This window comes from Streptomyces sp. NPDC048664 (assembly GCF_040650555.1).
GTDB lineage: Bacteria > Actinomycetota > Actinomycetes > Streptomycetales > Streptomycetaceae > Streptomyces.
This window is the reverse complement of sequence record NZ_JBEZHK010000041.1, coordinates 1-57,671: the sequence shown is the minus strand read 5'-3', so window position 1 is coordinate 57,671 and position 57,671 is coordinate 1. Positions and strand designations below refer to the sequence as shown.

Here is a 57,671-nt window from a genome sequence, read left to right as displayed (position 1 = left end):
GCGGCTGGACCATCACGCTGAACATCGACAAGAAGAAGCAGTCCCAGCTGGAGCAGGCCGTCAAGGAGCAGCTGACCAGCAAGCTGGACGCGAAGAAGCGTTCCGTCGACGGAAACGTCCAGCCCGGCGCGGTGTCCGTGGAACCGAAGACGGGCCGGGTGCTCGCCCTGTACGGCGGCGCCGACTACTTCAAGCACTACACGAACAACGCGACCCGCCGCGACTACCAGCCGGCCTCCACCTTCAAACCGCTGATCCTCGCCGCGGCGCTGGACGAGCAGGCCAAGACGCAGGACGGCCGCCCGATCGACGCCAACACGATCTACGACGGCACCAGCCGCCGCCCGGTCAAGGGCAGCTCGATCGGCTTCGCACCGCCGAACGAGGACAACACGAACTACGGGCCCATCACCGTCCAGAAGGCGATGAACCAGTCCGTCAACTCGGTCTTCGCGCAGATGGGCGTCGACGTCGGCATGGACAACGTGCTGAAGGTCGCGAACTCCCTCGGCCTGGACACCAAGGGCCTGGCGGTCGTGCCCGCCCAGACCCTGGGCACCATGGGCGCGAGCCCGCTGGAGATGGCCGGCGTCTACGCGACCCTGGACAACCACGGCCGGAAGGTCACTCCGGCGGTCATCAAGTCGGCGGTGCACCAGGGCAACCCCTTCACCCTGCCGGACCCGGTCGGTAGCCAGGTGGTCAGCCCCCAGGCCGCCGACACGGTGACCTCGGTCCTGACCGGTGTGGTCGACGACGGCACCGCCTCGCGGTCGGTGGCGGCCAACGAGGCGCGCGACGGACAGCAGGTGGCGGGCAAGACCGGTACCTCCGACAACAACAAGTCGGCCTGGTTCACCGGCTACACGCCGAACCTGGTCACCTCGGTCGGCCTGTTCGGTGAGGACGCCAAGAAGCACACGCAGGTCCCGCTCACGGGCGCCACGGGCCTCATCGCCACCAGCGGCGGCCGTATCAACGGCGGTGGCTACCCCGCGCAGATCTGGGCCCAGTACACCTTCTCGGCGATGGGCTCGGTCAGCGAGTTCGACCTGGACACCACGCAGGGCGCGGCCGTCCAGCCGCCCCCGTCGCCGAGCCTGAGCCAGGCGCCGAGCAGCTCGCCCCCGTCCTCGCCGAGCAGCAGCCCGCCGCCGAGCAGCAGCAAGCCGGCGACGAGCAAGCCGCCGACGGCCTCGACCGGGCCCACGGGCAGCAGCAAGCCGCCGACCAGCCCGCCCCCGTCGACACCGGCCACCTCGGGGTCGCCGCCGGCGGACCCGCTCGACCCGAACGCCCCCGGCCAGCAGAACTAGAACTGACGGGGAAGGGCGCCCGGCGGACATCCGCCGGGCGCCCTTCGCGCGTTCCGCCTCGCGTGGGCCGTACGTCAGCCGCCGTCGACCTCGTGCGCGATACGGTCTCCACGGGGATGCCGGCGTTACTGGTCGTGTACGGGACCTGCTGGGGTGCCTGAGACACGAGCGTCCTCCCGTCGTGCCGAGGGTGTCCGTCAGGTCGCTTCGCTCCTTTTGCTCCTCAGCAGAAGTCAACCCCGCGAACCGGACCCCGGCAACCCTGGACCGGCGCCGCTCCCGGACCGGGCCCCCGGCGGACCGGGGGCCGGCGTCACCCCCGGTTCAGCTCGAACCAGACCACCTTCCCGGTGCTCAGCCGGGTCGCACCCCAGCGCCGCGCCAGCCGGTTCACCAGGTAGAGCCCCCGGCCGCCCTCGTCCGTGGCGCGCGCCTGCCGCAGCCGTGGCAGCTGGGGCACGTCGTCCCCGACCTCGCAGCGCAGCACGTCCGTACGCAGCAGGCGCAGCGTGATGGGCCGTGACGCGTAGCGCACCGCGTTGGTGACGACCTCGCTGACCAGCAGCTCCACCGAGTCCGTCAGCTCCTCCATGCCCCAGCGGGCGAGCGCTCTGCGGGCCAGGCGGCGCGCCCGGCCCGGCGCGGCGTCCTCGGGCTCCAGGAACCAGTACGCGACATCGCTCGGCGCGATCCCGTCGAAGCGGGCGGCGAGCAGCGCGATGTCGTCGTCCCGGTCGCCGGGGCCCAGCATGTCGAGGACCTCGTCGCACAGCGCCTCCAGCGGCGGCGGATGGTCCGCGCCGGTGAGCTGGGCGGTCGCGGCCAGCTTCTCCCTCAGCTGCTCTATCCCGGTCCACACGTCCCGCAGCCGCGACTCCACCAGGCCGTCCGTGTACAGCAGGAGGGTGGCGCCGGCCGGAGCGTCCAGCTCGACCGCCTCGAAGTCCACCCCGCCCACACCGATGGGCGCGCCCGCGGGCACCCGCAGCACCTCGGCCCGGCCGCCCAGATGCAGCAGGACCGGCGGGGGATGGCCGGCGTTGGCCACGGTGATCCGGTGCGCGACCGGGTCGTAGACCGCGTACAGGCAGGTCGCCATGCGATCCGTGCCGAGCCGCTGGGCCTGCTCGTCCAGGTGGTGCAGCACCTCCTGCGGGGGCAGATCGAGCCCGGCGAGTGTCTGGGCCGTCGTCCGCAGCTGCCCCATGATCGCCGCGGAGGTCATGGAGTGGCCCATGACGTCGCCCACGACCAGGGCCACCCGGCTGCCGGGCAGCGGAATGGCGTCGTACCAGTCCCCGCCCACCCGGGCGGTCTCGGCGGCGGGCAGGTAGCGGGAGGCGAGGCGCACGCCCGTCGGGTTCGGCAGCGTCTCCGGCAGCATGGTGCGCTGCAGCTCGTCGGCGATGTACGCCTCACGCCCGTACAGCACCGCCTTGTCGATGCCGAGGGCGCTGTGCGTGGCGAGCTGCGCCGCGACCAGGAGGTCGTCGGCCTCGAACGCGAGGCGCTCGGGCCGGCGCAGGAACAGCACCGCGCCGATCACCCGGCGGCGCCCGCGCAGCGGCGCGAGGATCGCGCGCTGCCCCGCGGGCATGGCGAGGTCCTCGCCGAGGAGTTCCACGAGGGCGGCCCGGGCGCCGGGCGCGTCGGCGAAGACCGGCCGCACCCCGCGCAGCACCTCGGCGAGCGCGCCCCCCGGACGCACCTCGCAGATCTCGTTGCTCAGCGCCGTGGCACCGGTGTTCTCGGTCACGGGGACCGCGAGGCCGCCGTCCTCCGGATCCCGCTCCTGCGGAATGCGGTCGGTGCGCCGCAGCCGGAGCACCAGCGGCCCTGTCGGCCGCTCGTCGCCGACGGGCAGCGGGTCGCGCAGATAGACGAGGATCGCGTCGGAGAAGGTCGGCACGGTGGCCCGGCACAGGCCCATCACGATCTCTTCGAGGTCGATGCCGCGCGCGATCCGCCGGGTCGCGGCGCCCACGAAGCGCAGCCGGTCCCCGTCGCGCCGCATCGGCATCGGGCCGTGCGGCGGGGCCTGGCCGGTGCGCCGGTCCGTGCCCGCGGGCGGGGCCGGGACCCGTTCCCCCTCCGCGCCCGGCTGGACCGGAATGCCCTCCGGGGCGGGCCGCGGACGGTGCGTGCCGGGCTCGTCGGCCACGGGCTGGGAGTGCTCGCCGCCCAGGGCCGGGAGCGGGGCGGACGCGCCGGGCGTGCCGCCCGACGGGCCGTGCTGGGCGCAGGAGAACGGCGCGTCGGGGGTGGCCGTGCCACCCGGCCCGGTCTGTGCCGGTAAGGCGCTGGGCGGCGGCGGGGGCAGCGGCTCCGGGGCACGCAGGAGCGCCCCGCGGCCGTCCGCGGGGCCGACGCCCGGCTGCGGGCGCTCGTGGGAGGTCGGGTGCTCCGTCACGCGTGTCGAGTCCATCCGTCCGGGGCTGCGCGCCGTGCGTGCAGTGGGTCCCGCAGAAGTTCCGATACCCGGAATACGTGTCCCGGGAACGGGATTCCGGCGCGGTCCCCCACCCTCCATGGCCCACGGGCCGGGCCGACCGCCCTGGTGTGGCCCTCGTACCCCTCGCTCACGTCCTGCCGCCCCTCGGTGACGTTAGGTCAAGCCCAGTGAATATTGCGGGAGTTGCTGTTGCATGCCCTCGCGGAGGACGATCCTACGGTTGCACCGCCGGGGCGCAACAAGGGTCTCATGAGGTCACATCCGCGGGCGTGCGGTCCCAGTCTTCGGGGAGAGGGGGCACTGACCAGGCGGGATCCGGCCGCCAGTGCTGCCAGTCGCCCGAGAACGGTGCTCCCCAGGCGCGGATGACCTCCACCGCCGAGCGCCCAGCCTCCCGCACCCGCTCGGCGAGCGGGGCGCCCATCAGCCCGTCGCGCTGTGCCTGTGCGAACTCGTCCTCGTCGCGCCAGTCCCAACTGTGGTCGGGGTACACGCAGATGTCCAGGAAGTGATCCTCGGAGTCGACCCCGCCGTCCCATCTGACCAGCGGCTTCTCCAGGTTCACATACCAGTTCTTGAACTCCCAGCCCGGATCCCAGAACAGCCAGACCGACCACGGCTCACCCGGACGGGCGAGCTTGAGCACCCCGGTGCCGGCCCAGCGGTCGAGCCGTATGGTGCGCGGCGTGGTGTACCGCGACTCCAGCGGTTCGGTGTGCACGGGCCGGCCGTCGGCCAGCACGGGCTTGACGCACTCGGTACCGGGCGCCATCCACACGGCCAGCAGTTCGTCGTCGTCCCGCACCACGGTGACCGGGCGGGCGATGTGGAAGTGCGCCTTGCCGTTCTCCCGGTAGCGCCACAGGATCTGGTCTCCCGGCGCCCAGTGTCCGCTCGACCCGCCCGCTTCCATCCGTCTCACCGCTCCGTCGTCTGCCATGCACAGATATTAGGTGCCTCAGGCATCAGACGCGGCAGTGCCTTTCACGGTTCGTCCACAGGCGGGTCGTCCGGGGGAAGCGGCTACGGGCGCGTCATCCGCAGCACGTCGAGCGCCTCGTCCAACTGCTCCAGGGTGAGGTCGCCGCGCTCCACGTACCCCGAGTCCAGGACGACCTCGCGGATGGTCCTGCGCTCGGCGAGCGCCTTCTTGGCGACCTTCGCCGCCTCCTCGTACCCGATGTACTTGTTGAGGGGGGTGACGACGGAGGGCGAGGACTCGGCGTACTCGCGGGCGCGTTCGCGGTGCGCGACGATCCCGTCCACCGTCCGGTCGGCGAGCAGCCGCGACACCTGGGTGAGGAGCCGGACGGACTCCAGCACGTTCTTCGCCATCACCGGCATCATGACGTTGAGCTCGAAGGCTCCGGAGGCGCCCGCGAAGGTGATCGCGGTGTCGTTGCCGATGACCTGCGCGGCGACCATGAGGACGGCCTCCGGGATCACCGGGTTGACCTTGCCGGGCATGATCGAGGACCCCGGCTGGAGGTCGGGGAGCGCGATCTCGGAGAGACCGGTGCGCGGCCCCGAGGCCATCCACCGCAGATCGTTGGAGATCTTGGTCAGCCCGACGGCGATCGTCCTGAGCTGTCCGCTCGTCTCCACGACGCCGTCCCGGGCGCCCTGGGCCTCGAAGTGGTCGCGGGCCTCGGTCAGCGGCAGTCCGGTGGCCCGGGCGACCTCGGCGATGACGGCGGCGGAGAAGCCGGGCGGGGTGTTGATCCCGGTGCCGACCGCAGTGCCGCCCAGCGGCAGTTCCGCGAGCCGGGGCAGCGAGGCGTTCAGCCGCTCGACGCCGTGGCGCACCTGGGCCGCGTAGCCGCCGAACTCCTGGCCGAGCGTCACGGGGGTGGCGTCCATGAGGTGGGTGCGCCCGGCCTTCACGACATCCGCGAACTCGTCGGCCTTGCGTTCGAGAGAGGCCGCCAGGTGTTCGAGGGCCGGGACGAGGTCGCGGGTGATGGCGGCGGTGGCGGCGATGTGGAGGGAGGAGGGGAAGACGTCGTTGGACGACTGGGAGGCGTTCACATGGTCGTTGGGGTGGACCTCCCTGCCGAGCCGCTCGGCGGCGAGCGTGGCGATGACCTCGTTGGCGTTCATGTTGGACGAGGTCCCGGAGCCGGTCTGGAAGACGTCCACGGGGAACTGCTCGTCCCAGCGCCCCTCGGCCACCTCGGCGGCCGCGTCCTGGATGGCCTCGGCCATGTCCTTGTCGAGCACGCCCAGCTCCGCGTTGACCTTGGCGGCGGCGGCCTTGACGCGGGCCAGGGCCTCGATGTGCGCACGCTCGATCCGCTGCCCGGAGACGGGGAAGTTCTCCACGGCCCGCTGGGTCTGCGCCCGCCACTTGGCCTGCGCGGGAACCCGTACCTCACCCATGGAGTCGTGCTCGATGCGGTATTCGCTCATGGTGGGTACAGCGTGGGAAGCCCGGAGGATGTTCCGGACCGGACCCCGGATTAGCCCGTCCGGACCGCACACCCGGCGGGGCGAGGCGGCGGGGGCGGAACCCGTCCCCGCCGCGCTCCGACGGCGCTACGCCAGCCCGGGCCCCCGCACCGGAATCGAGGTGAACGTCGGCGCGGGCGCGGGGTCCTGGAAGAAGTCGTTCCCCTTGTCGTCCACCACGACGAACGCCGGGAAGTCCTCGACCTCGATCCTCCACACCGCTTCCATGCCGAGCTCCTCGTACTCGACGACCTCGACCTTCTTGATGCAGTCCTGCGCGAGCCGCGCGGCCGGCCCCCCGATCGAGCCCAGGTAGAAGCCGCCGTGCGAGGCGCACGCGTCCGTGACCTGCCTGCTCCGGTTCCCCTTCGCGAGCATCACCTTGGAACCGCCCGCCGCCTGGAACTGCTCGACGTAGGAGTCCATGCGCCCGGCCGTGGTCGGACCGAACGACCCCGACGCGTACCCCTCGGGCGTCTTGGCCGGACCGGCGTAGTACACCGGGTGGTCCTTCAGGTACTGCGGCATCTCCTCACCCGCGTCCAGCCGCTCCTTGATCTTGGCGTGCGCGATGTCGCGCGCCACGACCAGCGGCCCGGACAGCGACAGCCGCGTCTTGACGGGGTGCTTGGACAGCTCGGCGAGGATGTCGTCCATGGGCTGGTTCAGGTCGACGCGCACCACGTCGCCCTCCTGCTCCAGGTGCTCGTCGGTCGTCTCCGGCAGGAACCGCGCCGGGTCCGTCTCCAGCTGCTCCAGGAACACGCCCTCGGCCGTGATCTTCGCGACCGCCTGGCGGTCGGCCGAGCAGGAGACCGCGATGGCGACCGGACAGGAGGCGCCGTGCCGCGGCAGCCGCACCACGCGCACGTCGTGGCAGAAGTACTTGCCGCCGAACTGCGCCCCGATGCCGATCCTCTGGGTCAGTTCGAAGACCTTCTCCTCCAGCTCCTGGTCCCGGAAGCCGTGACCGAGCGGGGACCCCTCGGACGGCAGCTCGTCCAGGTAGTGCGCGGAGGCGTACTTGGCGGTCTTGAGGGCGTACTCGGCGCTGGTGCCGCCGACGACGATCGCCAGGTGGTAGGGCGGGCACGCGGCCGTCCCCAGCGAACGGATCTTCTCCTCCAGGAACTTCATCATGGAGGCCTCGTTCAGGACGGCCTTGGTCTCCTGGTAGAGGAAGCTCTTGTTGGCGCTGCCGCCGCCCTTGGCCATGAACAGGAACTTGTAGGCGCCGCCGTCCGTCGCGTACAGCTCGATCTGCGCCGGCAGGTTGGAGCCGGTGTTCCTCTCCTCCCACATGGTGACCGGGGCCATCTGCGAGTACCGCAGGTTCAGCCGGGTGTAGGCGTCGTAGATGCCGCGGGAGAGGGCCTTCTCGTCCTCGCCCCCGGTGAGGACGTTCTGCCCGCGCTTGCCCATGACGATCGCCGTGCCGGTGTCCTGGCACATCGGGAGCACGCCCGCCGCCGCGATGTTCGCGTTCTTCAGCAGGTCCAGCGCGACGAACTTGTCGTTCCCCGAGGCCTCGGGGTCGTCGATGATGCGGCGCAGCTGGGCCAGGTGCGCCGGGCGCAGATAGTGCTGGATGTCGTGGATGGCCTCTTCGGCGAGCTTGCGCAGCGCCTCCGGCTCGACCTTGAGGAACGTACGCCCGTCGGCCTCGACGGTGGAGACGCCCTCGGAGGTCACCAGCCGGTAGGGCGTGGTGTCCTCTCCTGTCGGCAGCAGATCGGTGTACGCGAACTCAGGCATCTCGCCCATTCCTCACTAGACAGACAGCGGCTGGCCTCCGTTGGCAGCGTCCACCAGCGTAGAACCTGCCGTCGGCGGCCGACTTGTGAGGTAAGGCTCAGTCGGGCTCGGCGGTGGACTCTCCGCAGGTGCGGACCGAGGGGTAGTCGCGATCTATCGCGTTTGGGTACGCTGCTTCCGTGGACCTTCACAAGAGCCCCGCTCCCGTGGCCGCCCGGCCCGTGCCCCCGGCCGACCTGCGCTGCTCCGACGCCGACCGCGACCGCGTCGCAGACCTTCTGCGCGACGCGCTCGCCGAGGGCCGCCTCACGGCCGAGGAGCACGCCGAGCGGGTGGAAGGCGTGCTGAGTGCCAGGACGGCCGGCGAGCTGGACCGGTTCGTCCAGGACCTGCCCGCGGCCCACCCGCACCACCCCGCCGCGGGGGCGTACGCCCCGCCCCCGAACCGCCCGGCCCCCGCTCCGATACCCGTCGAGCCCGACGACCACGTGGTGGCGGTCTTCAGCAGCGCCGTGCGCAGGGGCCGCTGGCGCCCCGGCCGCCGTATGCACGCCTACGCGATCTTCGGCAGCGTCGAGATCGACCTCAGCGAGGCGATGTTCGAGTACCGGCAGGTCGTGATCAGGGCGATCTCGGTCTTCGGCAGCGTCGACATCCGCGTCCCGGAGAACGTCTCCCTGCGCGGCACCGGCGGGGGCGTCCTCGGCAGCTTCGAGGTCAGTCCGCTGGACTCCGCCGACCAGGACGCGCCGGTCGTCCACGTGGACGGTCTCGCCCTGCTCGGGAGCGTCGATGCGCGGCCGAAGCGGGGCAAGCTCGTCGCGGACATCCTCGACCGGGTCTCGGACAAGGTGTCGGGCAAGGTCGACAAGGCTTTGCGCAGGCATCTGGACCGTTGACGGGTGTGAATCCGGACACCTCGAAGCAGGGTGGTCCGGCACCCGGAGGGGCGCGAACACCCTCTGGGGGACCAGCGGTTGGGAACTCAGTGCATAGGCGCGCGCACAGCGGGTAGGCCTTGTTGCATCGTCTCTCGCTCGCGAAGCCGTCGTCAGGAGTGGACCGTGCTGCAACCGCCGCTTTCGTCCCTGCAGGTCGCCGACGTCCCGCAACAGCGGGTGCCGGTGCACGACAGGGACCAGGACGCCCCATGGCACACGGAGGCGGTGTGCCGGCGCGACGAGGCCGGCCTGTTCTTCGCCCCCTCCAAGGAGCCCACCGCGGCCCGGCTGTCGCGCGAGGAGGCGGCCAAGCGGGTCTGCGGGCGCTGCCCGGTGATGGTCGAGTGCCGGGAGCACGCGCTGCTCCAGCCCGAGCCCTACGGGGTGTGGGGCGGTCTGACGGCCGCCGAGCGCCGTGTGGTGCTCGCCCGGCGCCGCCGCCGCGACATGGAGCTGAAGAAGGCCGCGCGGGGAACGATAGCCGCGGCCGGCTGACGGCAGGCCATCGCGCGCTCGCACCGTCCATATGAGGGCGCCCTTTCCGCACCGAGGGCGCCCCACGGCACGGGGTGGGCCGCCGGACCGGGGTCCGGCGGCCCGTGCCCGGCTACTTCGCCCGGTCGAAGTCGATGTCGCTGTAGGCGCGCAGCTTGCTCAGCCGGTGCACCGAGTCGATCCGGCGGACGGTGCCGGACTTCGAGCGCATCACGATCGAGTCGGTGGTGGCGGTCTCGGAGCGGTAGCGCACCCCGCGCAGCAGTTCGCCGTCGGTGATGCCGGTCGCGACGAAGAACACGTTGTCACCGGAGACGAGGTCGTCCGTGGTCAGCACGCGGTCCAGGTCGTGGCCGGCGTCGATGGCCCGCTGGCGCTCCTCGTCGTCCTTGGGCCACAGCTTGCCCTGGATGGTGCCGCCCAGGCACTTCACCGCGCACGCGGAGATGATGCCCTCGGGCGTCCCCCCGATGCCCAGCAGCAGGTCGATGCCCGTGCCCTCGCGCAGCGCGAGGATCGAACCGGCGACATCGCCGTCCGAGATCAGCTTGATACGGGCACCGGTCTCCCGCACCTCCTTGATGAGGCCCTCATGGCGCGGCCGGTCCAGGATGACGACCGTGACGTCCTCGGGGGCGGACCGCTTCGCCTTCGCGACCCGGCGGATGTTCACCGACGCGGGCGCGTCGATGTCCACGTAGTCGGCCGCCTCGGGCCCGGTGACCAGCTTGTCCATGTAGAAGACGGCGGACGGGTCGAACATCGTGCCGCGGTCGGCGGCGGCGAGCACGGCGATGGCGTTGGGCATGCCCTTGGCCGTGAGCGTGGTCCCGTCGATCGGGTCCACGGCGATGTCGCACTCCGGACCGGTGCCGTCACCGATCCGCTCCCCGTTGAAGAGCATCGGGGCCTCGTCCTTCTCGCCCTCACCGATGACGACGACGCCGTTCATCGAGACGGTGTGGACGAGGTTCCGCATGGCGCGCACGGCCGCGCCGTCCGCCCCGTTCTTGTCGCCGCGGCCGACCCAGCGGCCCGCGGCCATGGCGGCGGCCTCGGTGACCCGGACGAGTTCGAGGGCGAGGTTGCGGTCCGGTGCCTCGGAAGGAACTTCGAGCTCGGACGGCAGGTGGTGATGATTCTCGGTCATCGGAGCGCACCTTTCTGACTGATACGACGACGGCCGGATGAGGGTGTGCCCCAGACTCTATCGTTAGGCAGACAAAATGAGCAGGGGGCCCCACGGATGAGCAGACCCCTGCACCTGCGACGATGGGGGCGTGGCAGGCACGAATGGCAAGCAGAAGACGGTCCGGGACATGATTCTCTCCCTGGGCCTGATCGGGCTGATGGCAGGCGTCATCTACCTCTTCTTCATTCCCCACGACGAGCGCGCCCCCGACGCCAAGCGGGTCGACTACCGCGTCGAACTGCTCACGGCCCGCCGGTCGGCGCCCTACCCGGTGGCGGCGCCCGAGGGCCTGCCCGCCACCTGGAAGGCCACCTCGGTGACCTACCAGGGCGCGCGCTTCGATGCCTGGCACCTCGGCTTCCAGGACCCCACCGGTCAGTACGTGGCGATTGAGCAGTCGACTCAGCGGCCCGCCGACTTCATCGACGACGCGAGCCAGGGCGGCAAGGAGTCGACGACCAGGCAGACCATCGACGGCCAGGTCTGGCAGCGCTACACCGGGGGCCGCTACGACGCGCTCGTGCTCCGCGACAAGGGCTCCACGACCGCCGTCGTCGGCACGGCGTCCTTCGAACAGCTGACGAAGATGGCGCAGGCGCTCACGGCGAAGTGACGCCGCCGTCGGTCGCCGCCGCGTCCTCGCCCTCCTCCTCGGCGAGCGCGGCGTCCAGGCGCCTGCGCGCGCCTTCGAGCCAGGTCCGGCACACCTTGGCCAGCGCCTCGCCCCGCTCCCACAGCGCCAGGGACTCCTCAAGCGTCGTGCCCCCGGCCTCCAGGCGCCGTACGACCTCGATCAGCTCGTCCCGCGCCTGCTCGTACCCGAGTGTCTCGTCCGTCTCGCTGGTCATACGCCCACCCTAGATGTCGCCCTCGTCCAGGCCCGACCCGGTCGAAGGGCCCCCGCTCTCGACCCGGACCGTGAACTCGCCCTCGGCCACCCGTGCGCGCAGGGTCTCGCCGGACGAGACCTCCCGGGCGCCCCGCACGACCTGCCCCTGCGGCTTCTGCAGCACCGCGTAGCCGCGCCGCAGCGTCGCGGCCGGCGACAGCGCGACCACGCGCGCGTGCGTGTGCGTGAGCTCCGACTCGGCCCGGTCCAGCAGATGCCGCAGGGTGCGGCGGCCCCGGTCGGCCAGGGAGGTGATCTGCTCGGCCCGCTCGTCGACCATGCGGTGCGGGTCCTCCATCGAGGGCCGCGCCAGCGCGTGCGCGAGCCCCCGCTCCTCCCGCTCCACCAGCCCCCGCACACAGCGCCGCGCCCGGTCCCGCAGCCCCTGTACGCGCACGAGCTCCTCACCCACGTCCGGCACGACCTTCTTGGCGGCGTCGGTCGGGGTGGAGGCCCGCAGGTCGGCGACATGGTCGAGCAGCGGATTGTCCGGCTCGTGGCCGATGGCCGACACCACCGGCGTACGGCAGCCCGCCACCGTACGGACGAGCTGCTCGTCGGAGAAGGGCAGCAGATCCTCCACGCTGCCGCCGCCCCGCGCCACGATGATCACGTCCACCGCCTCCAGCGCGTCCAGCTCCCGCACGGCCCGCACGACCTGGGGCACCGCGTGCACACCCTGCACGGCGACGTTGCGGACCTCGAAGCGGACGGCGGGCCAGCGGTGCCGCGCGTTCTCCAGCACATCGCGTTCCGCCGCCGAGGCGCGGCCGCAGACGAGACCGACGAGCTGCGGCAGAAAGGGCAGCGGCTTCTTGCGCTCGACGGCGAACAGCCCCTCGGCCGCCAGGGCCTTCTTCAGCTGTTCGAGCCGGGCGAGCAGCTCCCCGACGCCCACGGGCCGTATCTCGGCCGCGCGCAGCGACAGCTGCCCGCGCGGGGCGTACCACTCCGGCTTCGCGTGGACGATCACGCGGGCGCCCTCGCTCACCACGTCGGCGACCGCGTCGAACACCTGTCGGTAGCAGGTGACGGAGATCGAGATGTCGTGCGACGGATCGCGCAGCGTCAGGAAGACGACACCGGCCCCGGGCCGCCGCGACAGCTGGGTGATCTGCCCCTCGACCCACACGGCCCCGAGCCGGTCGATCCATCCACCGATGAGCCGCGACACCTCGCCGACGGGCAGCGGCGCCTGCGCGGACGTGTTGAGAGCCATGCGCCGAGCGTAGCCGCCGCCACTGACGACACCGGGCCGTCACCCGGCCTTTCCCGGCCCTCCACACCCCCCGCCCACCTGCCGCCCGCCGCCCCGGGAGGCGATCCGCACCCGGCCGGACACGGCCTTACGATGGTCCGCATGACCGCTTCGCCTGGCCGCCGTGTCCTGCTCGCCGCCCCCCGGGGCTACTGCGCGGGCGTCGACCGTGCCGTGATCGCCGTCGAGAAGGCCCTGGAGCAGTACGGGGCCCCGATCTACGTCCGCCACGAAATCGTCCACAACAAGTACGTCGTGCAGACCCTGGAGAAGAAGGGCGCGATCTTCGTCGAGCAGACGGAGGAGGTGCCGGCGGGGAACATCGTGATGTTCTCCGCGCACGGCGTCGCCCCCGCGGTCCACGAGGAGGCCGAGCGGGGCCGGCTCGCCACCATCGACGCCACCTGCCCGCTGGTCACGAAGGTCCACAAGGAGGCCGTCCGGTTCGCCGACGACGACTTCGACATCCTCCTGATCGGGCACGAGGGCCACGAGGAGGTCATCGGCACCTCCGGCGAGGCCCCCGAGCACATCCAGCTCGTGGACGGCCCCGGGGACGTCGCGAAGGTCGAGGTGCGCGACCCGTCCAGGGTCGTCTGGCTGTCCCAGACCACCCTGTCCGTGGACGAGACCATGGAGACGGTCGACGCCCTCAAGGAGAAGTTCCCGCAGCTGATCTCCCCGCCCAGCGACGACATCTGCTACGCCACGCAGAACCGCCAGCTCGCGGTGAAGCAGATGGGCGCCGAGGCGGACCTGGTCATCGTCGTCGGCTCCCGCAACTCCTCGAACTCCAAGCGGCTGGTCGAGGTCGCCAAGCTCGCGGGCGCGCGCGAGGCGTACCTGGTGGACTTCGCCGACGAGATCGACGAGGCCTGGCTCGAGGGCGTGTCGACGGTCGGCGTGACCTCGGGCGCCTCCGTGCCGGAGGTCCTGGTCGAGCAGGTGCTGGAGTGGCTCGCGCCGCACGGCTTCGAGGACGTCGAGCTCGTCAAGGCGGCGGAGGAGTCCATCACCTTCTCGCTGCCGAAGGAACTGCGCCGTGACCTGCGTGCGGAGGCCGCGCGGCGACTCGCGGGCGGCACGGCACAGGACTGAGCGCCAGGAGCGCGTCCGCCCCACGACGTACCGTGGTGCCCATGCAGATCTTCGGTGTGGACATCGGCGGTTCCGGAATCAAGGGCGCACCCGTGGACCTGGAAAGGGGCGAGCTGGCGCAGGAGCGCCACAAAGTGCTCACCCCCCACCCGGCGACACCCGACGGCGTGGCCGACGCTGTGAAGGAGGTCGTCGGCCACTTCGGCTGGACCGGGCCGGTCGGCATCACCTTCCCCGGCGTCGTCACGGGCGGATCCATGATCCGCACGGCGGCGAACGTCGACAAGAGCTGGATCGACACGGACGCCCGTACGCTCTTCGGCAGCCGTCTGAACGGGCTGCCGGTGACCGTGCTGAACGACGCGGACGCGGCGGGCGTGGCGGAGATGAAGTTCGGCGCCGGCCGTGACCGCAAGGGCACGGTCATCGTGCTCACCCTCGGCACCGGCATCGGCAGCGCCCTGTTCGTGGACGGCGCGCTGGTGCCGAACACGGAGCTGGGCCATCTGGAGCTCGGCGGCCACGAGGCCGAGAAGCGCGCCTCCACCAAGGCCAAGGAGGACCACGACCTGACGTGGGAGCACTGGGCCCGCCGGGTGCGGAAGTACCTGGCCCACGTGGAGATGCTGTTCTCGCCCGAGCTGTTCGTCATCGGCGGCGGCGTCAGCCGCAAGTCCGAGAAGTTCCTGCCGCTGATCGAGGGCGTCACGGCGGAGATCGTGCCGGCGCAGCTGCAGAACAACGCGGGCATCGTGGGGGCGGCGATGCGGGCCGCCACGACGGCGTAGCGCACCCGGGCACCGCCGTACGTGCTGCTCAGGCCCTACGGCGCCACCGTGCGGGTCAGGCCGGGCGGCGGCGCTGCGCCGCCCGCCGCCGCACGTCCCGCACCCGGCGCACGGTCGCGATGACACCCGCCACGAGCGTGCCGCCGTACAGCCAGCCCGCCTGGGTGGCGAGAGCCGTCACCAGCCCCACCGTGAGCTCCCCGAGCCCGCTGTCACCGTCGGCCACCGTCAGCAGCCCCGCGGCGAAGGCGATCGGCACCACCACGGGCGCCGCCACCAGGTCGCCGGGCCGCACCCACAGCGCGGTCAGCACGCACACGGGCAGGAACAGCGCGCCGTAGACGGTGAGCGACGAATCGAACACCAGTTGGTCGAAGCAGCCGATCACGAGCATCACGGCGGCGCAGAACAGGCCGCCGCCGAGGCCGGTGAGTCGCGGGCCCGGCAGGCGTCGTACCGCCTGCTCATGCGGCGCGGCGTCCCGTCGGAGGACAGGTCGCCGCGTCGGCGGGCGCCGCTGGGCGCCGCCGCCGGATTCGGGCCGGCCTGCGGAGGGGGGCCGCAGGGCCGTGCCGGACCGTGCGCCGACGGCTGCCGACCTCCGGCCCTGCGGGGGGAGGGGGGCGCCACGTCGCGGTCCGGAGTGCGGGGGTCGTGTCCTGTGTTGCTCCACTGCACCAACTTAGGTCGGTTTATGTGTGGAATGGCCTCTGGGACACGCCGTTGACACGACCTTGTCCAAGCGTTCGATACGTCGCCGGGGTGGTACCGGGCACCCCGTAGACTGGTGGACTGGCCCGCTCACTCTCCTGACGGACCCGGGCCCACCGCCCCAGTCCTCCACCCCCACCTCACGTACGGGAAGTCGCAACGTGTCGCTCACGATCGGAATCGTCGGCCTGCCCAATGTCGGCAAGTCGACCCTGTTCAACGCCCTGACCAAGAACGACGTGCTGGCGGCCAACTACCCGTTCGCCACGATCGAGCCGAACGTCGGCGTCGTGGGTGTCCCCGACGCCCGTCTGGGCAAGCTGGCGGAGATCTTCAAGTCGGAGCGGGTGCTGCCGGCCACCGTCGACTTCGTCGACATCGCCGGAATCGTGCGCGGCGCCAGCGAGGGCGAGGGCCTGGGCAACAAGTTCCTCGCGAACATCCGCGAGTCGGACGCCATCTGCCAGGTCATCCGCGCCTTCAAGGACGAGAACGTCGTGCACGTCGACGGCAAGGTCTCGCCGAAGGACGACATCGAGACGATCAACACCGAGCTGATCCTCGCGGACCTCCAGACGATCGAGAAGGTCCTGCCGCGCCTCCAGAAGGAGTCGCGCATCAAGAAGGACATCGCCCCGAAGGTGAAGGCCGTCGAGGAGGCGAAGGAGATCCTGGAGAAGGGCGACACGCTCTTCGCGCACGGCATCCTGCAGGGCAGCGAGCGTGCCGAGCTGCTCCACGACCTGCATCTGCTCACCACAAAGCCGTTCCTCTACGTCTTCAACGTCGACGAGGACGAGCTGACGGACGACACCTTCAAGGACGCCCAGCGCTCCCTGGTCGCCCCCGCCGAGGCGATCTTCCTGAACGCCAAGCTGGAGGCGGACCTCGCCGAGCTGGACGAGGACGAGGCCCTGGAGCTGCTCCAGTCCGTGGGCCAGGACGAGCCGGGACTCGCGACCCTGGCCCGCGTCGGCTTCAACACCCTGGGCCTGCAGACCTACCTCACGGCGGGCCCGAAGGAGTCCCGCGCCTGGACGATCAAGAAGGGCGCCACGGCCCCCGAGGCGGCCGGCGTGATCCACACCGACTTCCAGAAGGGCTTCATCAAGGCGGAGGTCGTCTCCTTCGACGCCCTGGTCGAAACCGGCTCGGTCACCGAGGCCCGCGCGAAGGGCAAGGCCCGCATGGAGGGCAAGGACTACGTGATGCAGGACGGGGACGTGGTGGAGTTCCGGTTCAACGTTTAGTTGAAATTTGAACCACTCTCGTTCTCGGGAACGAGAGCATGAAGGGCCCGCCTATAGAGGCGGGCCCTTCTGCGTGGCTCTCAATCTGTGCAAGCAATGAGGTCAGATGGCTCCGCGCCACAGACTCGGCTCTGCTTTTGCGAACTGGCGCTCCAGAGTGTCAAGGTCCTCAAGCGTCATACGCATTCTGCGCCGGAATGCGGCACCGTGAGCAGGTACTTTCAGGTGTGTGAGCTCATGGACGAGAACCAGATCCACAAGGCTCGGCGGTAGCTGCATGAGTGCCCAGTGCAGCCTGATGGAGCCGTCAGGCTCGCAGGCTCCCCAGCGTTCTCCAAGTTCTTGGACCGTCACGCTCCGTGGAGTGACACCCGTGCGCTCAGCCAGAGGTGCAGCGCGGGCGGATGCCCATCGTGTACCTCGCGCTGTGTACCACTGGGCAATCAGGCGAGCACCTTGTTGCGGCGACTCAGTCTCTGGAAGCTCCAGCCAGCCCTGGTTCAGTCGCACCCGCTTATCCGAACCGGCCTGCACTACTTTCAGCCGGTGGCGGCGCCCGAGGTACGCGAAGCTCGTCCCGCCCACCAGCTCCTTGACGGGTTCCCCTCCGCCATGCCTGCGTCGCTCTACCTCGCCGGCAAGCCGGGGCAGCCGAGAGCGTACAGCTTCGGCGACGGCCTGTGGATCGGCGTCCGCCGGCACAGCGAAGAGCACACCGCCGTCCTCCCGGATCTCAATCCCCAGCGTCCGGCGCCGTGGCCGCACGACGACCTGCCACGTCCACTCCCTTGGCATGGGGAGTGACGCGAGAGCGGACTGGACGGTGAGGCTCACCAGTCATTCGTACCATCTGGCGCTGAGAGGGGCCGTGAGCGCCGCCGACGCTGCATCTGTTAACGGGACCGTCTCCCGTAGCGCAGGAAGTCGTCACGGCGCTCCACGGCGAGCTCCAAGAGCCCGGCCGCCAGGTCAGCGGTCGCCTCCCACTCGATGTGGAGGTGGTCTGCCACTCTGAACCGGAGTTCCCTGCGTACATCGTCACGCGCATCGGGCTGTGCCGGAAAGTGTGGTTGTCTTACCAGCACGGCTATGTCCACGGAGATGCCGCACGCTGCCTCGTAGAGATCTACGTCTCCAGGAACGGACACAGAGTCGACCTGCTCCAGCTCCCTAGCCAGCGCTCGGTACACCGGCCCTTCAGTCAGCGGATCGAGGCTCGGACCCGTCTCCTCGACGTCCTCCGTGACATCTCCGACGAGCCGGGTGAGGTCGGCGGCGGCCTGCTCGAAGTCCTGACGCATCCGCTGGACGATCTCCTCCAGGCGACTGCTGAAGAGCTCGTAGCGCGCACGGTCTGTGCCGATATTCGCTGTGATGTGCGTACGCAGTCGACTGATCATGTAGCGGGTCCTGGCACGTACGTCTTGATTTGCTTCGACACGTTCCATGAAGTCGGGCGCGGTCAGCTCGACGGGAGGAATCCGCAACTCGACACCGGTGACCCGAATGTGGTTGGCGATGAGCTTGCGCACCTTGGCGCCGTATCGGCGCGGGCTGAACTCGTCGCGACCGTCCAGGTAGCTCTGCCTCGCCAGGTACTGGACCTCGCCGAGGTGGCCGGCCAGCCGCTCATAGGTGAGTGCGTACGGACGGGGAAGGACAGCGCCGAGGGCGGTAAGGAAGGCGCGCACCAGCTCGTCGAACTCACCACGTGCCAGCGGGTCGGCGAGCTCTTCCAGGAGCGCCTCACGGCGCTGCTCGTCGGCCAGAGAAATGGTTCCGTAGACGTCGTACGAGGCTAGGTTTCGTGCTTCTAGGAAGCGGGAGACAGAGCCGTGCAGGTCCTTCAGGAGCTTATCGGCAGCAGCGTCTGCCTGAAGGAGCAGTCCGTCCCCGGTGGGCTGATCTCCCGCAAAGTCCCGTGCGAGGTGGTCTACGCTCACGTTCTGGTAGCCGTAGACCTGGCGCAGGTGATGCTGTTCGTAGTCGCGCAACGAGCGGGCCAATTCGTCCCCGATGCCCACGAAGTCGACGACCAATCCCCACTTCTTGCGCGGGTATGGGCGGTTAGTGCGCGCTACGGCTTGGAGAAGTCCCACACCGGAGAGGGCACAGTCCAAGTAGAGGACTTGCTCAACGGGTGCGTCGAAGCCTGTCAGGAGCATCGACTGGACGACGAGGAAGGCCAGCGGCTCGGCGGCTTCCTGATCGTCGTCCGTGGTATCCCAACGATCCTCGTCCGTCACTTCGCTGGATTCTTCCCCAGCTGTCCAGACATCGGTCACAGGTGCCTCGGGTGAGAACAGTCCCTGGCCTGGCATGCCGTGCGGATCAACATCCCAAGACGGGTCGACCGCGGAACCGAGCGGATCGCCAAGTCCCGCTTTGAAACGCTCGATGTGCGAGTCTTGGCGGGACTTCAATGTCCAGTCCCGCCAATCCGCGGGATCCTTCTGCCGATCACCGTGGATCACCACTGCGGCGTCGATGGAAGCGAGGACGTCCCGGTGAGGGAGCATGGCCAGGAGCTCTCGTGTCTCCCTGCTGGCGCCGAGCACTGCTGCCGGATCGTGGCGTAGGGCTGGGTCCAGTTCATCGAGTTGCCGGACCAGTCGGTCACGGGCGATGAGCAGAGCACTCCGGTACCGGACAGCCGCACGCCGGGACACTGCGACCAACTGGGCACCGAATCGGTCGGGCAGAGCAAAGACCGCCCAGTGCCGCAGCATGTAGTCGGCCTTGTCAGCAATCACGGACGGGGCTTCGAGCACCTCTTTCCGACGTGCAAACTTCCGCAGCACGCGTTCACGCTGCTCCGGATCAGCAGGCACCTGTGTGTCGAATTTGGCGTCCAACGCGGCCTTCTCAACGACCTCCAAAGGCACGTCGTAAGCCTCGTAGCGCACTGGCACGACAGACCGGTCCTGCTCGGCGTCACGCAGCGTGTACGTGTCGACGATCGAACCAAAGATCTCCTCGGTCTTCTTGCGCGCTTCGCTGATAATGGGCGTCCCGGTGAAGCCGACAAGCACGGCGTTCGGCAGCAGCGCTCGAAGCCGGGCATGCAGCCAGCGGTCCTGGCCTCTGTGAGCCTCGTCGATGAGGACCACGATGCGTGAACTGGGATTGGCGACGTTGACTTGGACGTGTGTCTTCTCTTGGCCGTCCTCGGTGCCCAGCTTCTCCTCGCGCCCGTCGTAGGCGGTGTCGTCGCGTTGTGCCTTCTGGAGCATGACCAGGACGACGTCGGGCACTCGGACGGCGAGGTGTGCACGTGCGTCCGCCACCCCGTCCGCCCGGTGGACGGTCTCCTCAGCCGCAGCCATCGACTCCAGAATCTGCTTCTCAAGATCGATGCGGTCGGTGACGACGACGACTTTGTGCCCCTTGAGCTCCTGGCTGCTCCTGAGATGACGTACCAGGAAGGCCATGGTGAGGCTTTTGCCAGAGCCCTGGGTGTGCCAAATGACCCCACCCCGCTGGCTGGCCTCGTGTCCTGCCGCGATCGCTGTAGTGCGCTCCCTGAGCGCTCGGGCGAGCCGGCGGACGGCCCGGAACTGCTGGTAGCGACCGACCACCTTGAGCGTGCGGCCGCCCTGACCGCGCTCGGTGGTGAAGTCCCGCACTAGCGTCAGAAGGTGGCCTGGGGTAAGCACACCCGCGACCAGCACGGCCATGTCGGTGTCGCAGCCATTGGCGGGCGCGGGCTCAGTTGTGCGCCACGGCGTGAAGTACTCGGGGGTCGAGGTGACGGTGCCGAGTTCGGCGTACTTCCTGTCGGTGCCAATCAGGACCTGAGCGTATCGAGTGAACTCCGGCACAGGCGCAGGAGACTCAAGGCTTGCGTACCGGCAGACCTGGCCGACAGCATCGTCCAAGGCAGCCCTGCTGTCGCTTCCAGAGGTGAGTGGGGCCTTGCATTCGATGACAACCCAGGGCAGCCCGTTGACGAACAGTACGAGGTCCGGGGTGACGTGGGACAGCCCCTCGCGGTCCACGCGGAACTGGCTCACTGCCAGGAAATCATTACGCCCGCCGTTTTCCCCGTCCCAGTCGACAAGCTGGACATGCTCGGGGTCGCCCTTCCGCCAGCCAGGCAGGGTCCGGGCATTGACGCCATCACGTAGCAACTTCGTGACCGCGAGGTTGGCGGCTACCCCTCGTTCGGCCGGCCCCTGGCCCGGGGCAGTGCCCAGGACGAGGGAGAGGAGACGGCCAAGCTGGGCGGGAGTCAGCCACGTTCCGCCGCCTCCGGGGGCAGGGTTGATCTTGGCTACGGCGTCCCGGAAGCGATCCTCGTAGAGGACATCTTTGTACGTGGCTCGTTGAGACAGTGCGGCGCTGCTGACCGGCTTTCCAGGAGTGGCACCTTCCAGGTGCTCCCACCCGAGTCCGACCAGCTGCGTGATCAGCGGCTTCTCGGTCTTCAGATACTCCGGTCCCGCTTGCTCGAGTCCGGCGTCTTCTGGTAGCCCCTGCTGCCCACCCACTGCTGAACTCCCTGCCTCTCACAAGTACGTACCAGTGCCATCCTGGGATGTAGGGCAACCCTACGTCTGGACAGTGATCCAGCCAGAGGCGTTTCGGCCTTTGACCAAGCCGCGAGGTGGGGCAGCAAGAGACTTGGGACAGTGCCGAATCGAAGCCTCTGGTCGCGTATCGCCGGGTACGTATGCTTCCTCGTCTGCGGCGCCTCGTCCCATCGGGGCGCCCGCCGCGGCAAGTATCACCAAGCTTGCGGGAATGCCCGTCCGCGACGAAGTGGCGGATCCGTTCAGGTCTCGGACATCTTCGAGTGACCGGTGAGCAGGTCTTCGATCACGCCTCGCTGAACCGTGCGCAGTTTGGCGATCTGTTTCTCCAGCTCCCCGGCCCGCTTCCGAGCGGCCCGGATCGGCCCCAGAAGCCGTTCCTGCTCGTCCAGCGGCGGCACAGGGACCGGCATCTTTTTAACCTGCGTCGAGTTGATCGATGCGAGGTTCGTCGTCTGCTTGCCGACTCGCTGGAAATACGCACGTCCGACGGGCGAGGCGGTGTATAGCGCGAGGAAGTCGGGCGTCATGCGTTCACCGCATCGGACCCGGAAGACGTGGTTCTGGTGCAGGCAGCGCTCGATCTGGCCATCCCAGACCGCGCCCCGGCCAAGCTTGTCGAGGTCTCCACCTTCTGTGAGCAGCAGATCTCCCGGTTTGAGAGCGTACCGCTCGAACTGTGCACTGAGAATCCGGACTCGCTTCACGTCAGTCGTATCGATGCGACCATCCAGAACGTTGGCGACGCGCAGATATGGCAGCTCAACCGTTCCATCCCCCACGGGCTCTGAGCCGAGCGTTACGCCAGCCGCCACTGTTGCAACGGTCTCTAGAGGGACCTGATCCCACTCATCCCACTGTGCGGGGGCCAGTGCTTGCTCTGTAACTCGGAGCTTTTCGAGCACTCCGTCCAGCGCCACGATCCACCGCTCAAATGCCGAGTGTGCGGCGACGATCCGGCGCTGCTCCTGCAGCGGAGGGACACCGATCGCAAGTTTCTGGAGACGGTCGGTATCCAGTCTCCCAGTGCCGTGGCTCGTATCTTCCACCAGGCGCAGGATCTGATCGGTATGCGCCCGCATGGCATGGGCGAGGAAGTAGGCGTCGATTCCGTCGGCAGGGATGAGCGCCTTGACGTCCTGTCCGAATGCCACATCTCGTGCTGCGACACCGATGCGGAACTCGGACTTGAGGCTCATTCCTCGAACCACGAACAGAGTTGTGCCCTTGGCGACAAGTCGCGAACCGGTCTTCGCCCCCAGGGGGGTTAGACGACGCTCAGAATCAGAAATCCGAAATGACTTGAGGCTTGCGCCACTAATCCACGGGATATCACCATCCCAGTAGGCGGGGTTAGAGGTGCTGGGTGTCCCTCCTGACAGCCATGTTCCAGCTTCTCCCAGTGGCACAGATCGCCAACTGCAAGAGCTCGCTGTCTTGACCGTGTGCTTACCGCCCATAACCCAGCTCCTCAAGCCACTTCCCTAGCTCCCCCTTTGCCAGGTCGCTTTCTCCTTCCAACTCGCTCAACGACACCGCATACTTTTCCACCCACCGCCGAAACGCTGCGACCAGTTCCAGGCGTCCTACTGCGACTGCCGCGTCGAGCCGTCCCGTCAGATCCTCGTTGAGGAGAGTCAGGACAACTTCCTGAGTCCGCTCCTTGTCTGCGAGGACGACGTCCGCGGCTGCAATCAGCTCTGTCAGGAACCGGTCGTCGAGCGCCTTGCGCTTCTTCATGGCTGCCGTACGAGCCTTCCTGCACCTTGCCCACTCAGCCTCAAGACGGGCTAGCTCATCCGACGAGACCGGCTCGGCAGCGTTCTCCTCAGGAGAAGTACCCTCGTCCTCGCCCTCCTCCGGCGTCGGCTTAGCCGCCGATACCGCTTCCGCCGCTTCCTTGAACGCTGCGTCGGCTGTTGCGACCTCCGCTTCTACGACTGCGTACTGCGTGAGGAATTCCGGGATGAGGTGACGTACGACCATCTGGTCCATCGCGCGGCGGCGATCGGCAGCCGAGATCGTTACCTTCGGCTTCTTTGCAGAGCCGGTGCTGCTGACAGCACCCTCTGCCGGCCTCACGATTGCCTCTGTCGAGTCGACCCAGCCTTCGAGTACGCGGGCAAAACCGCCAGCGGCCAGAGCCTTCATGTCATAACGCGCGTGCGTCCACCAATCGGCAATGATGCCCGACGTGCGGTACTCGTCGAGAACCTTCACGCCCCCGATGGACTCCGTGAAGCCAGCGATTAGCCCGGCTCGCAGATCCATCAACTTTCCATCTTCAGTCAGCTGAGAGAAGAGGAGTGCCCCCTTCTTCCACCAGTCGGCGTACGCCGCCCGCAGCGAGGCTTCCTTCGTGGCGGCCTGTTCCGCAATGCGGCTTACAGTGGCATCAGGGTCTTCGGGCAGGAAGTCGTAGTAGTCGGGGTCGCCGACGCGTGCGGCGAACAACGTGGACGTGTCGACTCCGTATGCCCCGAACAGGTCTGACTGCGCTGCTACTTCCTTGACCGGGACGCCGCCGTACAGATGAGCCCGCACATCCTGCGGTTCTGCAGGCGGTGAATTGTCTACCCAGCGGCGGATGTTGAGGTTGGCTCCCTCGGCGAGGAGGTCCTTCACCTCTACCCATCGCGAGTAGCCCGGCAGGGACCGTCCCCGCTGGAACACCGTGACGATCTTCTCGACGTGCTCGGGGCCCAGCTCGTTCTGGTTGCGGCCAACCGTGAATTCCCGATCGGCGTTGATGAAGAGGACCTTCTTGCTCCGATCGGGGTGCTTGCGGCGTGGCCGGCGCAGGATAAGGACGCAGGCGGGGATGCCGACGCCGTAGAAGAGGTTCGGGCCGAGGCCGATCACCGCCTCTACGCAGTCGTCGCGCAGCAGCTCCTCGCGGATCTCCCTCTCCTTGCCCCCGCGGAAAAGGACCCCGTGTGGCATTACCACGGCTACCACACCCCGCTCCTCCAGCACCGAAATCATGTGCTGGACGAACATTAGGTCGGCCTTCTTACCCTTCTCGGGTGCCCACCCCCACTGCATGCGCGTGCCGTGCAGAGCGTCGGCGGCGGCCACCTGCGCCTGGTCGTACGGCTGGGAAAAGGGTGGGTTAGAGAGGACCTTGGTGAAGGTGCGCAGGCGTCTGTTCTCGTCGAGGTGGAGCGGCTCGGTGAGCGTGTCGCCGTGCTGGAGGTCGAACTTCCGGATCCCGTGCAGCACCATGTTCATGCTCGCCATCGACCAGGACGCGGGGTTGCGGTCTTGGCCGTTGATGCCGAGCTCGTCAGGGTTGCCGCCGTGCTCTTCGACGTACTCCCGGGCAGCGATGAGCATGCCGCCGGAGCCCATGCAGGGGTCGTAGACGCTTTCCATCGGCTGCGGGTCGAGCAGGCGTACCAGCATCCTCACCACCGAGCGCGGGGTGTAGAATTCGCCACCGCTCTGCCCGGCGGAGTCCGCGAACCGGCCCAGCAGGTACTCATATGCAGCCCCCAACATGTCGGGGAACTCGAAGTCCTCGTTGCGGAGCCGATAGAGACTGAAGTGCCGGATCAGGGCGAGCAGTTCGTTCGGTGTAAAGCGGGATTTGTTGCCGGCTACTGCGTTGAATTCGATATGCGAGGCGACGCCGGACAGTCTGCTGTTGCCTTCCTGGAGTGCGACGAGCGCCTTGTCCAGGTATTCCCCCACCTTCATCAGGTTTCCGTCCGGGCCCCTGGTCTCGGCGGTGAGACCCTCGATGCCTGGGACGGTCTGTTCCGGATGGTCGGGGTCGAGCGCATGCGGCCCGGTCCACCAGCGAGCACGCGGCGGGACGTAAAAGACGTGGCGGTAGAAGTCGGGGTTGTCGGCCCGCTTCAGGGCCAGCTCCACACTGCCGGTCTCCTTCTTCCGCTCCTCGTAGACACGCTTCCACTCAGGCTCAAATTCGTCCGAGGCGCGCTTCAGGAACAGCATCCCGAAGATGTAGTCCCGGTAGTCGGAGGGTTCCATGCGTCCGCGCAGGATGTCGGCGGCCGCGAAGAGGTGCCGCTCCAACTGGGGAAGGGTGATGCGGGCCACGCGCCGGTCCTTCGTGGGGTCGGAAGTGAGGAGAGTGCCAGGGCAGCGTAGTGGCCCCGAGGCTCCGGGCGGAAACCGCTCGAAGTGGTCGATCTTAGGAGGCTGTGTCAATCGTCACCGTCGTGCTCGATGCCGAGGCTGATGAGGAGACGCCACACATCGGTGGATGGGTCCCGGTCCAAGATCTTGCAGTCCAGGGCATGGCCGGAGCGTGCAGCCCACTTGCGGGGGGACTGAGGCAGGTGGTCGGGGTTGTCCAGGCTGGTGCGGTCGACAGGAGTGGCCTTGTGCTGGCTTGCTTTGCACGCGCCGTGTTCGCACTGAGAGACGAGACTCTTGGCATGCGCAATGGCTGCCTTGGTTCTCCCCTCAAGAGCTTTTCGACGCGACCCCTGGATACTCTTGTCATTCTTCTTGTCGAAACGCATAAATGCCGGATCGGACGCGCGGAGCTTGTTCACTACGTCCGTGCTCTTGCCGCTCTGCCGCCCGCCGTATGCCTGGAAATGAAGAAGCAGCCACAGGTCGAAGGATGGGTGTGAGAAGCAAATCTCCGTACTATCGGCCGCGCCGTATTCGAACGCCTGTGGAATCTGAGTGTGCTCGTCCCGATCGAACAGTGCCCAGGTCTCGTCCGTCGCGGCATGCTCGCGCACGGCCTCAACAACCTGCTCCGGCAGTAGGCCGTTCGCCTTGTAAACGGGGACGATTCGGAACGGCTGCCCCGTCCGCTCGCCAGATCCGAAGCGTTTGGCCAGGTAATCTAGGTAATCGGGCTCCGTCGACTCGCCCTCGCATCCCACATAGAGGACCCGCTCCTGCTTATGCTCCGCTACCTGAACGGGCTCCAGCGACCGCACTTTGTCGTCGCTTCCCGTGCGCCTCTTCCGTTTCTTCGGCACCGCCTCGGACTCATCAAGGCCCGATGCTTTCTCTTGCCCGCCCCACCCGCTCACGCCGACGCCTTCGCCTCCTGCTCGCGTTCCCGTTCTTTCTCTCGCCAGGCCAGAGCGCGGGCAATCTCGCCCACGCTGACACGGGGCGAACCTCCGTATCGACCACGTAGGTATCCGCGTTCCAGGTCCTCGTCATCGCTAGGTCCGGCTGCTGCGAGCGGATACAGGTCGGTCGCGCCGGAAGTCTTCTTTGAAGTGATCCACACTTGTTCGCGGGCGAGCGGGCGATCCAGAACTGCGGTGCCGAGGAGCGTTGCGTCGTGTGTGGTGAAGATCAGTTGCGCACCGCGTGGGTTGGACTTGGGGTCCTGGAAGAGTCGTACGACCTCGGCGGCCAATGTGGGGTGGAGGCTGGAATCGAGCTCATCCACTAGGAGCACTGTGCCGGCATCGAGGACGGAGAGCATCGGGCCGAGGAAAGCGAACCAAGAGTGTGTCCCGAGTGATTCTTCACCGAGAAAGTCGAGGCCGACGTCGCTACCGTCTGAGCTGCGATGGCGCAGGGTGATCTCGCCGGTCTTGCGGTCGATGTCGATGCCGCTGATGCCTAGGTCGGCAACGGAAAGCAGTTCGACTAGCCACTCTCGGTAGTCCTTGCCGCGCTTCGGGTCGGCCAATAGGCGCCGTGTCCAGTCACTTCTGGCTTTGACGTCCCGGCCGGGAGTCATAAGCCACAAATTGTTCATGAACCATCTGTGGAGGGCTGCAAGCTGTGGGTCGTTCAGAGTGGCACCAGTGGACAAGAAGAGAGCGTCGGAGCGGGTGACGGGCACGAGTACGTCCTGCTTCCCGAGAAATCCGATACCAGAGTCGGAATCGGAGCTGGGAAAGAGAAACTCTCCGCCTTCTGCTTCTGGGCGGTCAGCCTCTCGATCGAACCATACGACGCGTCTACCTTCCGGGTAGGCGTGCAGCCATTCGGCTTCCACCCGCTCGTCCGAGAGTTCGAAGCCGTAGGTGTAGCGGACAGGGTTCACGCCCAGCATGAGGTCGACTTCATAGAGCGTCGTCTCGTCCGCGGCTTCCGCGTCTAGCTTGAATGGCTGACGCGGCACGCCCGGCTTGGCAGCCCATTCGGCGAATGATGTCCGTACTGCGTCCCGCATGTCGAACAACGCCCGAAGAAGGTTCGTCTTGCCTGAAGCGTTCGCACCGAAGATGCCGACCACGGGGAGGACTGACACAGCCTTGCCCTGGTCGCGGAGCGTGGTCACTCGCGCTGCACTGTCACCAGCTGCGGTGCTGACCAACGACAGCTCGCACTCATCGCGGATCGAGCGGTGATTGGCCACCCGAAAGCGGAGGAGCACCCTCGACCTCCCCTGGGACGGGTTGGAGCCCCGTCTGCTGCTACGTGAACCTCTGCGGACTATCCGCAAGCGCAGCCTATGCCGGTGGACTGACAGCGGCCAGTCCCACCCTGCTAACAGGCGAGAGGGTCTACGTGCTGCAACGTCGTGGTGGTGGCTCCTCCGAAGCCGAAGCAGCCTCGATGATCGTTCAGGGTGGGGGGCGACGCGTCTCAGCGGATGATCTTGAGGCTAGCGGGCGTCGGCGCGGGTATGAGCGTGGTTGGTCAGGCCGCGGCGACGTTAGGTGTCCCAGCAGGCTTGACCCCCGGGTGCCTGCCGCTTATTCGGGCTACCTCGACAGGGCCGGCGCGCGTCCTCAGTGACGATCTTCCTTGTGGATCTGCTCGGATGTGCATGGCGTCGGCGGTTGCGCCACTTTCGCAGATCGAAGCGGTGTGATGTCCACTCGCGCGGACGGTTGTATTCCCGTGCCCTCGACAGGACGTCGCTGGGCATGTTCGCCGAAACGGGCGGATTAGCGGCGAGCTCCTTGCTCACGAATGAGGTGATGGTGACGATTTCAAGGACAGCGGGTCTAACGGATCGGGGTGGCGGGTGGCGAGCGTCTTTCAGAGGTGCAGGCGGGACGCCCGGGATCGGAACTATCCATGCGTGCGTCCACGCTGCGGTCACGCGTGGACCGTGCGGTATCGGGAGTCAGGCGGCAGGCGAGGGCGGCAGCGAGAGAAGTCGTTTCGACGAAGGATCGGCTTGGACGGTGCGGACGCTTTCGCTGCCGTCGTGGAGAAGGATAAGAAGGCCCGCGTCGGCATCGATCCTGCGCGCGGCGCCATGTCCTTGTCGGTCTGGGCTGAGGAGTGGTTGGAGCGACGAGCCATCGGAGAGGCGACTCGCTGCAACTACGAAGGGTTCATCCGCAACCATCTCGTGCCGAGCCTTGGTCGTAAGCCCCTGGCTGGGCTGGCGCGCCGGGATTTTGAGAAGTTCGTCAAGGACATCTATCGAGGCGGTGCAGGGCTGGCTGCATCGACAGTGAACGACCGCATGGTGATGGTGGCCGCCATCATGGAGGCGGCCGTCGTGGACAAGCGCATCACGGAGAACCCGGCCCGGGGTATCCGGATCTCCCGCAGGGTGGCGCTGGCGGTGGACGAGGTCGAAGTTCCGACGTCAGCCGAGGTCGATCTGATCGCTGCGCACATCGCGCCACGCTTCCGCCTCACCGTCTATCTTCAGTCCGGCACAGGCCAGCGCCCCAGCGAAGCCCTGGCCTTCTCCACCGAGTGCAGGCGGCCTGGCTACGTCAGGATTCGATGGCAGGTCAGTGCCAAGGCGCACCGTGAGGACTGCCAGACACCCTTCGTGCCGCTCAAGCATCGGCTGGAGAAGGAGTGCCGAGACGTCCCAACCGCCCTGTTCGTTGAGCAGGAGATCGACGCGCACCTTCTGAAGTGGAAGTCGGTGCCCGTCGTCTTCACTGGGCAGAAGGGGAAACGGATTCGGCTTGAGACCTTCTTTGCTCCACGTCAGCCTGGCGCTGGCGTGATGCCGTCCATCGCGTCCTACGGCTACCAGTTCAAGAAGGCATGCCTCTCGGCCGGCCTTGTCGATCTGGACGGCAATGCCAGGTACACGCCTCGTAGCCTGCGGCACTTCTTCGCATCCACGGCCCTGGCCAACGGTGTGCCAATCCACGAGGTCTCGCGCTGGCTGGGGCACCGTTCGGTCAAGACGACAGTCGACATCTATGGGCATCTGCTGCCCAGCGCCTGGGATCGCTGCCGGGATGTTCTGCAGCGCGCCATGCGGCCTGCCTCCCCAGACGCGACGTCCCGCCCGAGAGGGGAGGCGAGCTCGAGCGGCAGCGCCCGAGCCGCTTAGGTGTACGAGGGGGCACCTGGCCTGCATGGTGCTGGGATAGAACGCCCGTGCTGGGATGGTGCTGGGATGACCCCTGCAAAACCCGCGTTTTCGCAGGTGGGAGCTCTGCGCTACGGATTCCGCTTCAACGTGTGGTCGATTCGGTGCAGGCCGGAAGCGGGCGGACTCCCGCGAGTCCGCCCCCTTCCGCATGCCCGTGCCGGCGTGGCGCTGACCTTTCAGTCACCCCGCGGCGGTGTGAGCTTGTCGAGGTCCAGGCTGATCTCGAACGGCACCGGGCGCTGGAGGGTGCCCCGGAAGATGCCGGCCGGCGCGTAGACGCCGGTCGGTTCGTCGAGCTCGTACACGTGGACGACAGGTGCGCCGTCCTCGTCCTCGACGCACCAGTAGTGCGGGATGCCGGCCTCTGCGTACTTGCGGAGCTTCACCGTGCGATCGCGATGGGCGGACTCGGGGGAGACGACCTCGATGACGAGCTTCACGTCTTCAGGGGCGTACCAGGTGCGGTCGGGGTCGTAAGGCAGGCTTGTCAGCAAGAGGTCCGGCTCGGGGCGGTTGCGGGCATCGAGGCGGATCGTCATCTCCCGCTCGACCTCGAAGCCGGTCGGCGCCTGCGCCATGAGCGTGGTGGTCAGGGCGGTGACGAGGCGGCCGTGCCAGGACCGCTGCGGCGACATCATGAAGACGAGGGCTCCGTCGATCAGCTCGGTGTGGCGAGGCGCCTCGGGGAGGCGGTCGAGATCCTCCGCGAACCAGCCTTCCGCGCGCGGCGGGCGCATCCAGTCGGGCAGTGCGGTCATGACCTCACGGTAGCGCCTGCGCCCAGGTCGAGGGGCGAGAGCGGACTGCCTGTTCGCCCCCGCGTGAGCAGGTAGCCGCAGCAGTGAATCCCTGCCGTTCCGGCGGTGTCGAGGCCGACGGGTTCGACCTGGCGCCCGGCGAGAAGAGTGCTGAGCCTGACCTGGCGGCGGTAGTCCCGCCATGCTTGACCGACGAGGACGGACGGGTGGGGGATGCTCACGCGGCTGAGGTGCTCGGCGGCCTGGCCGAGTGCTGACGCCCTGCGGCAGAGCACGAGCGGGGCCGCCCCGCCCCGGCGAAGTCCGGCCGCCACGCTCAGCCTGGAGGCCCGCAACCGCTCCGAGTCGAGCCCCTTCGCGTGATGGGTGTCAGGCCGCCTCCGGCCGTCGCGAGCAGTGAGCGAGTCATGACCTTGAGTGGTGGGTCGTGCTTGAGGGTGATCGGTTGTGCACAAACATGCAGCCGTCGGGGCTGGCCCCTCCCCGCGTGACGCATGCATCGTTCTTGGGTGCTGTCTGGTGGTCCCGTCGGGCTGACTCGTGTGCGATGCCCGAGGGGTGGTGGCTTGCGTACCTATCTCGACATGACGGGGGAGTTGGCGGGGCATGGTGGCGGTCGGGCGGGTCCAGGATCTTGTTGCCGGACGGGTGAGACTCAGTCCGGCGAGTTGTGCCGTACGCGTTCCGGCCACCGGCGAGTCGCTGTCCTATCGAGAACTGTGGGACGTCGCGCAGCGGTTGGCTGACGATCTCGTCGCCGCCGGCGTGGGCCCCGGAGACGCCGTACCGGTCGCCGTGGACAGGTCGCTGGAGCTTGTTCCGGCGTTCCTCGGAGTTCTCCTCGCAGGCGCGGCCTACGTGCCGCTGGACGCGATGGCCCCGGAGGCCCGCCTGCGCGGGATCCTCGACGAGGTGGGCGCCGAGCTGGTCGTCACCTACGGCCCCGACTCGCGCCGCGAGCAGTGGGCGAACCTCCCGGACGGCCTCCGCCGCATGCCGGTGCCCACGTCGGCCTCGCCGGGCGGCGACATCGCGGATCCGGTCGCCTCCGACGGGCAGGAGCCCGCCTACATCACCTACACCTCCGGATCGACGGGTCGGCCCAAGGGGGTGATCGTGCCGCACCGGGGCGTCGTCCGGCTGGTGACCGACCCGGTCTTCTGCACCATCGGTCCCGGCGACCAGGTCGCCAACACCTGCAACCCCGCGTTCGACGTCACGACGTTCGAGATCTGGAACACCCTCACCGCGGGCGCCACGCTCGTCGTGCTGCCCTCGGTGGTCACCGACCTGTCACTCGAGGCGTGGGCACGGATGGTGCGGTCGGAGGGCATCGACACGATGTTCCTGACCACCTCGCTGTTCCACACCGTCGGGCGGGAGCGGCCGGAGGCGTTCGGCAAGCTGCGCACCCTGATCACGGCGGGTGAGCAGCTCGAGTCGGGCATCGTGCGCGACGTCCTGCAGGCGGCCGCGCCCGAGCGTCTGGTCAACGCCTACGGTCCGACGGAGGCCACGACATTCGCCTCCTTCTTCGACTGCACGCTCGACACCCTGGCGGGCCGTGACCGGGTGCCCATCGGGCGCCCCATCCAGGGGACGACGCTGCGCGTCGTCGCCGAGGACCTGAGCGAGGTGGCGCAGGGCGAGGTCGGTGAGCTGTGCATCGGCGGTCCCGGCGTCGCCCTCGGCTACCTCGGCCGCCCGGAACTCACAGCCGAGCGCTTCGTCGCCGACGGCGCCACCGGCGAGACGCACTACCGGTCCGGCGACCTGTGCCGCGTGCTGCCCGACGGCGCGATCGAGTACCTGGGGCGTGCCGACCGGCAGGTGAAGCTGCGCGGCTTCCGGGTCGAACTGCCCGAGATCGAGCGCGCGGCGGCGGCCACCGGCCTGGTGAGCGCCGCCTTCGTGGAAAAGGTGGGTGAGGGTCCGTCCGCGATGCTGGTCGGCTTCGCTCTGCCGTCCGCCACGGGACCGACCGAGCCGGAGGACCTGCTGAGGGCCGTCGGGGGTGCGCTGGCCGACCGGCTGCCGTCCTACATGATTCCGGCCCGGTGGGTCATGGTGGAGCGTCTGCCGGTGGGCTCGGCCGGCAAGGTCGACCGCGCCGCGCTGCTGCGGCTGCTGGACGTCGACCCCGCTCCCGACGCCGAGCCCGCGCTCGTGGCCGGCGAGCAGGCCGGCGACGACACGCTGCTGGACGAGCTGGCTCAGCTCTGGCGTGAGGTGCTGGGCACCGACGAGGTCGGGGCGGGCGACAACTTCCTGGAGCTGGGAGGCGACTCGGTGCGGGCCATGCAGCTCGTCTCCCGGATCGACCAGAGGTACGGCGTGCCGGTGGAGCCGGGCACGGTGCTGCTGCTCGACTCCCTCGCCGAACTGACCGAGCACGTCCGGCAGCTGGGAGCCGTGACCGCATGAGCGCCGAACTGCGGCGGCGGGGGGAGCGGACGGCCCCCGCCTCAGCCGGTCAGGAACGACTGTGGCTGATCGAGGAGACGTCCGGGGGCAGCGCCACCTACAACGTGCCCGTTTTCCTGGCCTGGCGGGAGCGCATCGACGTGGCGGCGCTGGCCTCGGCGCTGGAGTTCGTGGTCGAGCGGCACGAGGCGCTGCGGACGGCCTACGAACTGCGCGACGGGCGGCTTCTCCAGACCGTTCTCGATCCGCGGACTCCGCCGATCGAGGTCATCGACGCGGATTCCGCGGAGGCGGTCCGTGCGGAGGCCGAGCGGCGCGGACGCGAACCGTTCGACCTGGCCAAGGGCACAGTGCTGCGCTGTGTCGTCTGGCGCGGCTCGCCCGGCTGTGACGCCCTCCTGCTGGTGGTGCACCACATCGCGGTGGACGGCTGGTCGCTCCAGCCGCTGCTCGACGACCTCGCCGTCGCCTACGACGCGGCGCTGGAAGGGAAGCGGCCGCCGGCCGACGAGTTGCCGCTGCAGTACGCGGACTTCGCCGTCTGGGACCGCGCCATGGCCCAGGCGCCCGAGATCCGGCGCGCGGTCGAGGAGCGCGCCGACCACCTGGTGGAGTTCTCCCGCGCACTCGTCCTCGACGGATGCACCCGGAATCCGGCCGCGGACGAGGGCAGCCGTCCGGGGAGGCAGCGGGACTTCCCGATTCCTCCCGAGGTGTCGGCCCGGGTGGGGCACCTGTCCCTGTCGTTACGGGCGACGCCGTTCGTCCTGTGGTTCGCCGCCGTGCAGGCCGCGCTGTACCGCTGGTCGGGGCGGCGCGAGTTCCTGGTGGGCGCGGTGACCGCCAACCGGAACCACCCCGAGCTGGAACCGCTCATCGGGTTCTTCGTCAACACCGTCCCCCTGCGTTGCGCGGTGGACCCCGACTGGTCGTTCGCCGAGCTGTGCCGCAAGGCGCGGACGGAGGCCTACCGTTCGCTCAGTCATCAAAAGCTCCCCTTCGACCAGCTCACCACCGCGGTGAACGCGCGACGCGGCACCGGCCGGTCGTCGCTGGTCGACGTCGGCTTCGTGCACCAGGCCCCGCCCACCGGGCACACGCGCTGGGCGCCTCCGGTCGAACTGCCCACCGAAACAGCCAAGTTCGATCTGATGGTGATCGTCAACGAGGTCGGGGACGACCTGACCGTCACCGTCGAGTACGACACCGACCGCTATTCCGACGAGGCCTGCGGCCGCCTCGGCGAGACCCTCGTCGCACTGCTCACGGCCGCCGTCGGCGACCCGGACCGTCCGCTGACCGAGTTCCTGGGCGAGCCGCCCGCCGTGCAGGGGCGGGAGGCCACCTCGACTCCGGCTCCCCGGAAGAGGGAGAGCGCTCCGCTCACGCGGGAGCAGAGGCGGGCGGCGGAGCTGTTCGTCGCCGTGCTGAGCGACGGCGGCCGCCGCGTCGGGGTAGGAGCGGCGGACGAACTGACCGCCGACGCCGACTTCTTCGTCCTCGGTGGGCACTCGCTGCTGGCCGTCAGCATGCTGGCGGAGGCCGAGCGGCGGTACGGCGTCGAGCTGTCGCCCCGGGTCTTCCTGACCGACCCCACGGTGGCGGGACTCGCCGAGGCTCTGACGTCGGCGGAGGCCAGGCGCGACGCCCCGATGCCCGCGGTCGACGACGGCCCGCTCCCCGCCACCTCCGCGCAGCAGCGCTTCTGGTTGCTGGACCGGATGCCGTGGCTGCGACCGGCCTATCTCTCGCCCACCGTGGTCGAGTTGGCCGGCGACACCGACCGCGAGGCGCTGCGGCGCGCCGTGGACACGGTGCTCGCACGGCACCCGGCGCTGCGGTCGCGGTTCAGCCTCGACCGGAAGGAACGGCGGGTCCACTACCGGACGGACGGCCCGCCCGCCGTCACCACGGTCACCGCGGCACCGGCCGATCCGCGCGCGCACCTCGCCGAGATCTGCACCACGCCGTTCGACCTGGCCAAGGAGGCGCCGGTACGCGCCGACATCATGTGCCTGGACGGCCGGACGGTGCTGGCCCTGGTTCCGCACCACATCGTCGTGGACGGCTGGTCGGCGCAGGTCCTCCTGGACCAGATCGCGGCCGCCTACCGGCGGGACGGCGACCTCGCCGAGCCCGTCCACCCGGCGGCGGTCGCCGAGCCGGTCGACGCCGACCGCGTCGGGGCCGTCGTGGAACGCCTGCGCGGCGCCCCCCTCGACCCCTCGCTGCCGCACGACCGTCCCCGGGGCGAACTCCAGTCCACCTCGGCGGCCACCGTCAGCGTGTTCCTCGGGGAGGAGCGGCTGCGGCGGCTGCGCGAGGTCGCCGTGGGCGAGCTGGGCTGCAGCACGTTCGTGATCGCGGCCGCGCTCATGGGCGCGGCGCTCGCACGCGGCGGAGGCGGGCGCGACTTCCTGCTCGCCTTCCCCTGGTCCGGGCGCGACTCCACCGGTGCGGCCGACGCCGTGGGCATGTTCGTCAACACCCTGGTGGTGCGGGTGGACCTGACCGGCGAACCCACCTGGCGTGAGCTGCTGGCCCGGGTGCGTGACGACGCGAAGGCGGCCTACCGGGATGCGACAGCTCCCTACGACGCGGTGGTCGAGACCCTGCATCCGACCCGGGACCTCGGCCGGCCTCCGCTCACCCCGCTCTACGTGACCTCCGCGAAGGAGCCGGACCTGTCCGTGCCCTTCGCCCGCCATCTGGCGCCCGACCCGCTGTTCATCAAGTACGAACTCGAACTGACCGCCCTCGAACGCGGCGACGACCTGGAGCTGGAACTGGCCTACGCGACGGCGCTCTTCGACGAGCGCACGGCGCACGGCCTGCTGGACGCCATGGTCGCCGCGGCGGCGGACCTCTCCGACGATCCCGATTCCCAGCCTTGACGGCACCCAGCAAGGAGACACCAGTGGACGATCAACTCCTCGACCGTGTGCGTGATGCGTGGGCCTTGGTCCTTGGCGCCGACGACCCGGCGGGCGTGCCGCTCGACACGAATTTCCTGGAGGCCGGGGGCACGTCACTGCTGCTGATCATGCTCTGGGAGGAGCTGTCCGAGCAGACCGACCGCGACCTGCGCGTCTCGGACCTCTTCCAGCACTCCACGGTGCGCGCGCAGGCCGCGCTGCTGGCCGGTGAGGCCGAACCCGTGGCCGCCGAGGCCGCTCCCCAGGGCCCGGGCCGGGGCGACCTGCTCGGGCTGCGGGGTGCCGGCCGATGACCCGGCCCACCGACATCGCGGTGGTCGGCGTCGGGCTGCGATACCCCGACGCCGGCACGCCCCAGCAGTTCTGGAGCAACATCGACCAGGGCCGGGTCGCCATACGTGAGCTGACCGAGGAACAGCTCGCGAGCGCCGCCCTGCCCGACCGCGTCCTCGCCGCTCCCGGCTTCGTGAGAATGGGCACCACCCTGCCCGGCGTCACGGACTGGGCCGCGGACTTCTTCGGCTACACGCCCAAGGAGGCCGAGACCATCGATCCGCAGCAGCGGATCTTCATGGAGGCCGCCTGGGAGGCGCTGGAGGCCGCCGGCCACCCACCGCAGGACGGCGGCCCCCGGACCGGGGTGTTCGCGGCCAGCTACGCCGGGCACTACTCGGCGGCCGTGTTCCACGACAAGGCGCGGCGGCGGGGGCTGCGTGCGGCGATCGACGACCTCGACCTGACCGTGGGCGGTCAGCCGGACTTCCTGACCTCCCGCGCCGCCTACAAACTCGGCCTGCGGGGTCCCGCCGTCAGCATCCAGACCGGGTGCTCGGCATCGCTGTACGCGCTGCACTACGCGACGCTCAGCCTGCTGTCCGGCGAGGTCGACATCGCGCTCGCGGGTGGGGCGACGGTCATCGAACCGTTCCTCGGATATCTCCACGCGCCGGGCGGGGTGTTGTCGCAGGACGGATACTGCCGCTCCTACGACGCGTCCTCCACCGGCACGATCTACAGCTCCGGAGTCGGCGTGGTGGCGCTGCGCAGGCTGTCGGACGCACTGGCCGACGGCGACCCCGTCCTCGCCGTCGTCCGTGGCAGTGCGGTGGGCAACGACGGCGGCGACCGGCTCGGGTACGTCGCGCCGAGCCCGGTCGGGGTGTCGGACGTCGTCGGCTCCGCGCTGCGGGTGTCGGACGTCGCGGCCGAGTCGTTCGTCTATGTCGAGGGCCACGGCACGGGAACGGCCGTGGGCGACGAGATCGAGCTGATCGCGCTGCGCCGCGCGTTCCGTGCGTTCACCCGTGAGAGCGGCTACTGCGCGCTCGGGTCGACCATGACCAACATCGGGCACAGCGGTCCGGCGGCCGGGATCGCCGGATTCATCAAGGCCGTCAACATCGCCCGGACGGGCGTCCTTCCGCCGCACCCGATGTTCGACAAGCCGCGTACGCCCGACGTGATGGAGGACAGCCCGTTCTTCGTGACGACGCAGGCTCGGGAGGCCACCAGGCCCGACCGGCATGTGCTGGTCAACTCCATGGGCGTGGGCGGCACGAACGCCTCCGTGGTGCTGGGCGCGCCCCCGGCCCCGACCCGGGCTCCGGCGGCCGAGCGGCCCACCGTCCGGCTGACCGTCTCGGCGCGGACCCGTTCCGAGCTGGACGAGCAGTGTCGCCGTCTCGCCGACGCGCTGGAGGCCGGGGAACTGCCGGTGGCCGACGTCGCGCACACACTGCGTGTCGGACGCGCCGACTTCACCGAGCGGCGCGTCGTCACCGCGGCCGCGGACAAGCTCGCCGCCGCCCTGCGCCTTCCCCGGCCGCCCGCCGTCCGCACCCAGCGGACCGAGGCGCGGCGTGCCGTCGTGGTGCCCGCCGACGCCCCCCAGGCACTGGTGGCCGCGCTGCCCGGACACACCGGTGCCGCCGCGGGGGCGTACGAGATCTCCCTGGACGGCACCGGCGACGACGCGGTGGACAAGGCACTGACCGCCGCGTGGCTGAACGGCGTCGAGGTCGACTGGACGGCCTTCTACGGCGACACGGGACGGCGCGTGGAACTGCCGACGTACCCGTTCACGCGCAAACGCCACTGGCTGCTCGACCGGATCGACGTTCTGCGCCCGGACGCCCCCGCCGCTCCTGCCGAGACGGCGCCCGCTTCCGGCTCGGCCGACCCCCTGGAGCACGAGCTCACCGCGATATGGCAGGAGCTGTTCGGGGCGGAGGCCATCACGCTCGACGACGAGTTCGGCGCCCTGGGCGGCACCTCGCTGATGTCGGTGCAGATGGCCCTGGAGGTTCAGCAGCGGTACGGCGTACTGGTCAACCTGCACCGGGCCGGCGGCAGCAAGGCGACGATCCGCAAGGTCGCCCTCATCGTCCGCGGCCTGTTGGAGGGATCCGGGATCCAGGCGGACGGTGTGGACGCCGCCGACGGCGACGGAGCGCTGGTCGACCAGGACCTCCAGATCCCCCTCGGCGAGCTGGCGGCCGAGGAGGCACCCGGCACCGACGTACTGCTGACCGGCGCGACCGGATACCTGGGCGCGTTCCTGCTGGCCGACCTGCAGCGCCACTCCCGTGGGCGGGTGTACTGCGTGGTGCGAGCGCAGGACGAGGCTGCCGGGATGGCACGGCTGCGTGCGAACGCCGAGAAGTTCGGCCTCCCCGAGCTCGACTCCGACCGGGTGCACGTGGTGCCGGCCGACCTGAAGGACATCGGCGTGGCCTGCCGTCTCTACCGGGACGGCGAACTGGCCGAGCGGATCGGGCACATCGTCCACTGCGCCGCGCAGGTCGTCTTCACCGAGCCCTACCGGGTGCTGCGCGACAGCAACGTACTGCCCCTGGTGGATCTTCTGACCTGGGCCCGGTCCAAGGGGATCCGCGACTTCAGCTACGTCTCCACGCTCGCCGCTGCCGCACCGCCCGACGAGAACTCGTCCACGCTGCTGGAGACGCGCGAGCAGCCGCTCAACCCGATGCTCGGCGGCTACGGGGTCAGCAAGTGGGTGGGTGAGCGCCTGCTGGAGCGCGCGGACGAGGACGGCATGCGCTGCAGGGTCTTCCGACCGGGCATGATCATGGCCTCGTCGGAGAGCGGGGCCTGCAACGACCGCGACCTCATCTGGTTCGTGCTGGCCAGTGGCCTGGCCGTGGGCGCGCACCCGCTGGACGACCAGGCCATTCCGGTCTCGCCTGTGAACGTCCTGTCGCGCGGCCTGGTCGAGCTGGCGCTGTCGCCCGCCTCGGCGGGGCGGGCCTTCCACCTGGTGCACGAGAAGTCGATCAGCCTGCCCAGGATGTTCGATCTGCTCGGTGAGGTCGGCTGGCCGACCCGCCCGATGCCGCTGGCCGACTGGCAGAAGCTCGTCGGCGACGAGGCGATCAAGCGCGGCAACCAGGTCATGTCCACCACCGCGCTCTGGGAGCAGGAGGACGCCTTCCATCTGGACGAGGACGGTGTCCAGGCGCGCAACTGGCGGACCTGGCTGCGCCGCAACAAGGTCGCCCCGGACGTCACCGGCGAGCAGCTGTTGGCCGGGCTGCGCTACCTCGCCGGCCGGCTCCCCGAGATCGCCGAGCTGCTGCCCGAACTGGTTGAGAAGACGGAGGAGCGATGACCACCACGACCCAGCACCGACTCGCGGTGATCGGTGCCGGCAGCATGGGCACCGGGATCGCCACGCTCGCGACCGGCCGGGGCGTCCCGGTCGTGCTCGTGGACGTGTCGGCCGAGGCCCTCACCCAGGCCGAGCGGGCCGTGCCGACCCAGCGGCGACTCGCCCAGATGATGGGCTCGCTGCCCCGTGGCGCCGAGCCCGGCACCCTGACGACCACCACCTCGATGGCCGACATCGCCGACTGCACGGCAGTCGTGGAGGCGGTGACCGAGATTCCCGAGACCAAGGCGAAGGTGCTCGCCGAGGCACACCGGACCACGCCGGACGCGGTGCTCATCTCCAACACCTCGGCCATCCCGATCGACGAGCAGGCCGACGCGGTGGCTCGGCCGGAACTGCTGCTGGGCGTCCACTTCATGAACCCGCCGTACCTCATCGGCACGGCCGAGGTCATCCGGGGGCCGCGCACCGGCCAATCCGCCATGGACAGCGCCGGCGCGCTGCTGGACGCGCTGGGCATCACGCAGGTGGTGGTCGGTGACGGCCCCGGCTTCGTCATCAACCGGATCCTGCAGCGCTCGATCAACGAGGCGTCCCGCATCGTCGCCGAGGGGATCGCGACGCCGCAGGCGGTGGACGCCGCCTTCCAGGGCTGCCTCGGCCACGCCACCGGCCCGCTGGCCACCGCCGACCTGATCGGTCTGGACAACGTCGTGGACACCCTGCGCGTGTTGCACGAACGGACCGGCGACGCCGGATACCTCCCGAGTGAACTGCTGCTGGCCAAGGTCGAGGCGGGCGATCTCGGCCGCAAGACCGGCCGCGGCTTCTTCGACCACGCCACCGCAGGAAGGTGACCATGAACACCACGACCACTCCGCTGACCGACGAGGCGATCCGCGCGAACCTGACCGAGTTCCTCGCGGCGCGCACGAAGCAGGAGATCACCCACGATCTCGACCTGTTCGCCACCGGTCTGGTCTCCTCGCTGTTCGCGATGGAGCTGCTGACGCACATCGAGGGCGCCTTCAAGGTCGTCGTGCCGCCCGAGGAGCTGAGGCTGGACACCTTCCGCACGGTGGACACGATGACGGCGCTCGTCCTGAGGATCACCGGTGACTGACGCGGCCGACTGGGTGGACGAGCTGATCGGCGAGCAGGCCGGAGCCTGGGACCTGAGCGGCGAACTGCCCCGGAACCTGGTCCGCGAGCTCGGCGTCAAGGGCCTGCTGTGCGCCCAGGTGCCCGCCGAGTTCGGAGGAGCCGGCTGGACGAGCCTGGAGAACGGCGAGTTCACCGCGCACGTCGGCAGCCGCTGCTCCTCCCTGCGCAGTCTGATGACCTCCCAGGGCATGGCCGCCTGGGCGGTGCAGCGGTTCGGCGACACCGGCCAGAAGGTGGAACACCTGTCGGCACTGACGTCGGGCTCGGTCGCCGGGGTCGCGTTCAGCGAGTCCGGCGCGGGCAGCGACCTGTCGGCGATGCGGACCCGTGTCGAACTGGACGGCGACGACGTGCTCGTCACCGGTTCCAAGGTCTGGGTCACCGGGGCGGCGTATGCCGACCGGCTGGTGGTCTTCGGCCGGTACGGCGACGGCGCCGCCGCGGTGGTGGTCCCCACCGACGCGCCCGGTGTCACCGTCGGGCGCGTCCCCGATCCGCTCGGCTGCCGCGCGGCCGGGCACTCCGACGTGACGCTGGACGCGGTGCGGCTGCCCCGCCACCACCTGCTCGGTGGCGCCGGACTGCCACTGGACTGGCTGGTCACCTCGGTCCTGACCTACGGGCGGCTCTCGGTGGCCTGGGGGTGCGTGGGCATGCTGCGCTGCTGTCTGGCCGAGACCACGGGGCACACGGCACGCCGCGAGCAGTTCGGCGGCCCGCTGGTCGAACACCAGCTCGTCGCCGGCCATGTGGCCGACCTGTTGACGGCCGAGCAGGCCGCCACGCGCTGCTGCGAGCACGCCAGCCGCTGCTGGGACGAGGGGAGCTCGCAGCTGCCCACCGCCGCGGTGGTCGCCAAACAGGTCGCCGCCGAGAGCGCGGCCCGGGGCGCGGCCACGGCGGTGCAGTTGCTCGGCTCGGCGGGCAGCCGCGACGGGACGCCGGTGGCCCGGGTGTACCGGGACGCCAAACTCATGGAGATCATCGAGGGGAGCAGTGAGATATGCCGGCTGCTGCTGGCGCGCCACGCGGTGGCGGTGTGGGCGTGAGTACGGACGTGAGCATCGGGCTGGGCCGTACCCGCATCGCGCTGCCGGACCAGCGGGTCCCGGTCGAGGAACTGCCGGAGTTCGAGGAACTGGGCCACGAAGAGGCCGAGTTCGTCGCCACCAGCGGTATCGAGACGGTCGGCGTGTTCGAGGACGTGACCTCGGGTGAGCTGGCCGCGCGAGTCGCCCGTGAGCTGCACGAGGAGGAACGGTGCGAGGGCGGCCCGGACGCGGACGTGCTGCTGCTCGTCGGACCGCGCGCCCCCGACGTGCTGCTCGGCTCGGACGCCTGCCGGGTCCAGCAGGAAGCGGGTCTGTCCTCGGCGTTCGCGTTCACCGTGGACGGCGTCGGCTGTGTCGGCTCCAGCGCCGCGTGGGCGCTCGGCCGCGACCTGCTGCTGGCCGACCCGTCCCGGCGGAGCGTGACGATCGCGCATGCCAGCCGCCCCACGGGCGCCGACCGGGTCCGGTACCCGGTGACGATCATCGGCGACGGGGCGTACGCCACCACACTGGTGCGCGGTGGCCGCCCGGTGCTGCGCGCGCACCGGATGGAGACCGACGGGTCCTTCCACGACCTGTTCAGCGTCGACTACAAGCAGGTGCCCTGGTACGAGTGGCGCGAGGAGTGCGCCTCGCCCGACCGCTACCGCTTCGAACTGGCCATGCACAGCAGGCAGCGGATCGCACGACTGGTGGACGAGACGCTGGCCGACGCCGGTGTCACCCGGGCGGACGTGGCGACCACGCTGATGCAGAACGTCACGGCCGGGGCCTTCACCTTCTACGAAACCCTGCTCGGCCTGCCCATCCACCAGGTCTGCCGAGACCAGCTCGCCACGCTGGGGCACCTGGGGGCCATGGACGTGGTGCTCAACTTCGACCGGCTGCTGGCCACGGGCGAGCTGGCCGAGGGCGATCTGGTGATGGTGCTCAACAACAGCCCGGTCGCCGCCTGGGCGGTGACCCTGTGGGAGGTTTGATGAAGACCGTCAAGTGTCTCGTGTGGGACCTGGACAACACACTCTGGCAGGGGACCGTTCTGGAGGACGGCCAGGTCACCCTCGACCCGCGTGTCCGTGACGTGATCGCCGCGTTGGACGAGCGGGGCATCCTCCAGTCGATCGCCAGCAAGAACGACCACGACCTGGCCTGGAAGCGGCTCGAGGAGTTCGGGATCACCGAGTACTTCGTCCTGCCGGAGATCGGCTGGCATCCCAAGTCGCACTCGATCCGCCGTATCGCCGACAAGCTCAACTTCGCCGACGCCGTCATGGCGTTCGTCGACGACCAGCCGGCGGAGCGTGCCGAGGTCACCCACCACCTGCCCGAGGTGCGCTGCTACGACGCGGCCCGGGTCCTGGAGCTGCTGGACCTGCCGGAGTTCAATCCGGCGACCGTGACCGACGAGTCCAAGCAGCGCCGCCTGATCTATCAGTCGGGCTTCGCCCGCGAATCCGCCCGCGAGGACTTCCAGGGTCCCGACGAGGACTTCCTGCGCACGCTCGCCCTGGAGCTGGTCGTCCGCCACGCGAGTGCGACCGATCTGGCGCGCGTCGAGGAACTGACCCTGCGCACCAGCCAGATGAACGCCACCGGCGTGCACTACTCGGACGAGACGCTGCGCGGCCTGCTCGCCGACCCCGGCCACGACGTGCTCGTGGCCGGCATGGCGGACCGCTTCGGGTCGCACGGCTCGATCGGCATCGTCCTGCTCGAACGGCACCCCTCGGTGTGGCACCTGAAGCTGCTGGCCACGTCATGTCGGGTCGTCTCGTTCGGCGCGGGCTCGGTCCTGCTGCGCTGGCTCATGAGCCAGGCCGCGCTCGCGGGCGCGCATCTGGCCGGAGACTTCCGGCGTACCGAGCGCAACCGGATGATGGAGGTCGCCTACCGCTTCGCGGGTCTGACCCCCCAGGACTGCGCCTGCCTGGGTGAGCTGTCCATCGAGCGAGGGATGCCCGAACTCCAGGTGCTCCACGTCGAGCCCGAGGTGTCCGAGCCGCCCACGACCATGCGTCTGGTCGTTCCGGAACTGCAGGGGGCACGGTGACCGAGCACGGAACGCTGTACGAGTGGTTCGCGGCCTCGGTGGAGCGGTGTCCCGACCAGAGCGCGGTGGAGGCGGGCGGGATCACGTTGACCTACCGCGAGCTGCGGGACTGCGCGCACGCGGTGGCCGAGCGCATTCTCCGGGCGACCGGCGAACCGCCACGTCGGGTCGCGCTGCTGACCGCGCGCGGTGTCACCGCCGCCGCCGGCTACCTGGCCGCGTTGCGGCTCGGCGCCACGGTCGTGCCGCTGAACCCGGGCTACCCCGCCGAGCGCAACCGTCGCAGCCGGTCGCTCGCCGAGCCGGACGTGCTGATCGCCGACGCCGCCGGAGCGGCGCAGCTCACCGACGAGGACACCGGTCCCATCCTCCGGTTCACCGACGAGGAGGTCGCGGGGCTCACGAGCGAGGCCGAGCTGCCGCCGCTCACCACCTCGCCGGACGACGTCGCCTACATCCTGTTCACCTCCGGCTCCACCGGCCGGCCCAAGGGCGTGCCGATCCGGCATCGCAATGTGGCTCCCTTCCTGAAGCACAACGTCGCCCGGTTCGAGGTCGGCATCGGATGCCGGATGTCGCACACCTTCGACCTGACCTTCGACCCGTCGGTGTACGACCTGTTCGTCACCTGGTCGGCAGGCGCGACACTGGTGGTGCCGGGCGGGCAGGACATGCTCACACCGGTCGACTACGTGACACGCGACGGCCTCACGCACTGGTTCTCGGTGCCGTCGGTGGTCTCGGTCGCCGCCGGGCTGGGCAACCTCCCTGCCGGTGGCGCGAGCACACTGCGGCACAGCGTGTTCATCGGTGAGCAGCTCACCCGTGAGCAGGCGGCGGCCTGGCACGCGGCGGCCCCGCAGGCGAAGCTCACCAACGTGTACGGGCCGACCGAACTGACCATCCAGTGCACGGAGTTCACCCTGCCCGGCGATCCGGCCGCCTGGCCCGTCACCTCCAACGGGACCATCCCGATCGGCGATGTCTACGGCTTCCTGGACTTCCTGGTGCTGGACGAGGTGGGCCGGCCCGCCAAGGAAGGGGAGCTGTTCGTCCGCGGCGCGCAGCGGTTCGACGGCTATCTCGACCCGTCCGACGACGACGGGCGCTTCATCGGCTTCGACCAGGGCCGCGCGGTCCCGGCGGCCGAGCACCTGACGCCCGATCACTACTACCGGACCGGTGACCGCGTCCGGTACGAGGACGGCCTGCTCGTCCATCTCGGACGGTCCGACAACCAGGTCAAGGTGCGCGGCTACCGGATCGAACTCGGCGAGATAGAGGCCGCGCTGCGCAAACACCCCGAGGTCGGGCAGGCCGTCGTGGTCGCGATCCGCGAGGACGGCGAGACCCGGCTGTCCGGCTGCTACACCGGCACCCCGCTGGAGCGGGGAGCGCTGGTGCGGTGGCTGCGCACCCGCGTGCCCGTCCACATGGTCCCCCGGCGGCTGCACCATCTGGAGGAGATTCCGTTGAACGCCAACGGCAAGATCGATCGGGGCCGGGTGCGGGAGCTGGTGGCCGAACGCGAGAGCGCCGTCCCGTCGCCGCGTTGAAGGACCAACAGCGAACGGAGAGTCTGTCGCGCATGCCGTTTCTCACCGAGTTCCTCCGCGAGACCATCCCACCGGCGGGAATCGTCCGGCTGCTCAGCCTGAGCAATCTGGCCAAGACCGCCGGACACGGGATTCTCATGGCGGTCAGCGTCCTGTACTTCACGCGGACCGTGGGCATCCCCGTCAACCAGGTCGGCCTGGCGCTCAGCCTGGGCGCGGCCGTCGGGATGCTCGGCAGCATCCCGGCCGGTCACCTCGCCGACCGGTTCGGGCCGCGCGCGGTCACCATCGCCTGCCTGCTCCTGCTGGGCGTGTTCGCCTCCGGGTACGCACTGGTGACCGGGTTCGCCGGGCTGGTCGTGGCGGTCAGCCTGGCACTGATGGCCGAGAGCGCCACCGACGCGGCGCGGGGCGCACTGGTCGCGGGGCTGATCCCGCCGGCCGAACGGGTCCGCACGTTCTCCTACATGCGGTCGGTGGCCAACATCGGTATCGCCGCGGGAGCCACGGCGGGTGGCATCGCGCTCTACTTCGACACGAGGGCCGTCTACCTCGGCGTGCTCGTCCTCGGGGGAGTGCTGTTCCTCGTCTCGGGGGCCGCCTACTTCGCCCTGCCGTCGGTGCCGGCGACGGCGACGAAGGGGGAGAGGCGCACGGCGGTGCTGCGCGACCGCCCGTACGTGGTGCTGGCGCTGCTCAACACCGTGCTGGTCATGCACATCACGATCCTCACCGTCGCGCTGCCGATCTGGATCACCACGCGCACCTCCAGCCCGGCCTGGACCTACTCGGTGGCGCTGATCATCAACACCGCGATGGTGGTGCTGCTCCAGGTCCGGGTGGGCAAGGGCAGCGAGCACGCGGCGGGCGGGGGCCGGGCCCTGCGCCGTACCGGGCTGGCGCTCGCGGCGTGCTGCGCGCTGTTCGCCCTGGCGCAGGGCCGGCCGGTGTGGCTGGCCCTGCTGCTGCTGGTCGCCGGGGTGGTGGTGCACACGCTGGGCGAGATGCTCCAGGGCGTCGGGCAGTGGTCGGTGTCCTTCTCGCTCGCGCCCGAGCACACGCAGGGGCAGTACCAAGGGTTGTTCGCCATGTCCGTGCAGCTCGGCACCGTCGCGACCCCGGCCCTCGCCACGTATCTGCTGACGCACTTCGCCTGGGCGGGGTGGGTGCTGCTGGCCGTGCCGCTGGCCCTGGCGGGACTGGCCGCGCCGCTCGCCGTCCGCTGGGCCGAGGGAACCAGGGACCGGTTCGCCCCGCGACAGGCGGTTCCCGAAACAACCAGCTAGGAGCCACTGTGGACTTCAGCCTGTTCTACTTCGCCAACGACAGCGGCGAGTTCGACGGCAATCGCTATCGACTGCTCCTGGAGGGAGCCAAGTTCGCCGACCGGAACGGCTTCTCCGCCGTGTGGACCCCGGAACGGCACTTCCACTCCTTCGGCGGTCTCTACCCCAATCCGGCCGTGACAGGTGCGGCCGTGGCCGCGGTGACCGAGCGGGTCCAGATCCGGGCCGGCAGCGTGGTGTCCCCGCTGCACCACCCGCTGCGGATCGCCGAGGAGTGGTCGGTGGTGGACAACCTCTCCGGGGGCCGCGCCGGGGTCTCGTTCGCCTCGGGCTGGAACGCGGCCGACTTCGTGCTCGCCCCCGGTGCCTACGAGGACCGCCACCGGCTCGTCCGCGAGCACGTGGAGCAGGTCCGGGCACTGTGGCGTGGCGAGACGATGTCGTTGACGGACGGAGTCGGAACGCGGCGTGACGTGGCCGTCTACCCGCAGCCGGTGCAGCGGGAGCTGCCGGTGTGGGTCACCAGCGCGGGCAGTGTCGAGACGTTCCGCGCCGCCGGGCGGCTCGGTGCCGGCGTGCTCACCCACCTGCTGGGCCAGGAACCGGAGGAACTGGCGGTGAAGATCACCGCCTACCGCGAGGCGCTCGCCGAACGGCCCGACCACGACGGCTGGAACGGACACGTCGCACTGATGGTGCACACCTTCCTCGGCGACGACGAGGCGGAAGTGAAGGAGCAGGTCCGCAAGCCGCTCTCGGACTACCTGGGAAGCTCACTCCGGATGCTGCTGGGCGCCCGGTACGACGGCGCGCGGATGGTCGATCCGACCAAGCTGTCCGCGGCGGACACCGCGTTCATCGTCGGTCGCGCCTTCGACCGCTACTTCGAGAGCGGCGGCCTCCTGGGCACCGCGGACAAGGCGGCGCGGAACGCCGCCGGCTTCGCGGCGCTCGGCGTGGACGAGATCGCCTGCCTGATCGACTTCGGGCTGCCGCACAAGGCGGTACTGGCGGGACTGGAGCTGCTGGACGACGTCAGGAAGCAGATCGCCACCGGATCGACGGAAGGAGAGCGACCGTGAGCGGCATCGTCGACCTCGCGTACGTACTGCCGAGCGGCACGGCCCGGGTGGAGGACCTGGCCCGGTCCTCGGGCCTGCCGGCGGACCGGATCCAGCAGATCACCGTCACACCGCAATGGCCCGTGCTCGCTCCCCGCGAGCAGCCGTGGGACCTGGCCATCCAGGCGGCACGCACGGTGCTGGACCGGACAGGGGTCGACCCGGCCGCGATCGGCAAGGTCGTCTACGCCGGCTCGGGCGAGTGGGAGCCCGCGTTCTGGTCGCCGGCGGCCAAGGCCGCCGACGTGCTCGACATCCGCGAGGCGCACTGCATGGAAGTGGTCAACTTCTGCAACTCCGCCACGCCCGCCCTGCAACTGGCCTGCGACGAGACGGCTTTGGCCCGCAGCGAGTACGTGCTCGTCCTGCTGGGCGACCGGCTCAGTCAGCTTGTCGACCACGAGGACCCCGAGTCCAAGGCCCTGTTCAACTTCGCCGACGCGGCAGCCGCGGTGCTGGTGGGACGGCAGGGGGGCGAGTTCGAGATCCTGCGCTCGCAGCTGCGCACCGACGCCTCCTGGGCCGACTACTACTCCGCCGACCGCGAGGACTTCACCACCCTGGTGCGGCGGCGGGGACGCCGCTCGGGCCTGCGCCAGGCATATCTGAAGAACCTCGCCGAGCTGGTGGGCCTGACGCTCGAATCCCTCGGCCGAAGCCGAGAGGACGTGGCGCACCTGCTCATCAACCAGACCGACAGGACGATGCACGAGGAACTGCTGTCCAACCTGGGCATCGCACCCGAACGCAGTGTCTTCAACTACCACCGCTACGCGCACCAGGGCCCCGCGGACACCTTCATCGCCCTCGCCGACCTGAGGGCCGACGGCCGACTGAACGCGGGCGATCTGATCCTGCTCTGCACGAGTGGAGTGGGGTTCAGCTGGGGTGTCACGGCCGTCGAGTACCGGCCGGGCCTCACCGCGCCGCGAGCGGCCTGAGCGGAGACTGGGCGACATGGTCTTCGAACCAGGAGTGAAGGACCTGCGGCTGCGGCCGCCGACCGTGGCGTCCGCGGATCGGTCGGGTGCGGACCCGGCCCCGTTCAGCCTGGTGTTCGCGCATCACGCCGGGGGATCGGCCGCCGCCTTCGCCCCCTTCGTCCGGTGCCTTCCCGCCGAGTGGAACCTGCTGTCCGTCGACCTGCCCGGCCGAATGATGACCACGGGGCAGCGGGCGTGCCGCACGTCGACCGAGGCCCTCGACTTCGTGCTGCCCAGACTGCGGCCCCTGCTGAACGGTCCCTTCGCCGTGTTCGGGCACAGCATGGGCGCACTGCTCGCGTTCGAGGCGGCCCGGGCGCTGTCCCAGGAGGGCATGCCTCCTGTCTGGGTGGGGCTCTCCGGGGCCGCGCCGCCACAGAGCCGCGGCGACCGGGCCCAGCGCCATGAGTGGCCGCGGGAGCAGCTGACCGCCTTCATGCGGAGACTGGGCGGCACCCCTGAACCGGTCTTCGAGATGCCGGACGTGCTGGACGAGATGATCCAGGTGCTCCGCGGCGACCTCGCGATCGTGGACACGTACCGGGCACACCCCGGCCCGCCCCTCCGCGTCCCGGTCTCGGTGTTCACCGGACAGGACGATCCGGCGGTTCCCGCGGAGGCGGCCGCCCGGTGGAGCGAGCACACGACGGCCCGGACCACGACGCGTTCGTGGCCGGGCGGCCACTTCTACCTGTTCGACCGGGTGGAAGCGGTGGGCTCCGCCATCCGGGAGGAGATCCACGCCGTCCGCCGTGCGGTGCGCTGAGGGGGCGGGCTGCCGCCCTCTCAGGAGTGCCGGTGATACGCCTTGTTGGCGATGCGCCAGCTGCCGTCGACATGGACCAGCAGGAAGATGTCGGTGAAGGTGTCCGCACCGTGCCAGAGCGACATGGTCGCGGTCGCGACCGTGCCGTGGACGTCGACGGTGTCGACACGGCGCGAGCGGGCCGGTTCGTCCGGAGCCGGCCGGCCGTGGAAGAGGGTGCAGTACTCCTCCAGGGGCCAGGAGACGAACGCGCCGTCCCGGATCCCCTCGATGTGGGCGGTGGGCAGGAACGCGTCGCGGAAGTGGGCGGGATCGCCGGTGGAGTGTCCGCGGACGTAGGCGCGCAGCGGCTCGAGTACGGCGTCGTCGACCGCGGGCACCGTGGCGGCGACGGCGATGTCGGCCTCGGGTCCGGCCGGGGTGTCGGCCAGGCCGGCGGTGCCGCCCAGGGGCGTGTCGGACGCGGCAGCCAGCAGAGCCAGGTCCTTGGCCAGCGCACCGACGGTGAACTCCGCCACGACGGGGGTCGGTTCGCCGGTGAGGAAGGGGCGCTTGCGCGCCACGAGCCCGCCGAGCTGACCGAGTGCGAGGACGTCCAGCACAGGGGCACGGGGCAGGCCGAGCGCGTCGGCCTGCCGGAGCGTGTCGCGCAGCGCGACGACGGCACCGGCGAGGCTGTTGTTGGCGACCAGCTTGAGCGCGGCGGCGGTGGCGGCGTCGTCGACACGGTGCACGGTGCCCAGCGCTTCCAGGACCGGTCGAACCCGGTCGTGGTCGGCGGCGGCGAGAATCCGCAGGGCGCCGGCGGCCACAGCCGACACGGAGCCCAGCACGGGCGCGTGGACGTAGGACGCGCCGAGATCGCGGGCCAGCCCCGCGGCCTCGGAGGGGGCGATGGTGCTGATGTTCACGACGACGGCGTCCGAGCGCAGCGCGCCGCGGACCTGGTCGACGACCTCCAGGCACGCCGGGCCGTCGAACAGCGCCAGAAGCACGATGTCGGCCTTCGCCACGGCGTCGTTCGGGTCGCCGGTCGTCTCGACGGCGCCTGCCGGGCGCCCGGAGCGTGTCCAGCCGACGACGTCCCAGCCCTGGTCGGCAAGTCGTGTCGCCACGGCGGTGCCCATGCGCCCGAGCCCGAGGACTGCGATTCTCTGCGGTGCGGTCATGCGGTCCAGCCTGGGGTACCAGGAGACCCGCGACAAGCGCAGATCCCGCAGGGCAGTGATGCGCGACGCGCATACCGGACCGGCATACTCGTGCCATGGCACTGACTGCGTGGCGGACGTTCGTGACGGTGTGCCGGCTCGGTTCGCTGTCGGCGGCGGCTGCCGAACTCGGTTACACGCAGTCGGCCGTCTCCCGCCAGATCGCCGGTCTGGAGCGCCAGGCCGGGGTACCCCTGGTGCAACGGCACGTGCGCGGCGTGCGCCCGACGCCCGCCGGCGAGGTGTTCCGTCACCACGCCCTGGCCACGCTCAACGAGGCCGACCGCGCCCTGCGTGCCGTCCGGGACGTTCGTCACGGCGCGCTCGCACGGCCGCTGGCCGTCGGCGCGACCCCGTCGCTGGCCGCCGGGATCGTGCCCGCCGCGATGCGCCGCGTGCTGGACGCGACCGAGCCCCTCCGGTGGAGCCTGCTGACCGGACTGAGCCCCGAACTGCACGAGCGCGTGATCGCCGGAAGCCTCGACGTCGCCGTCGTCACCGACGCGCCACCGGGGCTGCCCAACGACACACGTGTCGAGCGGCGGTTCCTGGGGATGGACGAGATGGTCGTCGTGCTGCCCGTCGGCCATCCCCGCGCGGGCCGGGACCGGGTACCCATGCGGGTCCTGGCCGACGAGACCTGGGTCGAGGACAACGACGGCTCCGCCGCCCTGCTGCGCCAGCACGCCGCCCGTGCCGGAGTCACCGCCCGCATCGACCTCACCGCGGCCGATCTGCTCGGCAAGATGGCCCTGGTCGCGACCGGGCACGCCATCGCACTGATACCCGGAGTGCTGACGGGCGCGCTGCGGACCGACGTCACCGCGGTGGCCCTCGTCGATCCCCCGACCCGCGGCATCTACACCATCATGTCGAGCCGTGATCCGCACCCCTCCGCGGCCCCCCTTTTCAGCCAACTCACCGCTGCTTTCAGCTCAGTTCGACCTTCCCGAGCCACGCGCCGGTCGCCTGGTCCGTGACGCCTCGTGGCCGGCTGCCTATGCTGTGCGCGTGCCAGCCATGTCCCTCGTGACCGTGCCCAGCGCGTTGTCCCTGACCGAGCCGCCGGTGCGGCCGCGGACGCCCTCGGTGTGGACGGCCGACGCCGAGCGGGAAGGAGATCGGGCCGCTCGGCTCGCACCCGCCGTGCTGAGCGAGGGCGAACTCACCCGCGCGGCCGCTCTCCGGCGTGAGGAGGACCGACTCACCTATCTGCTCGCTCATGTGGCCCTGCGTCAGCTCCTGGCGGCGGCCACGGGACGGACTCCTCGGGCGGTGCGCCTGGTGCGCGATCCCTGTCCGTGTTGCGGAGGGCCGCACGGGCGCCCCTCCCTGGACGACGGCTCCGTGCACTTCTCCCTCTCCCACAGCGGTCCGATGGTGCTGCTGGCGCTGTCGTCCACGCCGGTCGGCGCGGATATCGAACGCCTGCCCGATCCGCAGACCGTCGCCGACGTGGTTCGGATGCTGCACCCGAAGGAGATCGCCGAACTGCGGGCCCTGGACACCGCCGAGGGTCCCCTCGCGTTCGCCCGTGTCTGGACGCGCAAGGAGGCCTATCTCAAGGGCCTGGGAACCGGGTTGGCCGGGGGCCTGTCACGCGACTACCTGGGTACCGGGGTGTACCCCGCGCTCTCCCCCGCCGGCTGGAGCGTCGCGGACGTCGCCGCGCCCGACGGCTTCGCCGCCGCGGTGGCCGTGCGAAGCACCCCCTGATCCCGGCCGACTCGCTCCGCGGTCGCGGGGCGAAATGTCATCCCCGAGACACCACCAGTCCAATCTCGGCCAGCAGTATGGTCTTTCCCTTGGCTGCACCGGCCCTATAGCGTGGCCTTGCATCTCGCTTCTCGGCTCCCTCCGGCGAGCGTTGCGAGCTGTGCGTAAAGGGCTGACGTCAGCCGTTGCGAGGCCGCTGAAAGGGCTGGCCCGCTTGGCAGTTGGCCTGTTAATCTCATACGGGGGTGTGACGTGGGGTACTTGTATCACTTATTCACTCAAGAGGCTGGCCTCAGCACAGGATTGACTGTCGTCGACAGCGATCCCGTATGGATGAGGAATGCCCAGCTCCTGGAGCGGAACCAGCGCATCGACGCACAGTTCGTGCATACCGAGGAGCTGTCCACCGCAGACGACTGACAGCGCCCGTGCCGTGACCGTCAGAGCTCCGTGAGTCATTTGTCCGGAGCGAAGAGGCTCGGGTCGGCGGCATTGGCTCCCATTTCCTGCTGTCGCGCGGGTTTTTCGCGTCTCCGAGGCCCCGTGGCGCCGGTCTTGTGCACGTCGTGGTGTCGTCCTGACCTGCGCCGAACCGTGGGCGCACGGCCGGCGTCGTGGTCATCCGCAGCGGCCGTCACTCCTCACCGAAGGGCGCCGGCACCGCACCGCGCCTTCCGTCGGCCATTCCCTGAAATACGGCAGCAACCCTGAGCAAGCGAAGGATTGATAACTGTCATGCGCGTGGAACAGCTTGTCGCCCTGTCGGGGGCGAAACCGTTCACCAGGATCTTAGAAGATCGTCTGCCGTCCGCTCATCGGGCGCTCATCGCGGTGGCGGACCGCGACGAGGCCTGTTTAGAGATCGTCCAGCACGCGTTGCGCGCCACCGGGGAGGACGTCGACGCTCCCCCTCGAGTCCTCGTTCTGTGCGATCGCATTCCGCGAAGAGCCGTCGCGCCCCCCGAAACGGCTTCACGGAGCACGGTGCGGATACGCCTTGTCGACGAAGTCCCCATTCAGTGCGCCGTGTTCGACCGGGAGGTCGCCTTCACTCTTGTCGGCGGCGCACCGGTCGAGGCGCGAGAGGCCGCCGCCGTCGAGTCGTTGGCGAACTACTTCGATTCGCTGTGGCGACGCGGTCGGCCACCTGCCGGACCGCCCGACGTGGACACCGAAGGAATCACCTGGGCCGGCGACGTGCAGATCGCGATCATGGAGCGGCTGGTGATGGGTGACACGGAGGACAAGATCGGCCGGAGCCTGGGAATGAGCCGCCGGACAGTGGCCGCCCACGTGGCAAGGATCTCTCGCCGGCTGGGCAGCACCAGCCGGACCCAGCTCGGCTATCTCATCGCCAAAGGAAACCTCCTGGACTCGCTGGACCTCACCGACTGAGCGGCTCCGTCCTCCTGCTCGGCCGAGGCCGGCCGCGAGTCGACCGGCCTCGGGCAGGGGTCCTCGGCGCTCCTCTCGCCCAGCTCCCGCTCAGCGGAGGTGGTGGTCGCCGACCCGTGCGCCACTCCACTCCATGCCGAGGTAGGCGGCCGACCTGCTGAGCATGTCGAGCATGGGACGTGTGTCGTCGAGGTCCCTGCCCTCGGAGAGTGTGCACATGGCCCAGAGCCGCTTGCCTCTCATACGCTCCCTGAAACCGACACCGTCCAGTTCCAGCCAGCGCCCCCAGTAGTCGAGATAGAGCTTGGCCGACGCCGAGACGCTGTACCAGTAGAGCGGCGACACGATGACCAGGTCGCTCGCTTCCAGCGTGGCCTCGAGCAGCACCGACTCGCTCTCTCCCGGGGCCGCCCCGGTCCCGTCGCCGCGGTGGTCGACGAAGTCCGGCAGCGCGAGGACGGCCAGCCGGAGCCACCGCTGAGCGTCCGCGGACGGGAGGTCGGCGGCGAACTTCCGGGCCAGCTCCTCCGTTCGGCCGCCGGTGCGGTGACTGGCCAGGACGAACAGGAAGCTGCGGGTGTCCGTCCGCGTCGTCACCGGCTCCCCGCCTGCCGTCGGGCGGCCGCGTGCAACTCGGCGCCGTAGTCGATCGCCCCTCCGAGCTTGGCGTACCGCCGCTTGGCACGGCTGGACGTCCGGGAGAGGACGGTGATGCTGTTCTGCATCAGCTTCTGCGACTCCAGAAGGTTCAGCACCTCCAGCTCGCCGGGGTGCTTGCGCTGGTACTCGGCGATGTAGCGCAGCACGGCCTCGCCCTCGGGGTAGGTCATGAGGTAGTGCATGACCACCACGCCACCGTCAGGGTTCACCAGGTCCATCAGGTGGTCGAAGAAGTACAGGCACTCCCAGGCGTCCACCCAGGCGAAGTCGATGGGGCGGAAGTCGGCGGGCAGGTGGTCGGCCAACTCCTTCAGATCGGCGTTCACCACCGTGATCGAGTCTTCGAGGCCCAGCTCCTTGAGCACCTCTGTCACCCGGCCGGCGGAGGAGTCGGGGTCCCGAAGGTTGTCGACGACCGCCAGACGCGGCTCGTACGGCTCGGCGTGGGCGGTGGGCGTGACCAGAGGGGGGTCGGCGAGCAACCAGGAGTCGTCGAGCTGCTCCGCGCCCGAGAGGTGACGGCGGGTCTTCTCGGCGAGCGACTCCGCCTCGACCCGGACATGGTCCCGCAGCTCGGCCAGTTCGGCTGCCAGGAACGGCGTGGTGTAGCCCATGCCGACCTCCAGCACCCGACGCGGGCGCAGCAGCCGCACCAGGTGAGCGAGGAGGGGAGCCACCACGTCGGTCCCCATCTCCGGCACACGCAACCGCGCGGCGGCCGACTGGAAGTCGGGCTGAAAGATCCGTGGGATCGTCATGCCGCTCCTCCGACCGGAGTCGGCGCGTGGGAAGGCGTCTCAAGGGTGGACTTCACAGCGATGCCTCTCGTGATCGGCGAAGGTGTGGGATGACGGCGCTGGGGTTCGCCTCGGACATGTCGGCCGCGGCCGCGGGGGAGTGCCGCGCGGGTGGCGGCGCCGCTCGCATCGTTCGGGACGCCGTCTTCGACCCGTGCGCACGATGACCGCGATGTCCGACCGACCTCCGGACCACCGAAGGGACCCGGCGCCCGGGGGCCCGCTTCCTCACCACGATGAACGCGAGTCTCGTCATGGAGCGAGATCCTTGCAGCGGCCTTATTGCGGTACAACAGATCGCTGACGACACAAACGTGCGAGTTTCACCCCCCGGGAAGTCGGGGCCTGGGCGTGGCGCTCCCTCCGGGGGAGGTTCGTCGAGAAGAGCTGGTTGAGCACTCCCGGAACGAGCGCGCGGGGGCCCGCCGGACCCCGCACGGTCGGTGGGAGGATGCGGGAAGGCGAGTGAGGGGCGGGCGCGTGGGGCGTGGTGAGCGGGGCGTGGTCGCGAGGGGGGCGCGCCTGCGTGAGGCGGCGCGGAACGTGGTCGACGACCACGACCGGGCCGTCGAGGCGGTGCGCGCGGCGCTGGCGCCGATGCACGACGCGGCGGCGCGGCGGGAGCTCGGCGCCATCCCCGTCGCCCGGTTGCAGGACGTCACCGAGGGACGGCTGCGCCTCGGGAGCGTCGAGCGGAGCGGGCTGCGCACCGTGGGCGAGGTGCTCGACGCGGGCCCCTACCGGCTGCGGCAGATCCCCGGTGTCGGGCAGCGCACCGTCGACCAGATGCTGGCCGCGGCGCGCAGACTCTCCGAGGCCGTGCACGAGAGCGTGGCCGTCCACATCGACGTGGACCACCCCGAACCGGCCACCACCGCGCTCGTGACGGCCCTGCACGTCCTGGTGGAGGCCGGACCGGACGCCCGGCGCGCCACGGAGCAGGCCACCGAGCTGCTGCGACGGCTCGATCCGCTGCTGGCCGACGCCAAGCCCGCCGCCGGGCGGCTGCGGATGCTGTTCGCGGGCCGTGAGAAGAGGGCCTGCGCGCTGGAGGCGGTGAGCCGGACGCGTGCCCTGGTGGACGAGGCGGAACGAGCGGCCCTGCCCCCGCTGTTCGCGCAGTCCTCGGTGGACCTGCTGCGGCGGCCCTCGTCCGACCTCGCCGCCTGGGTGGACTTCGAACTCCGCTCCGCCGACTACTACAGCCTGCTCGCCGAGGTCTCCGGGCGGCTGCCCGACGCCGCCGCGGCCGAGGGGTTCCTGCCGGACGAGATCGCCGAGCGGGTGCGCACCCAGCGACTCGACGACTCGCACCGCCGGGTGTCCCTACGCGGCTACCAGGCCTTCGGCGCGCGGTTCGTGCTCAGCCGGCGCAAGGTGATCCTCGGTGACGAGATGGGCCTCGGGAAGACCATCCAGGCGATCGCCGTGCTGGCCCACCTGGCCGCCGAGGGGCAGAGCCGCTTCATGGTCGTGTGCCCGGCGAGCGTGCTCGTGAACTGGACGAGGGAGATCGAGGCGCGCAGCACGCTCGGGGTCACGGTGCTGCACGGCCCCGACCGGCACGACGCGTTCGCCGACTGGCAGGGGCGGGGCGGGGTCGGGGTGACCACGTTCGACGCGCTGCGGGGGTTCGCCGTGCCGGACGCAGGCGAGGTCGGTGTGCTCGTCGTCGACGAGGCGCACTCGGTGAAGAACCCGCAGGCCAAGCGCTCCGAGGCGGTCGCCCTGTGGGCGGAGCGCTGTGAGCGTGCCCTGTTCATGACCGGAACCCCGATGGAGAACAGGGTCGCGGAGTTCCGCAACCTGGTCGGGATGCTCGACCGTGAGGTCGCCCGCTCGCTGGGCGACCGGGACGCGCTGGCCGGATCGGTCGCCTTCCGCAAGGCCGTCGCGCCGGTCTACCTGCGACGCAACCAGGAGGACGTCCTCACGGAGCTCCCGAGTCTGCAGCGGACCGACGAGTGGGAGGAACTGAGCGCGTCGGACGAGGAGGCCTACCGCGAGGCCGTGCGGGCCGGCAACTTCATGGCGATGCGCAGGGCCGCGTACGCGCGCCCCGAGGGCTCGGCCAAGCTGCACCGGCTCCGGGAGATCGTCCAGGAGGCCGGTGAGAACGGGCAGAAGACGGTGGTCTTCTCCCACTTCAAGGACGTCCTGGGCGCGGTCGGGGCGGCGCTCGCCGACGGTGCCCGGGTGTGCGGCCCGCTGGACGGGAGTGTCCCCGCCGGGCGCCGGCAGCGAATCGTGGACGACTTCTCGGCCGTCCAGGGGCCCGCGGTGCTCCTCGCGCAGATCCAGGCGGCGGGCATCGGCCTGAACCTGCAGGCCGCCTCCGTCGTCGTCCTGTGCGAACCCCAGGTCAAGCCGACCATCGAGCACCAGGCGGTGGCGCGGGCCCATCGCATGGGCCAGGTCAGACCGGTGCGCGTGCACCGCCTTCTGGCCACTCCGGGTGTGGACGAGCGCCTGGTGAGGATGCTGGAGGAGAAGACCCGCCTGTTCGACGCCTACGCCCGTCGCAGTGCCGTCGCCGAGGCCGCCCCGGACGCGGTCGACGTGTCGGACCCCGACCTGGCCCGGCGCATCGTGGAGGAGGAGCAGGAGCGCCTGGGCGTCCTGGGCCTGTCCGGGCAGCCGTCCTAGGCGTGGTCGGACTGGCCCTGGGGCGCCGGGGGCCGGTAGTCGAGGGGGAGGGGTTGTTCGGTCCAGATGGTCTTGCCGGTGGGGGTGTAGCGGGTGCCCCAGTGTTGGGTCATCTGGGCGATGATGAAGAGTCCGCGGCCGCC

At 69.8% G+C, this 57,671-nt stretch carries 44 protein-coding genes (1 of these 44 running past the window's edge); 26 read left to right on the top strand and 18 right to left on the bottom strand.

Going from position 1 to position 57,671, the window contains the following annotated elements; translation table 11 throughout:
* Positions 1-1,316, top strand: partial view of a transglycosylase domain-containing protein gene (locus AB0C59_RS31680; RefSeq protein WP_363010728.1) — the 3' portion only. It extends 1,081 nt beyond the left edge of the window; 1,316 of the gene's 2,397 nt are visible here — the last part of the coding sequence; the start codon falls outside the window, past its left edge; the stop codon is at positions 1,314-1,316.
* 313 nt (positions 1,317-1,629) lie between these two features.
* On the opposite strand, the gene AB0C59_RS31675 is transcribed toward AB0C59_RS31680, so the two are convergent.
* From AB0C59_RS31675 to AB0C59_RS31660, 4 genes are all read right to left on the bottom strand, one after another.
* Positions 1,630-3,741: a SpoIIE family protein phosphatase gene (locus AB0C59_RS31675; RefSeq protein ID WP_363010726.1), complete on the bottom strand. Its 2,112-nt coding sequence runs from the start codon at positions 3,739-3,741 to the stop codon at positions 1,630-1,632.
* Between the two features lie 274 nt (positions 3,742-4,015).
* Positions 4,016-4,708, bottom strand: coding sequence for a DUF402 domain-containing protein (locus tag AB0C59_RS31670; RefSeq protein ID WP_363010724.1), 693 nt, complete (start codon positions 4,706-4,708; stop codon positions 4,016-4,018).
* A gap of 83 nt (positions 4,709-4,791) precedes the next feature.
* Complete coding sequence (locus AB0C59_RS31665) at positions 4,792-6,177, bottom strand: class II fumarate hydratase (RefSeq protein ID WP_363010722.1); 1,386 nt, start codon at positions 6,175-6,177, stop codon at positions 4,792-4,794.
* 126 nt (positions 6,178-6,303) lie between these two features.
* Positions 6,304-7,980, bottom strand: a complete 1,677-nt coding sequence (locus tag AB0C59_RS31660) for a fumarate hydratase (RefSeq protein ID WP_363010720.1) — start codon at positions 7,978-7,980, stop codon at positions 6,304-6,306.
* 170 nt (positions 7,981-8,150) lie between these two features.
* Between AB0C59_RS31660 and AB0C59_RS31655 the strand changes: the two genes are divergently transcribed.
* Both AB0C59_RS31655 and AB0C59_RS31650 read left to right on the top strand, forming a co-directional pair.
* Complete coding sequence (locus AB0C59_RS31655) at positions 8,151-8,870, top strand: DUF1707 domain-containing protein (protein WP_363010718.1); 720 nt, start codon at positions 8,151-8,153, stop codon at positions 8,868-8,870.
* Positions 8,871-9,035: 165 nt separating this feature from the next.
* Positions 9,036-9,407 (top strand): WhiB family transcriptional regulator, encoded by a 372-nt coding sequence (locus AB0C59_RS31650; protein ID WP_363010716.1) that lies wholly within the window; start codon positions 9,036-9,038, stop codon positions 9,405-9,407.
* A gap of 112 nt (positions 9,408-9,519) precedes the next feature.
* Here the strand turns inward: AB0C59_RS31650 and glpX are convergent, their stop codons facing one another.
* Positions 9,520-10,557, bottom strand: coding sequence for a class II fructose-bisphosphatase (glpX, locus tag AB0C59_RS31645; protein WP_363010714.1), 1,038 nt, complete (start codon positions 10,555-10,557; stop codon positions 9,520-9,522).
* A 130-nt stretch (positions 10,558-10,687) separates the two neighbouring features.
* Here glpX and AB0C59_RS31640 point away from each other — a divergent pair, with 130 nt between their 5' ends.
* Positions 10,688-11,212, top strand: coding sequence for a DUF4245 domain-containing protein (locus AB0C59_RS31640; RefSeq protein WP_363010712.1), 525 nt, complete (start codon positions 10,688-10,690; stop codon positions 11,210-11,212).
* On the opposite strand, the gene AB0C59_RS31635 is transcribed toward AB0C59_RS31640, so the two are convergent.
* Together AB0C59_RS31635 and xseA are read right to left on the bottom strand one after the other, a co-directional pair.
* Positions 11,199-11,447, bottom strand: a complete 249-nt coding sequence (locus tag AB0C59_RS31635; protein ID WP_363010710.1) for an exodeoxyribonuclease VII small subunit — start codon at positions 11,445-11,447, stop codon at positions 11,199-11,201. The genes AB0C59_RS31640 and AB0C59_RS31635 overlap by 14 nt on opposite strands.
* Positions 11,448-11,456: 9 nt before the next feature.
* Positions 11,457-12,707, bottom strand: coding sequence for an exodeoxyribonuclease VII large subunit (gene xseA / locus AB0C59_RS31630; RefSeq protein ID WP_363010708.1), 1,251 nt, complete (start codon positions 12,705-12,707; stop codon positions 11,457-11,459).
* A 132-nt stretch (positions 12,708-12,839) separates the two neighbouring features.
* Here xseA and AB0C59_RS31625 point away from each other — a divergent pair, with 132 nt between their 5' ends.
* Positions 12,840-13,844: a 4-hydroxy-3-methylbut-2-enyl diphosphate reductase gene (locus AB0C59_RS31625; protein ID WP_363010706.1), complete on the top strand. Its 1,005-nt coding sequence runs from the start codon at positions 12,840-12,842 to the stop codon at positions 13,842-13,844.
* A 41-nt stretch (positions 13,845-13,885) separates the two neighbouring features.
* Complete coding sequence (gene ppgK / locus AB0C59_RS31620) at positions 13,886-14,632, top strand: polyphosphate--glucose phosphotransferase (protein ID WP_363010704.1); 747 nt, start codon at positions 13,886-13,888, stop codon at positions 14,630-14,632.
* Between the two features lie 55 nt (positions 14,633-14,687).
* Here ppgK and AB0C59_RS31615 read toward each other — a convergent pair whose 3' ends face one another.
* Positions 14,688-15,305 carry a DUF6542 domain-containing protein gene (locus AB0C59_RS31615; RefSeq protein ID WP_363010702.1) on the bottom strand — a complete coding sequence of 206 codons (618 nt, stop codon included), beginning with the start codon at positions 15,303-15,305 and terminating at the stop codon, positions 14,688-14,690.
* Positions 15,306-15,504: 199 nt separating this feature from the next.
* Here AB0C59_RS31615 and ychF point away from each other — a divergent pair, with 199 nt between their 5' ends.
* Positions 15,505-16,593 (top strand): redox-regulated ATPase YchF, encoded by a 1,089-nt coding sequence (gene ychF / locus AB0C59_RS31610; protein ID WP_363010700.1) that lies wholly within the window; start codon positions 15,505-15,507, stop codon positions 16,591-16,593.
* Positions 16,594-16,695: 102 nt separating this feature from the next.
* Here ychF and AB0C59_RS31605 read toward each other — a convergent pair whose 3' ends face one another.
* The 6 genes from AB0C59_RS31605 to AB0C59_RS31580 all read right to left on the bottom strand — a co-directional run bounded on the left by AB0C59_RS31605 (position 16,696) and on the right by AB0C59_RS31580 (position 27,456).
* Positions 16,696-17,388 (bottom strand): SprT family zinc-dependent metalloprotease, encoded by a 693-nt coding sequence (locus AB0C59_RS31605; protein WP_363010744.1) that lies wholly within the window; start codon positions 17,386-17,388, stop codon positions 16,696-16,698.
* Between the two features lie 98 nt (positions 17,389-17,486).
* Positions 17,487-21,083 (bottom strand): type I restriction endonuclease, encoded by a 3,597-nt coding sequence (locus AB0C59_RS31600; protein WP_363010698.1) that lies wholly within the window; start codon positions 21,081-21,083, stop codon positions 17,487-17,489.
* Between the two features lie 284 nt (positions 21,084-21,367).
* Positions 21,368-22,585 carry a restriction endonuclease subunit S gene (locus AB0C59_RS31595; RefSeq protein ID WP_363010696.1) on the bottom strand — a complete coding sequence of 406 codons (1,218 nt, stop codon included), beginning with the start codon at positions 22,583-22,585 and terminating at the stop codon, positions 21,368-21,370.
* Positions 22,575-25,190: a class I SAM-dependent DNA methyltransferase gene (locus tag AB0C59_RS31590; RefSeq protein WP_363010694.1), complete on the bottom strand. Its 2,616-nt coding sequence runs from the start codon at positions 25,188-25,190 to the stop codon at positions 22,575-22,577. The genes AB0C59_RS31595 and AB0C59_RS31590 overlap by 11 nt, the downstream gene beginning before the upstream one ends.
* Positions 25,191-25,297: 107 nt before the next feature.
* Positions 25,298-26,146, bottom strand: coding sequence for an RloB family protein (locus tag AB0C59_RS31585; protein ID WP_363010692.1), 849 nt, complete (start codon positions 26,144-26,146; stop codon positions 25,298-25,300).
* Positions 26,143-27,456: an ATP-binding protein gene (locus tag AB0C59_RS31580; protein WP_363010690.1), complete on the bottom strand. Its 1,314-nt coding sequence runs from the start codon at positions 27,454-27,456 to the stop codon at positions 26,143-26,145. Before AB0C59_RS31580 ends, AB0C59_RS31585 begins: the two co-directional genes overlap by 4 nt.
* Before the next feature lie 783 nt (positions 27,457-28,239).
* Between AB0C59_RS31580 and AB0C59_RS31575 the strand changes: the two genes are divergently transcribed.
* Complete coding sequence (locus AB0C59_RS31575) at positions 28,240-29,340, top strand: tyrosine-type recombinase/integrase (protein ID WP_363010688.1); 1,101 nt, start codon at positions 28,240-28,242, stop codon at positions 29,338-29,340.
* A 218-nt stretch (positions 29,341-29,558) separates the two neighbouring features.
* On the opposite strand, the gene AB0C59_RS31570 is transcribed toward AB0C59_RS31575, so the two are convergent.
* Positions 29,559-30,140 carry a Uma2 family endonuclease gene (locus AB0C59_RS31570; RefSeq protein WP_363010686.1) on the bottom strand — a complete coding sequence of 194 codons (582 nt, stop codon included), beginning with the start codon at positions 30,138-30,140 and terminating at the stop codon, positions 29,559-29,561.
* A gap of 648 nt (positions 30,141-30,788) precedes the next feature.
* Between AB0C59_RS31570 and AB0C59_RS31565 the strand changes: the two genes are divergently transcribed.
* The 14 genes from AB0C59_RS31565 to AB0C59_RS31500 are packed head-to-tail and all read left to right on the top strand — an operon-like array spanning position 30,789 to position 49,106.
* Positions 30,789-32,564: a non-ribosomal peptide synthetase gene (locus AB0C59_RS31565; RefSeq protein WP_363010684.1), complete on the top strand. Its 1,776-nt coding sequence runs from the start codon at positions 30,789-30,791 to the stop codon at positions 32,562-32,564.
* A complete protein-coding gene (locus AB0C59_RS31560) occupies positions 32,561-35,458 on the top strand; it encodes a condensation domain-containing protein (protein WP_363010682.1) in 2,898 nt (965 codons plus the stop codon). The genes AB0C59_RS31565 and AB0C59_RS31560 overlap by 4 nt, the downstream gene beginning before the upstream one ends.
* A gap of 23 nt (positions 35,459-35,481) precedes the next feature.
* Positions 35,482-35,793, top strand: a complete 312-nt coding sequence (locus AB0C59_RS31555) for an acyl carrier protein (protein WP_363010680.1) — start codon at positions 35,482-35,484, stop codon at positions 35,791-35,793.
* A complete protein-coding gene (locus AB0C59_RS31550) occupies positions 35,790-39,128 on the top strand; it encodes a thioester reductase domain-containing protein (protein WP_363010677.1) in 3,339 nt (1,112 codons plus the stop codon). The genes AB0C59_RS31555 and AB0C59_RS31550 overlap by 4 nt, the downstream gene beginning before the upstream one ends.
* Positions 39,125-39,985, top strand: a complete 861-nt coding sequence (locus AB0C59_RS31545) for a 3-hydroxyacyl-CoA dehydrogenase family protein (RefSeq protein ID WP_363010675.1) — start codon at positions 39,125-39,127, stop codon at positions 39,983-39,985. The genes AB0C59_RS31550 and AB0C59_RS31545 overlap by 4 nt, the downstream gene beginning before the upstream one ends.
* Positions 39,986-39,987: 2 nt before the next feature.
* Positions 39,988-40,251 (top strand): phosphopantetheine-binding protein, encoded by a 264-nt coding sequence (locus AB0C59_RS31540; RefSeq protein WP_363010673.1) that lies wholly within the window; start codon positions 39,988-39,990, stop codon positions 40,249-40,251.
* Positions 40,244-41,341 (top strand): acyl-CoA dehydrogenase family protein, encoded by a 1,098-nt coding sequence (locus tag AB0C59_RS31535; RefSeq protein WP_363010671.1) that lies wholly within the window; start codon positions 40,244-40,246, stop codon positions 41,339-41,341. Before AB0C59_RS31540 ends, AB0C59_RS31535 begins: the two co-directional genes overlap by 8 nt.
* Positions 41,338-42,324: a 3-oxoacyl-[acyl-carrier-protein] synthase III C-terminal domain-containing protein gene (locus AB0C59_RS31530; RefSeq protein WP_363010669.1), complete on the top strand. Its 987-nt coding sequence runs from the start codon at positions 41,338-41,340 to the stop codon at positions 42,322-42,324. Before AB0C59_RS31535 ends, AB0C59_RS31530 begins: the two co-directional genes overlap by 4 nt.
* Positions 42,324-43,394, top strand: a complete 1,071-nt coding sequence (locus tag AB0C59_RS31525; protein ID WP_363010667.1) for an HAD-IIIC family phosphatase — start codon at positions 42,324-42,326, stop codon at positions 43,392-43,394. The genes AB0C59_RS31530 and AB0C59_RS31525 overlap by 1 nt, the downstream gene beginning before the upstream one ends.
* Positions 43,391-44,950 carry an amino acid adenylation domain-containing protein gene (locus AB0C59_RS31520; protein WP_363010665.1) on the top strand — a complete coding sequence of 520 codons (1,560 nt, stop codon included), beginning with the start codon at positions 43,391-43,393 and terminating at the stop codon, positions 44,948-44,950. Before AB0C59_RS31525 ends, AB0C59_RS31520 begins: the two co-directional genes overlap by 4 nt.
* A gap of 32 nt (positions 44,951-44,982) precedes the next feature.
* Positions 44,983-46,236, top strand: a complete 1,254-nt coding sequence (locus tag AB0C59_RS31515; protein ID WP_363010663.1) for an MFS transporter — start codon at positions 44,983-44,985, stop codon at positions 46,234-46,236.
* An 8-nt stretch (positions 46,237-46,244) separates the two neighbouring features.
* On the top strand, positions 46,245-47,318 hold the full coding sequence (locus AB0C59_RS31510) for a MupA/Atu3671 family FMN-dependent luciferase-like monooxygenase (protein WP_363010661.1): 1,074 nt from the start codon (positions 46,245-46,247) through the stop codon (positions 47,316-47,318).
* Entirely contained in the window at positions 47,315-48,298 is a 984-nt protein-coding gene (locus tag AB0C59_RS31505; RefSeq protein ID WP_363010659.1) for a 3-oxoacyl-[acyl-carrier-protein] synthase III C-terminal domain-containing protein, read from the top strand. Before AB0C59_RS31510 ends, AB0C59_RS31505 begins: the two co-directional genes overlap by 4 nt.
* Positions 48,299-48,314: 16 nt before the next feature.
* Positions 48,315-49,106 carry an alpha/beta fold hydrolase gene (locus tag AB0C59_RS31500; RefSeq protein ID WP_363010657.1) on the top strand — a complete coding sequence of 264 codons (792 nt, stop codon included), beginning with the start codon at positions 48,315-48,317 and terminating at the stop codon, positions 49,104-49,106.
* A gap of 20 nt (positions 49,107-49,126) precedes the next feature.
* Here AB0C59_RS31500 and AB0C59_RS31495 read toward each other — a convergent pair whose 3' ends face one another.
* Positions 49,127-50,275 carry a nuclear transport factor 2 family protein gene (locus tag AB0C59_RS31495; RefSeq protein ID WP_363010655.1) on the bottom strand — a complete coding sequence of 383 codons (1,149 nt, stop codon included), beginning with the start codon at positions 50,273-50,275 and terminating at the stop codon, positions 49,127-49,129.
* Between the two features lie 95 nt (positions 50,276-50,370).
* On the opposite strand from AB0C59_RS31495, the gene AB0C59_RS31490 reads away from it, so the two are divergent.
* From AB0C59_RS31490 to AB0C59_RS31480, 3 genes are all read left to right on the top strand, one after another.
* Positions 50,371-51,294 (top strand): LysR family transcriptional regulator, encoded by a 924-nt coding sequence (locus AB0C59_RS31490; RefSeq protein ID WP_363010653.1) that lies wholly within the window; start codon positions 50,371-50,373, stop codon positions 51,292-51,294.
* A 40-nt stretch (positions 51,295-51,334) separates the two neighbouring features.
* Positions 51,335-52,030, top strand: coding sequence for a 4'-phosphopantetheinyl transferase superfamily protein (locus tag AB0C59_RS31485; RefSeq protein ID WP_363010742.1), 696 nt, complete (start codon positions 51,335-51,337; stop codon positions 52,028-52,030).
* A gap of 735 nt (positions 52,031-52,765) precedes the next feature.
* Positions 52,766-53,425 (top strand): LuxR C-terminal-related transcriptional regulator, encoded by a 660-nt coding sequence (locus tag AB0C59_RS31480; protein ID WP_363010651.1) that lies wholly within the window; start codon positions 52,766-52,768, stop codon positions 53,423-53,425.
* Between the two features lie 90 nt (positions 53,426-53,515).
* Here the strand turns inward: AB0C59_RS31480 and AB0C59_RS31475 are convergent, their stop codons facing one another.
* Together AB0C59_RS31475 and AB0C59_RS31470 are read right to left on the bottom strand one after the other, a co-directional pair.
* Positions 53,516-54,022 (bottom strand): NAD(P)H-dependent oxidoreductase, encoded by a 507-nt coding sequence (locus AB0C59_RS31475; RefSeq protein WP_363010649.1) that lies wholly within the window; start codon positions 54,020-54,022, stop codon positions 53,516-53,518.
* Positions 54,019-54,843 carry a hypothetical protein gene (locus AB0C59_RS31470; protein ID WP_363010647.1) on the bottom strand — a complete coding sequence of 275 codons (825 nt, stop codon included), beginning with the start codon at positions 54,841-54,843 and terminating at the stop codon, positions 54,019-54,021. Before AB0C59_RS31470 ends, AB0C59_RS31475 begins: the two co-directional genes overlap by 4 nt.
* 519 nt (positions 54,844-55,362) lie before the next feature.
* On the opposite strand from AB0C59_RS31470, the gene AB0C59_RS31465 reads away from it, so the two are divergent.
* Positions 55,363-57,528: a DEAD/DEAH box helicase gene (locus AB0C59_RS31465; protein ID WP_363010645.1), complete on the top strand. Its 2,166-nt coding sequence runs from the start codon at positions 55,363-55,365 to the stop codon at positions 57,526-57,528.
* Positions 57,529-57,671: the final 143 nt, after the last annotated feature.

Coding starts and splice junctions, on each gene's coding strand:
- AB0C59_RS31675 (WP_363010726.1), bottom strand. CDS start 3,741: ATGGACTCGACACGCGTGACGGAGCACCCGACCTCCCACGAGCGCCCG.
- AB0C59_RS31670 (WP_363010724.1), bottom strand. CDS start 4,708: ATGGCAGACGACGGAGCGGTGAGACGGATGGAAGCGGGCGGGTCGAGC.
- AB0C59_RS31665 (WP_363010722.1), bottom strand. CDS start 6,177: ATGAGCGAATACCGCATCGAGCACGACTCCATGGGTGAGGTACGGGTT.
- AB0C59_RS31660 (WP_363010720.1), bottom strand. CDS start 7,980: ATGGGCGAGATGCCTGAGTTCGCGTACACCGATCTGCTGCCGACAGGA.
- glpX (WP_363010714.1), bottom strand. CDS start 10,557: ATGACCGAGAATCATCACCACCTGCCGTCCGAGCTCGAAGTTCCTTCC.
- AB0C59_RS31635 (WP_363010710.1), bottom strand. CDS start 11,447: ATGACCAGCGAGACGGACGAGACACTCGGGTACGAGCAGGCGCGGGAC.
- xseA (WP_363010708.1), bottom strand. CDS start 12,707: ATGGCTCTCAACACGTCCGCGCAGGCGCCGCTGCCCGTCGGCGAGGTG.
- AB0C59_RS31625 (WP_363010706.1), top strand. CDS start 12,840: ATGGTCCGCATGACCGCTTCGCCTGGCCGCCGTGTCCTGCTCGCCGCC.
- ppgK (WP_363010704.1), top strand. CDS start 13,886: ATGCAGATCTTCGGTGTGGACATCGGCGGTTCCGGAATCAAGGGCGCA.
- AB0C59_RS31605 (WP_363010744.1), bottom strand. CDS start 17,388: ATGCCAAGGGAGTGGACGTGGCAGGTCGTCGTGCGGCCACGGCGCCGG.
- AB0C59_RS31595 (WP_363010696.1), bottom strand. CDS start 22,585: ATGGGCGGTAAGCACACGGTCAAGACAGCGAGCTCTTGCAGTTGGCGA.
- AB0C59_RS31570 (WP_363010686.1), bottom strand. CDS start 30,140: ATGACCGCACTGCCCGACTGGATGCGCCCGCCGCGCGCGGAAGGCTGG.
- AB0C59_RS31560 (WP_363010682.1), top strand. CDS start 32,561: ATGAGCGCCGAACTGCGGCGGCGGGGGGAGCGGACGGCCCCCGCCTCA.
- AB0C59_RS31550 (WP_363010677.1), top strand. CDS start 35,790: ATGACCCGGCCCACCGACATCGCGGTGGTCGGCGTCGGGCTGCGATAC.
- AB0C59_RS31545 (WP_363010675.1), top strand. CDS start 39,125: ATGACCACCACGACCCAGCACCGACTCGCGGTGATCGGTGCCGGCAGC.
- AB0C59_RS31540 (WP_363010673.1), top strand. CDS start 39,988: ATGAACACCACGACCACTCCGCTGACCGACGAGGCGATCCGCGCGAAC.
- AB0C59_RS31525 (WP_363010667.1), top strand. CDS start 42,324: ATGAAGACCGTCAAGTGTCTCGTGTGGGACCTGGACAACACACTCTGG.
- AB0C59_RS31515 (WP_363010663.1), top strand. CDS start 44,983: ATGCCGTTTCTCACCGAGTTCCTCCGCGAGACCATCCCACCGGCGGGA.
- AB0C59_RS31500 (WP_363010657.1), top strand. CDS start 48,315: ATGGTCTTCGAACCAGGAGTGAAGGACCTGCGGCTGCGGCCGCCGACC.
- AB0C59_RS31495 (WP_363010655.1), bottom strand. CDS start 50,275: ATGACCGCACCGCAGAGAATCGCAGTCCTCGGGCTCGGGCGCATGGGC.
- AB0C59_RS31490 (WP_363010653.1), top strand. CDS start 50,371: ATGGCACTGACTGCGTGGCGGACGTTCGTGACGGTGTGCCGGCTCGGT.
- AB0C59_RS31485 (WP_363010742.1), top strand. CDS start 51,335: ATGTCCCTCGTGACCGTGCCCAGCGCGTTGTCCCTGACCGAGCCGCCG.
- AB0C59_RS31480 (WP_363010651.1), top strand. CDS start 52,766: ATGCGCGTGGAACAGCTTGTCGCCCTGTCGGGGGCGAAACCGTTCACC.
- AB0C59_RS31470 (WP_363010647.1), bottom strand. CDS start 54,843: ATGACGATCCCACGGATCTTTCAGCCCGACTTCCAGTCGGCCGCCGCG.